Annotated in this window: 58 protein-coding genes, 1 other RNA gene and 1 pseudogene (1 of these 60 cut by a window edge); 7 read left to right on the top strand and 53 right to left on the bottom strand. The window is 45.7% G+C overall.

What is annotated here, in order from left to right; translation table 11 throughout:
- The 32 genes and pseudogenes from HW45_RS19380 to HW45_RS19235 form a co-directional block, all read right to left on the bottom strand.
- A pseudogene (locus tag HW45_RS19380) lies at positions 1-309 on the bottom strand (hypothetical protein); the annotation flags it as partial.
- 2 nt (positions 310-311) lie between these two features.
- On the bottom strand, positions 312-560 hold the full coding sequence (locus tag HW45_RS19375) for a hypothetical protein (RefSeq protein WP_038229039.1): 249 nt from the start codon (positions 558-560) through the stop codon (positions 312-314).
- 85 nt (positions 561-645) lie between these two features.
- Positions 646-1,446 carry a Mu-like prophage major head subunit gpT family protein gene (locus HW45_RS19370; RefSeq protein WP_235225509.1) on the bottom strand — a complete coding sequence of 267 codons (801 nt, stop codon included), beginning with the start codon at positions 1,444-1,446 and terminating at the stop codon, positions 646-648.
- Positions 1,447-1,543: 97 nt separating this feature from the next.
- A complete protein-coding gene (locus HW45_RS19365) occupies positions 1,544-2,518 on the bottom strand; it encodes a phage protease (RefSeq protein WP_038229037.1) in 975 nt (324 codons plus the stop codon).
- Positions 2,519-2,832: 314 nt separating this feature from the next.
- Entirely contained in the window at positions 2,833-3,612 is a 780-nt protein-coding gene (locus tag HW45_RS19360) for a phage head morphogenesis protein (RefSeq protein WP_081875862.1), read from the bottom strand.
- A complete protein-coding gene (locus HW45_RS19355) occupies positions 3,605-5,164 on the bottom strand; it encodes a DUF935 domain-containing protein (RefSeq protein WP_038229034.1) in 1,560 nt (519 codons plus the stop codon). Before HW45_RS19355 ends, HW45_RS19360 begins: the two co-directional genes overlap by 8 nt.
- Entirely contained in the window at positions 5,161-6,726 is a 1,566-nt protein-coding gene (locus HW45_RS19350; protein ID WP_038229032.1) for a terminase family protein, read from the bottom strand. The genes HW45_RS19355 and HW45_RS19350 overlap by 4 nt, the downstream gene beginning before the upstream one ends.
- A complete protein-coding gene (locus HW45_RS30200; RefSeq protein WP_268745558.1) occupies positions 6,716-6,847 on the bottom strand; it encodes a hypothetical protein in 132 nt (43 codons plus the stop codon). The genes HW45_RS19350 and HW45_RS30200 overlap by 11 nt, the downstream gene beginning before the upstream one ends.
- Positions 6,848-6,849: 2 nt before the next feature.
- Positions 6,850-7,041: a hypothetical protein gene (locus HW45_RS19345; RefSeq protein ID WP_051868231.1), complete on the bottom strand. Its 192-nt coding sequence runs from the start codon at positions 7,039-7,041 to the stop codon at positions 6,850-6,852.
- A complete protein-coding gene (locus HW45_RS19340) occupies positions 7,041-7,619 on the bottom strand; it encodes a DUF3486 family protein (protein WP_038229028.1) in 579 nt (192 codons plus the stop codon). Before HW45_RS19340 ends, HW45_RS19345 begins: the two co-directional genes overlap by 1 nt.
- 10 nt (positions 7,620-7,629) lie before the next feature.
- Positions 7,630-7,923: a VpaChn25_0724 family phage protein gene (locus tag HW45_RS19335; RefSeq protein ID WP_038229026.1), complete on the bottom strand. Its 294-nt coding sequence runs from the start codon at positions 7,921-7,923 to the stop codon at positions 7,630-7,632.
- An 8-nt stretch (positions 7,924-7,931) separates the two neighbouring features.
- Entirely contained in the window at positions 7,932-8,231 is a 300-nt protein-coding gene (locus HW45_RS19330) for a DUF2730 family protein (RefSeq protein ID WP_038229024.1), read from the bottom strand.
- Positions 8,218-8,448, bottom strand: coding sequence for a TraR/DksA family transcriptional regulator (locus HW45_RS19325; RefSeq protein ID WP_038229022.1), 231 nt, complete (start codon positions 8,446-8,448; stop codon positions 8,218-8,220). Before HW45_RS19325 ends, HW45_RS19330 begins: the two co-directional genes overlap by 14 nt.
- Positions 8,445-9,035 carry a hypothetical protein gene (locus HW45_RS19320; RefSeq protein WP_038229021.1) on the bottom strand — a complete coding sequence of 197 codons (591 nt, stop codon included), beginning with the start codon at positions 9,033-9,035 and terminating at the stop codon, positions 8,445-8,447. Before HW45_RS19320 ends, HW45_RS19325 begins: the two co-directional genes overlap by 4 nt.
- Positions 9,008-9,283, bottom strand: coding sequence for a hypothetical protein (locus HW45_RS29000; RefSeq protein ID WP_081875861.1), 276 nt, complete (start codon positions 9,281-9,283; stop codon positions 9,008-9,010). Before HW45_RS29000 ends, HW45_RS19320 begins: the two co-directional genes overlap by 28 nt.
- A 2-nt stretch (positions 9,284-9,285) precedes the next feature.
- Positions 9,286-9,708, bottom strand: coding sequence for a DUF5675 family protein (locus HW45_RS19315; protein WP_038229636.1), 423 nt, complete (start codon positions 9,706-9,708; stop codon positions 9,286-9,288).
- A gap of 61 nt (positions 9,709-9,769) precedes the next feature.
- Positions 9,770-10,267, bottom strand: a complete 498-nt coding sequence (locus tag HW45_RS19310; protein ID WP_038229019.1) for a hypothetical protein — start codon at positions 10,265-10,267, stop codon at positions 9,770-9,772.
- Position 10,268: 1 nt separating this feature from the next.
- Positions 10,269-10,448, bottom strand: a complete 180-nt coding sequence (locus HW45_RS19305; RefSeq protein WP_038229017.1) for a hypothetical protein — start codon at positions 10,446-10,448, stop codon at positions 10,269-10,271.
- Between the two features lie 10 nt (positions 10,449-10,458).
- A complete protein-coding gene (locus HW45_RS19300) occupies positions 10,459-10,860 on the bottom strand; it encodes a Mor transcription activator family protein (RefSeq protein WP_038229016.1) in 402 nt (133 codons plus the stop codon).
- Positions 10,861-10,942: 82 nt separating this feature from the next.
- On the bottom strand, positions 10,943-11,473 hold the full coding sequence (locus HW45_RS19295; protein ID WP_038229015.1) for a gp16 family protein: 531 nt from the start codon (positions 11,471-11,473) through the stop codon (positions 10,943-10,945).
- A gap of 8 nt (positions 11,474-11,481) precedes the next feature.
- A complete protein-coding gene (locus HW45_RS19290) occupies positions 11,482-11,718 on the bottom strand; it encodes a hypothetical protein (RefSeq protein WP_038229014.1) in 237 nt (78 codons plus the stop codon).
- 20 nt (positions 11,719-11,738) lie between these two features.
- Positions 11,739-11,810, bottom strand: an RNA gene (locus tag HW45_RS28995) — hammerhead ribozyme type II.
- 1 nt (position 11,811) lies between these two features.
- A complete protein-coding gene (locus tag HW45_RS19285) occupies positions 11,812-12,489 on the bottom strand; it encodes a DUF2786 domain-containing protein (RefSeq protein ID WP_038229012.1) in 678 nt (225 codons plus the stop codon).
- Between the two features lie 153 nt (positions 12,490-12,642).
- The gene (locus HW45_RS19275) at positions 12,643-12,879 is read right to left on the bottom strand and encodes a hypothetical protein (protein WP_038229008.1); all 237 of its coding nucleotides are present in this window, start codon (positions 12,877-12,879) and stop codon (positions 12,643-12,645) included.
- On the bottom strand, positions 12,872-13,090 hold the full coding sequence (locus HW45_RS19270) for an ANR family transcriptional regulator (RefSeq protein WP_038229006.1): 219 nt from the start codon (positions 13,088-13,090) through the stop codon (positions 12,872-12,874). The genes HW45_RS19275 and HW45_RS19270 overlap by 8 nt, the downstream gene beginning before the upstream one ends.
- Positions 13,083-13,355: a hypothetical protein gene (locus HW45_RS19265; protein ID WP_038229005.1), complete on the bottom strand. Its 273-nt coding sequence runs from the start codon at positions 13,353-13,355 to the stop codon at positions 13,083-13,085. Before HW45_RS19265 ends, HW45_RS19270 begins: the two co-directional genes overlap by 8 nt.
- Positions 13,356-13,365: 10 nt before the next feature.
- Complete coding sequence (locus HW45_RS19260; protein WP_038229003.1) at positions 13,366-13,983, bottom strand: DUF3164 family protein; 618 nt, start codon at positions 13,981-13,983, stop codon at positions 13,366-13,368.
- Between the two features lie 10 nt (positions 13,984-13,993).
- Positions 13,994-14,305 (bottom strand): hypothetical protein, encoded by a 312-nt coding sequence (locus tag HW45_RS19255; RefSeq protein WP_081875860.1) that lies wholly within the window; start codon positions 14,303-14,305, stop codon positions 13,994-13,996.
- Positions 14,302-14,511 carry a hypothetical protein gene (locus HW45_RS19250; protein ID WP_152559694.1) on the bottom strand — a complete coding sequence of 70 codons (210 nt, stop codon included), beginning with the start codon at positions 14,509-14,511 and terminating at the stop codon, positions 14,302-14,304. Before HW45_RS19250 ends, HW45_RS19255 begins: the two co-directional genes overlap by 4 nt.
- Before the next feature lie 7 nt (positions 14,512-14,518).
- The gene (locus tag HW45_RS19245) at positions 14,519-15,466 is read right to left on the bottom strand and encodes an AAA family ATPase (RefSeq protein WP_038228999.1); all 948 of its coding nucleotides are present in this window, start codon (positions 15,464-15,466) and stop codon (positions 14,519-14,521) included.
- A gap of 35 nt (positions 15,467-15,501) precedes the next feature.
- Complete coding sequence (locus tag HW45_RS19240) at positions 15,502-17,502, bottom strand: transposase domain-containing protein (protein WP_038228997.1); 2,001 nt, start codon at positions 17,500-17,502, stop codon at positions 15,502-15,504.
- The gene (locus HW45_RS19235) at positions 17,502-17,735 is read right to left on the bottom strand and encodes a helix-turn-helix domain-containing protein (protein WP_038228996.1); all 234 of its coding nucleotides are present in this window, start codon (positions 17,733-17,735) and stop codon (positions 17,502-17,504) included. The genes HW45_RS19240 and HW45_RS19235 overlap by 1 nt, the downstream gene beginning before the upstream one ends.
- Positions 17,736-17,922: 187 nt before the next feature.
- Between HW45_RS19235 and HW45_RS30025 the strand changes: the two genes are divergently transcribed.
- Positions 17,923-18,642 (top strand): LexA family transcriptional regulator, encoded by a 720-nt coding sequence (locus tag HW45_RS30025; RefSeq protein WP_235225507.1) that lies wholly within the window; start codon positions 17,923-17,925, stop codon positions 18,640-18,642.
- Positions 18,643-18,880: 238 nt separating this feature from the next.
- On the top strand, positions 18,881-19,588 hold the full coding sequence (locus tag HW45_RS19225) for a helix-turn-helix transcriptional regulator (RefSeq protein ID WP_038228994.1): 708 nt from the start codon (positions 18,881-18,883) through the stop codon (positions 19,586-19,588).
- Between the two features lie 24 nt (positions 19,589-19,612).
- On the opposite strand, the gene HW45_RS19220 is transcribed toward HW45_RS19225, so the two are convergent.
- From HW45_RS19220 to rlmD, 6 genes are all read right to left on the bottom strand, one after another.
- Positions 19,613-20,788, bottom strand: coding sequence for an Ldh family oxidoreductase (locus HW45_RS19220; protein ID WP_051868228.1), 1,176 nt, complete (start codon positions 20,786-20,788; stop codon positions 19,613-19,615).
- A gap of 198 nt (positions 20,789-20,986) precedes the next feature.
- A complete protein-coding gene (eno, locus tag HW45_RS19215) occupies positions 20,987-22,288 on the bottom strand; it encodes a phosphopyruvate hydratase (protein WP_038228991.1) in 1,302 nt (433 codons plus the stop codon).
- 75 nt (positions 22,289-22,363) lie between these two features.
- Positions 22,364-24,004 (bottom strand): CTP synthase, encoded by a 1,641-nt coding sequence (locus tag HW45_RS19210; RefSeq protein ID WP_038228988.1) that lies wholly within the window; start codon positions 24,002-24,004, stop codon positions 22,364-22,366.
- Between the two features lie 162 nt (positions 24,005-24,166).
- The gene (gene mazG, locus HW45_RS19205; protein WP_038228985.1) at positions 24,167-24,973 is read right to left on the bottom strand and encodes a nucleoside triphosphate pyrophosphohydrolase; all 807 of its coding nucleotides are present in this window, start codon (positions 24,971-24,973) and stop codon (positions 24,167-24,169) included.
- Between the two features lie 95 nt (positions 24,974-25,068).
- Positions 25,069-27,291, bottom strand: a complete 2,223-nt coding sequence (gene relA / locus HW45_RS19200; RefSeq protein ID WP_038228982.1) for a GTP diphosphokinase — start codon at positions 27,289-27,291, stop codon at positions 25,069-25,071.
- A gap of 69 nt (positions 27,292-27,360) precedes the next feature.
- The gene (rlmD, locus tag HW45_RS19195) at positions 27,361-28,674 is read right to left on the bottom strand and encodes a 23S rRNA (uracil(1939)-C(5))-methyltransferase RlmD (protein WP_038228979.1); all 1,314 of its coding nucleotides are present in this window, start codon (positions 28,672-28,674) and stop codon (positions 27,361-27,363) included.
- A gap of 197 nt (positions 28,675-28,871) precedes the next feature.
- Between rlmD and barA the strand changes: the two genes are divergently transcribed.
- Positions 28,872-31,691, top strand: coding sequence for a two-component sensor histidine kinase BarA (gene barA / locus HW45_RS19190; RefSeq protein ID WP_006075283.1), 2,820 nt, complete (start codon positions 28,872-28,874; stop codon positions 31,689-31,691).
- A gap of 15 nt (positions 31,692-31,706) precedes the next feature.
- On the opposite strand, the gene acpS is transcribed toward barA, so the two are convergent.
- The 11 genes from acpS to rpoE form a co-directional block, all read right to left on the bottom strand.
- Positions 31,707-32,087: a holo-ACP synthase gene (acpS, locus tag HW45_RS19185; RefSeq protein ID WP_038228977.1), complete on the bottom strand. Its 381-nt coding sequence runs from the start codon at positions 32,085-32,087 to the stop codon at positions 31,707-31,709.
- Positions 32,088-32,093: 6 nt separating this feature from the next.
- A complete protein-coding gene (gene pdxJ / locus HW45_RS19180; RefSeq protein WP_006075281.1) occupies positions 32,094-32,828 on the bottom strand; it encodes a pyridoxine 5'-phosphate synthase in 735 nt (244 codons plus the stop codon).
- A gap of 17 nt (positions 32,829-32,845) precedes the next feature.
- Positions 32,846-33,550, bottom strand: a complete 705-nt coding sequence (gene recO, locus HW45_RS19175; RefSeq protein ID WP_006075280.1) for a DNA repair protein RecO — start codon at positions 33,548-33,550, stop codon at positions 32,846-32,848.
- Between the two features lie 60 nt (positions 33,551-33,610).
- Entirely contained in the window at positions 33,611-34,600 is a 990-nt protein-coding gene (era, locus tag HW45_RS19170; RefSeq protein ID WP_006075279.1) for a GTPase Era, read from the bottom strand.
- On the bottom strand, positions 34,593-35,270 hold the full coding sequence (rnc, locus tag HW45_RS19165; protein ID WP_006075278.1) for a ribonuclease III: 678 nt from the start codon (positions 35,268-35,270) through the stop codon (positions 34,593-34,595). The genes era and rnc overlap by 8 nt, the downstream gene beginning before the upstream one ends.
- A gap of 10 nt (positions 35,271-35,280) precedes the next feature.
- Positions 35,281-36,177 (bottom strand): signal peptidase I, encoded by an 897-nt coding sequence (gene lepB, locus HW45_RS19160; RefSeq protein ID WP_031493910.1) that lies wholly within the window; start codon positions 36,175-36,177, stop codon positions 35,281-35,283.
- A 101-nt stretch (positions 36,178-36,278) separates the two neighbouring features.
- Complete coding sequence (gene lepA / locus HW45_RS19155) at positions 36,279-38,072, bottom strand: translation elongation factor 4 (protein WP_038228976.1); 1,794 nt, start codon at positions 38,070-38,072, stop codon at positions 36,279-36,281.
- A gap of 123 nt (positions 38,073-38,195) precedes the next feature.
- Positions 38,196-38,666, bottom strand: a complete 471-nt coding sequence (locus tag HW45_RS19150) for a SoxR reducing system RseC family protein (protein ID WP_038228974.1) — start codon at positions 38,664-38,666, stop codon at positions 38,196-38,198.
- Complete coding sequence (gene rseB / locus HW45_RS19145) at positions 38,663-39,643, bottom strand: sigma-E factor regulatory protein RseB (protein WP_006075274.1); 981 nt, start codon at positions 39,641-39,643, stop codon at positions 38,663-38,665. Before rseB ends, HW45_RS19150 begins: the two co-directional genes overlap by 4 nt.
- On the bottom strand, positions 39,640-40,242 hold the full coding sequence (locus tag HW45_RS19140; protein WP_038228972.1) for an RseA family anti-sigma factor: 603 nt from the start codon (positions 40,240-40,242) through the stop codon (positions 39,640-39,642). The genes rseB and HW45_RS19140 overlap by 4 nt, the downstream gene beginning before the upstream one ends.
- Positions 40,243-40,268: 26 nt before the next feature.
- The gene (rpoE, locus tag HW45_RS19135) at positions 40,269-40,847 is read right to left on the bottom strand and encodes an RNA polymerase sigma factor RpoE (RefSeq protein ID WP_038228970.1); all 579 of its coding nucleotides are present in this window, start codon (positions 40,845-40,847) and stop codon (positions 40,269-40,271) included.
- Positions 40,848-41,219: 372 nt separating this feature from the next.
- Between rpoE and nadB the strand changes: the two genes are divergently transcribed.
- The gene (gene nadB, locus HW45_RS19130; RefSeq protein WP_006075515.1) at positions 41,220-42,842 is read left to right on the top strand and encodes an L-aspartate oxidase; all 1,623 of its coding nucleotides are present in this window, start codon (positions 41,220-41,222) and stop codon (positions 42,840-42,842) included.
- Between the two features lie 440 nt (positions 42,843-43,282).
- Here nadB and HW45_RS19125 read toward each other — a convergent pair whose 3' ends face one another.
- On the bottom strand, positions 43,283-43,543 hold the full coding sequence (locus tag HW45_RS19125) for an FAD assembly factor SdhE (protein WP_006075514.1): 261 nt from the start codon (positions 43,541-43,543) through the stop codon (positions 43,283-43,285).
- A gap of 178 nt (positions 43,544-43,721) precedes the next feature.
- Here HW45_RS19125 and ygfZ point away from each other — a divergent pair, with 178 nt between their 5' ends.
- The 3 genes from ygfZ to HW45_RS19110 all read left to right on the top strand — a co-directional run bounded on the left by ygfZ (position 43,722) and on the right by HW45_RS19110 (position 46,051).
- Positions 43,722-44,693 (top strand): tRNA-modifying protein YgfZ, encoded by a 972-nt coding sequence (ygfZ, locus tag HW45_RS19120; protein WP_038228969.1) that lies wholly within the window; start codon positions 43,722-43,724, stop codon positions 44,691-44,693.
- A 3-nt stretch (positions 44,694-44,696) separates the two neighbouring features.
- Positions 44,697-45,161 (top strand): aminoacyl-tRNA deacylase, encoded by a 465-nt coding sequence (locus HW45_RS19115; RefSeq protein ID WP_038228967.1) that lies wholly within the window; start codon positions 44,697-44,699, stop codon positions 45,159-45,161.
- A 683-nt stretch (positions 45,162-45,844) separates the two neighbouring features.
- A complete protein-coding gene (locus HW45_RS19110) occupies positions 45,845-46,051 on the top strand; it encodes a DUF1107 domain-containing protein (RefSeq protein ID WP_006075511.1) in 207 nt (68 codons plus the stop codon).
- Between the two features lie 131 nt (positions 46,052-46,182).
- Here HW45_RS19110 and HW45_RS19105 read toward each other — a convergent pair whose 3' ends face one another.
- The 3 genes in view from HW45_RS19105 to HW45_RS19095 are tightly spaced (at most 32 nt apart) and all read right to left on the bottom strand, a layout consistent with a single transcriptional unit that may run on beyond the window.
- Complete coding sequence (locus tag HW45_RS19105) at positions 46,183-47,403, bottom strand: FAD-dependent 2-octaprenylphenol hydroxylase (protein WP_038228965.1); 1,221 nt, start codon at positions 47,401-47,403, stop codon at positions 46,183-46,185.
- A gap of 9 nt (positions 47,404-47,412) precedes the next feature.
- Positions 47,413-48,606 carry a 2-octaprenyl-6-methoxyphenyl hydroxylase gene (gene ubiH, locus HW45_RS19100; RefSeq protein WP_038228963.1) on the bottom strand — a complete coding sequence of 398 codons (1,194 nt, stop codon included), beginning with the start codon at positions 48,604-48,606 and terminating at the stop codon, positions 47,413-47,415.
- Positions 48,607-48,638: 32 nt separating this feature from the next.
- Positions 48,639-49,137, bottom strand: the 3' portion of a protein-coding gene (locus tag HW45_RS19095; protein ID WP_038228961.1) for a YecA/YgfB family protein. 83 nt of this gene lie beyond the right edge of the window; the window shows 499 of its 582 coding nt (coding positions 84-582); its start codon lies off the right edge, out of view; the stop codon is at positions 48,639-48,641.

Here is a 49,137-nt window from a genome sequence, read left to right as displayed (position 1 = left end):
GACTTCACGTCGCACGCCCCAGTCAGTGTTTCCAGCACCGGAAAGCTCACGAAGAATTGAGACATTCAGGCTTGCCATCCCATTGAAATCCTTCAATGCAGTGACTTCTCCAGTGGCTAAATCCAGTGTTAAGTCTGGGGAGGCCAAAGGGATCTGATTGAACTGGATAGTCTCAGGTGTATTGTTGGCAGCCAGTGTTTGCTTTAGATCGTTTGCATCTTGAGTCACATAGCTAGCACGCATAAGCAATACAGACTCTGGTGCTGGCGGTGCGCTCTGCGCAATGAGTGGTGGGCCATCGAAAAACATACTTACCCCTCAGTCACAATGACGAAGCCTTTTTGAGTCACGGTGCGGCCATAAATAGGTTTGGCAACAGCACGTGACCAACCAATGCCTTTTTCAAGATCAAGCTTATGTCCCCATGTCTCAGCATCTGAAGGGGGCGCATCTTCAACGCGATACTTCACGATGCTCTGACCTTCGTTATCCATATACCCAGCGGCAGCACTTGAAATCTCCGTCCAGGTATCAGGGTTTAGTTCAACTCTTGTGGTCATGATGTTCTCCGCTATAGCGTGGCGGTGAATGTTCACCGCCAGCCCGTCATCGCCTTACGGCTGATAAGCCTTTACGCTTTATCGATTACTCGACTTCTGTGCTCACAACAATTTCAACGTCGTTGTAGTAGATGTTGGAATCACCACCATCAATCAGCATGCGGCTAATCAACTTCTTAGCAGCGGCTTCATTAGCTGGGCCAACCACTAACGTTGTTGCACGAGTGCCTAAACGAGTGCCGTTAGCACGCATCATTTCGAGCAACTGTTTTTTAGCCAGGGCATAGTTCGCTTCGTTCAGCGCGGCTTTAGAACCAATTGCCAGCTGAGGGAAGGAGTAGCCCACGTTGCAGCGACCATCGACACCTGCCGCCAGCTTATTGTTGAACCAGGTATACTCTTCGCTTGGGTTCATGTTTTTGAAGTTGAATGCGCGGCGGTTCTGATAGACCACTGGCTTGATAACCTTTGAGGTATCCAGCAGGAACCAAGCTTCACCTGTGTCTGTTGCAGGATCACCAACCACATTAGAGAAGGTGCTTGCTGGCGTGGTTTCTCCCGGGTGGTCACTATCAAAGAAGTTCTGACCGTCATAACACAAGGTTGTGAAGCCATCTGAAAGCAGCTTGTAGACCAGCGTATCTGGGAAGTAAGCCACATCTTCGCCGTACTTACGGGCAATGACGGAATACATACCAATCTGGTCGTCTTCCACATCTTCGCGTTTAACCGCAATTGAGCTTTCCCACGTTTTGTTTTCGATGGAGTAGCCATGTTTGCCGATATCCGCCAATTGACGATCACCCACCCATTCTTTGATGCCAGGTAAGTCTTTTAGCCAGCCGTAATAGTTTGCGGCACCTGCACTAGGTACTTCGGTTGCCACTTTATTCCATTGTGGCGAAGCTGCATTAACACCTTGTGTAGGCCGTAGACATTGAGACAAAGAGTGCCTCTAGGATTTGTGCTTCAGTAGCCATTGATTATTCTCCTTGACTCAGCATTTCTTTTTGCTTCAGGTAATCTTCTTGAGAAATACCCATCTTGCGGCAGGTAGCAACTTCGTGCTCTTCGAGCTTCACATTGCCATCTTTATCTTTTGGTGGTTGCTTTTGCGTGTTGGTCGCAATCGCTGGTGCAGTCTCCACAAACTGCTTGAACTGCTCAATGCCACCTTCAGTGCGGCAAAGACCGATGTACATCTCTTTGTTCGCAGGGGCCACTTTGCCTTCGTCCACCGCAGACTGAACCAGAGCGTCAATTTCCTGATTGGCAATATCAGCCAGCTCACCTTCCGCTTTGGTTGCGCGGTTCAGCGCAATTTCGTACGTTTCTTTAGGAACGTACTTGTTAAGGTCGGGCTGTTGCTTGCGGTTTAGGGCAACATCACGCTCAGCCTTGACAGAGTTGATCGCCACCAAAGCATCTTGCTCGGTTGCGTCTTCACCAAGACCTAGCGCCTCTCGAATAAGCTTTGGAAGCTTCATGATTTCGTCCTCTTCTCGATTAAGGGCTGGCACATAAAAATTAGGTTTGTTCGTCAGGCCAGCACTGCTCATCGCAGTGATGACGCCATCAGAGTCGTAATGAAAGGCAGGGGAGTAATAAAGGTAACGCTTATCTTCGATGAGCCAGCGGCCTTGGTAATTCCACTCCACTTCAGCCCAGATTTCACCATCACGGTTTTCAAGGGCGAGAATCCACCCATAAGCTCCGGCTTCTTCACCTTCAGGGGCTTTGATTTCCGTGGCGTGTTCCACATCAAAAGGCAGCTTGGCATTGAAAGCGTCAACGATGCCGTCAGGATTGCTGTTCATCCAAGTGCGGCCATCTCGGCCTTTGGCTTCTCCAGCAGGGATCATTGGAATCCAAACCGTGTTGGTTTCTTGCTCATTGCCTAAACCGTCAATCACCGTTTGTGAAAGGTTAAAGCACACAGCCAGATAGGTTTTCTTCATTGCTCGCTCCAAAAATCAGAACTACATAACAACCTCCTTGCTTTGGATGGGCTGGTATGAACTCGTTTCGTGGAGTTAAGAATGCGAAAAAAAAGCAACCAAGATAAATTAACCTCAGTTGCTCTATTGAAAGGATATTGTGATTGGCAAAAAAGCCTTGGTAAGGTTTTAAAGAGTACCGAAAAATTGCGGCTTGGCAAGCACAGAGCAACAAACAGAGCTAAAACACATCACCAAACCATGTTTAAACCCTGTTTAAATCGCTCCAGATTGATTAGAAGATTTTAAGACGAGTCATTGCAGCCGTAAAGGCACTAAGAGCCATTAGAGAGCGTTTGGCGCATTTTCGCTTCTTTCTTTGTAAGGTCAGCTTGCATCGCTTCCTGACGGGCTTTACCAGGATTGTAATTCCAACCTGGTTCAATCCCTTCTGGCAAGACTTCCACTTCCCCCGTTCGCTTGTTTATCCACTGCTTGGTACCATCCTCTGGTGCAGTGGTCGAGACGTTACCGGAAGCGATCAGCTTGTCGGCCTCAAATTGAGAAACTTGTCGTATCCAGCATTTACATCCCCAACCGTTCGGTGGCATGTGCTGGTTCCACCATGGGTCATCTACAGGCAGTAGTGTGTCTTTCCATCTCACGTGATCAATACGATGCTCCATGGAAGGGCCAAGCTGATAGAGCAAATAAGGCATCGCGCGTTTGGTTCGTCCAATGCGTTCCCATTGACCTGCTGCACGGGCCGTGCGCATGTTGGTGTTGTAAATGGTACGTATCCGACCTTCACTGCCCAGTTGCACTGGCTTGGATTCTTGGGTCAATGGATCATCCATGATTTGAATGCCCCACCAACCAGACTCAACCAGTAAAGGCTTGAGGACATCACGAAACTGCTCGAACGTCTGCCCTTGTTCAATGGCCTCTTCAACGATTGCCTTAACTTCAACCAGCAAGTCAGCATTGAGCATCTTAGCGACGGTGAAAGCATTCGCATGCTCTTCATTCCAAACGTCACGATAATCAAAGCCTGGTTCAATGCCTTTCGCTTTGAACCACTCCAGTGACTCTTTGGGCACAATATCTTTAGGCATCTTTGGCGTCCCCATAGCCGCGCATCTGGAACATAAACTGCGCCATCTGCTCAGTGAACTGCTCTGCGCCTAATTCATCTTGTAGGCTCGGCAGCTGGGCTAAGAAAGTCTCATAGCTGTCTGACTCTGACGCCAACTTAATAATGGGATTCATAAACTCGGCCCCGACTTCCACCCACTCATCCATGGCTTCATCGGTTAACTCATTCATCTCAGCGTCTGCCGTTTTACTGACGCGGTTTATCGCCAGTCGGCTACGCTGGCTGTTCATGGCAGCTGGCATGGTTTGCGCTAGGATTGCCGAAGTAGGCATCAGCACTTCTTCATTCTCATCGGGCTCTGATAAACCAAACTTCTCACGAACGCTCGATGCAGAGATTTTCAAACCGCGATCAATCAAAGGCGTAATGCTATCAACCAGCATCTTCAAATCTTCTGGTTGAGGAATTTTGATACGCACTTTCGGGTAGTGCGTTTGTACACCCCAATTGAGGATAATGTAAGGCTTAACTAAATATTCATTGATACAGGACTGGAGCTGACGGGCATCCCACTCAGCAATGTCCATACGCACTTCATTATGTACATTAGCCTGAGATTGAGAGCTGCCATTATCTGCCGTCATGGTTTGGCCTAAGACCGCTTTACTGATTTGCTCATCACACCAACGGGCCATGTTCTCAAACAGGGTGTTACCCCCATTGCCTTTCGCCGTTTCAATCAGCTCCAGCTTCATCGATTCGGGGATCACAGCACCTGCATCACTGGCAATACGCCCAATCGCATTGACTAAGGTACTGATGTCTTCAGGGCTTGCGTTAGGCCCATACTTACCCACGCGAACAGGGATACCAAACACCTCTGCAAATGCCCACCAATCACGCACGGTAAATGACTTGAGCATATACATCACCGCCACTAAACGCGCCAGACCATTGCGCCAAACGCTGCCAGATTTGGATCGAGGGGTATGCACCATAAACTTGTAAGGCTCTAATGGTTCACCACTTGGGGCATCATTACTGATGAGTAGAATTTCTTGTAGTGTGTCACTGTCCTGGCGCAGGTAACGTGGATCTACCCACTTATAGTCTTCCGGTTTCCATGGGGTCGCTTTGGTATCCCAGAGGATTTGCACCACTGATAACCCTTTACCCAAACCGTCAAGCAGATCAAAAAACAGCTCTGGAATTTGGTCATCATCCATAATGGCGCGAACGCGTTCGGCCATTTCCAAATCGGCTTTGTCTTCACTGGCGGCAACGACAGTCGGTGCAATGGCCGCGACGGCTAGCTTGCGTGTGCGCAGCTGGGCTGCATAGTGCAAATCACGCTCTTCCATCTCTTCAGCCAATGTCATGTAATCTTCAGGGTTGTTGCCATCGATAACACTTCGCAGCAATCCCGCCAAACGTTGAGGGTTGATGCTGTTGGCAACACTGGCAGGTCTTGGGTTACGAATGCTCGTGGTGTATGCCTTGGCGATGTCTTCCGCCAGGACGGTCTTATCTGGCTTAATTGGGTTGCCTTTGGCGTCTAGTATTTGGGTCATAATCGAATTCCTTTGCCACGCAAGTCTTGGTGTGGCATGTCGTCAAATCGGTTGTTTTCTTCTGCGGTGGCATAGAAAGAGCGGTGCGTTTCATCACCACTGGCTTTAATGGTGTGCAGTTCATAACGGGTAAGGTCAGCTTTAGAGGCTAAGAACCCAAGGAAAATCGCAATCGCACTATCACCATGTCGCTTGTTGCCATCACTGCCTGTGGTCCGTTTGTCATCAATACCAGGCACACCACGATAGATTTGGATTTGCCCCAGGTCGGTGATCACATCTTCATGTTTTGGCAGCTTGAGCTCATCATCTTCAAAGGCCGCTTTGAACCTTGGCATGTTCTCACGGTAGTAAGCGACAGAAAGCATGACTTCCTGAACTTCTTCCCCGTACTTGTAATGCGCTTGTTCTGCGAGATATTGACCGTTACCTCGTGCATCGAGAAAAATACCATCACGACGAGGAAGGCGATCACAGATATAGTAAAGGGCTTGCTCTTGCTGCTTAAATGGTACGTTCGCCAGCTCGACTAAGAACGGTACCGTGCGGCGGGTATCATCCTCAACTGTCACCGGAGCAAAGACCGTTAAATCACCACTACGTGCGAAGTCTTCACCCAGTGAATGACGTAGGTGACCAGGCAAGGCTTTGAGTAAGGGGCCAACGTGTTCAACCAGCCACTCTTGCATCTCACGCATGCGCTCAGCTTCACCTGCGCTGTTAAAGGCCATCGAGCCAGTAAAGCGAACCACCTTAGCGCTTTCTAAACTTGCCGCACGTTCGCGAAGACTGCGACTAATGTAAGCTCCACCGCCATTTTTAGGGACACAGAAATACTCTTCCAGGGCGTCTTCTTCCGTGGCGGTATCTCTCAATAAGTCTGACTTCCATTTCTCTTCAGCATCAACGCTCCAGGTCATCCCTTTTACCTGACAGATACGCTTGTAAAGTCCATCTCGGCACGCATCATCAAGCGTAATGGTATGAATGGAGTAGCGCTTCTTGCCTGCGCGGCTATCAATGATGAGTTGATTGAAAAGGTTTTCTATACCGTTGTGGGTAGAGATAAGGCGCACCTTTGCGCCCCACATAGTCAAAGCGAGTGCGGCTTTTAATACTTCTGCCAGCCTTTCATGAAACGCGGCTTCATCAATGGTCACATTACCTTGCATACCACGTAGGTTAGAAGGATTACTTGATAATGCCTGCACCTTAAACCCTGAACCAAAGTTCACCACAAAGGTAAGGATTTCCTTGTCACCATCTTGATCGAGAAACACTTCTTCCTGGACATCGCTGGCGGCGTAATTGAATGCTTTGGCCCACATGGCGACTGCATCAATAAATTCACGTGCCATCTCTTTGTTTGAGCCCACATAGAAGTGGTTTGTGCCCCCAGCGCTTCGAGACTTTGAAGCGGTCAATGCCGCATCAGATGCTTCCGCCCAGGTGATACCCGTCCGTCGGCTTTTTTCCGCTATCTTTAGTGGTGATTCATTCGCTACCCATCGTTTCTGGTAGGGAAGCAACACATCGTTTTCATCGTACTTCTCAGTATTCATCACGATTACTCTCCACCTCTATAAACAGTTGGTAAATGATGCCCACCGACCAAACAAACAGCCCTGCTGTAGCAGCAAGGCAAATCAAAAAGAAGTAAATCAACCAAAGAGGAAGCTCCATGTCTACTCCACACGCGCTCGAACGGCAGCGTCTTTCGATTCGAGCAACTTACGCAGTGCCACTTCGCGCTCTTCGTTATCTGGGAGCGTTTCAACCATAAACTCAGCCACATCTGAAAATGGCTTACTCACTTTTTTAAGGTGAGGTGGTAAGTGCTCATAACGGAAATACTTGATGATGTTTGGCTTGCTCACTATGCGATCCCCAATATTTGTTTCTTAATATCTTCTGCGGTCTTGGCCGTGATACCAGCTTGCTTCACAATCTTCTCCGCTTGTTCGGCAGCTTCTTGTGCAAAGGCTTCACGAATTTCTTTTTCCACTTTTAGGCTCATCATTGATGCCTGCTCGATACGCTGTACAACCAACGCTAGCTGATTCAGTGCTTTTGGCGGAATAATCTCATCGTCTTTGTCTGCGTTTTCCATGAGCTTAACTGAAGTTTCTACCGCCATCGTTCGGACGAATTCTTGCAATAGCCGACCAACGTCTGATGTTGGTGCTTCCCCTAATTTAGATACCCACACTTCTGCTACTTCACGAGACTGGCGGAGACGCGCACCAATGTCTTCCATTCTTCTTGCATAGCGATTTAACGATGTGTAGCTTGGTTTAGCATTCTCAGGCAACCCGGCTTCATCAATTAATTCATGAATAGCCGCAAGAGCATCTGTCTGTGACATCGACCCGCCACGAAGCCAGATATTAAGAGACTGGCGAATATCTTCAGGAAGCAAATCAATCTTAGATAAGGTGCGTTTACGTCTAACCATACCGCTCTCCTTAACGTGCGCGTGGGCGCTTGACGCCAGGAACAATAGATTGACCCGTGGCAACATCTTCACCGCGAGCGGTTAAAGTGGCAATCAAGCAATCAGAGACATTACGTAATGTAATGAGTCTTTGCTCTTCTAACCAATGGAGATGTGTACGAACCTGGTCACGACTCACTTTATGACCATAGGTATCTAGGATGGAATCCAGAATAGATTCATTGGCATCGTATCCCGTCATCTCAAATAAAGAACGCAGAATGAGAAGGCGTTGGTCTTCTTCTAATAAGTCTTTAAAGGCCATATAAATTCCTATTTATCGTCATTTAAACGTTGTTCTAAAAGCAGTTGAGAAAGGTGATTGATGGGCTTAAGTTCAGCTCTAAGCTCCTTCAGCTCACCTCGCATTTCCGACAGTTCCAGACGAAGGCGATTCACTTCTTCATCCGTAGGTAGCTGGTCAATTTTCGCTTGTAGTTCATCCACGTCGCGCCTCACTTTTTCAAGGTCTTCTTTTCGGGCGAACGTTTTTGTCAACAGCATGTTGGCAATCTGCGATAACGTCAGCACCGCTGCCCAAATCAAAGCCCAGTATTCCTTAAGCCACTCCATACACTGGCTCCCTTAGTGATTGACAACTGACGCAGCGAACCGCATTGGGTATCGCTTTCATTCTTTGTGGTGGAATTTCTCCACCACAGCTCAGACAATATCGATTTCCATGCTCATCTTCGTCTGGCTGCTCTGTTTGGCGGCTTCGATGATGAGCGATCGCTTTTTCTCTGAAAGTGGTTTCAAGCTCTTGGGCTTTATCAAACTGGTCTGTCATTTACGCTTTACCGCCTTAAGTGCATCACTGACCATAGAGCCCGTGCCTGGTGTCATTCCACGCTTATCTGCGCTTCGCCAGCCAAGATAGGTGAGGAACGGGGCCATTAATCCAGCCGCAATTTCCCAGTTCGCACCTGTACCTTTACTAAACGCCTCTAAGACTTCGAACAGAAAGATGTAAGCAATCGCAGCATAAAGGCTGAGGCGGCAACCCCAAGGTCGAGTGTGACGAACGTATTCATCTTCAGCACTGTCACCAGCGCGGATAGTGGTTTGAGTCTCATGGTGCTCGGCTTGCTTATCATCAAGCTCTAACTCCATACGACGGGTCTTTTGTTTTTCCAGCTCGACTTTAATCTTCTCAAGCTCCACTAAGGACTCTGGCGGCAGGGCTTGTAATTGACGAGTCACTGCCATCTCTTTTTGTTCCTTCGTGGCACCAAACATGGCATCGGCTTTTTCAACCGCATCGGCTACCTTGTCGGCGGTTTCACTTCCACCAAACATCGATGAGATACCACGGATAGCCGCAGGGCCATATTCCATTGCGAGCGAGGCTACCCCCGCGATGAGTGAAAGTGACATTCTCTAAAGCTCCTAATTTTTGAGACCAAGTCATTGCCTTCCGGCGTTTTGGCTAAACCAAGGTGACGGTTGATTTCATTTTGAGAAACACGACTCCACGCCTTTTCGAAATAACTTTGCATGGTGGCATCGTGGCTAAATAGTGGGGGAACACTTGAGACAGGAACGTCATGTTTGAACGCTTGCATTTCAGCATCGAGGCGCATCTTGCGCCCCTGTTGTTTTGAGTATTCCCAATTGCGGCCCATGGTTACGCTCGACGAATAACAAGCTTGGCTTTTTCACCACCAAGGTGAGCCATAAAATAATCGAAGGCCGTGCCTGAATTGATAACCGCCCATTCATTATTCACCACACCAAAGTCCATGCCTGGTGCAATACATCCTTCAAGTTGAGATGCTCGGTTTGCAGCATGGATAAGAATGTGAGTGCGTTGCGAAGGGCCGTATCGAGTCACGCCAAGAGTTGGTGCTTCCAAGGCGTAGCACTTGCCGAACTTCGGACTGTTATGAGGCAATAGGTCGTAAGTGCCTTCTGGGATACAAGAAATGCCCGCTTGGTTGTTTTTCCAAGGGCGCTCGATAGTTTTAAGAATGGCATTTCCGTTCTCATCACACAGATAAGAAAAGACGCCATGAGGAAAGTAGTTACGATGTAATGTGAGGGTTTTCATAGCACAACCAGTTAACAGTGACATTAAGCTGATTGTGCTTTTTATTTAGGCGATAGATGAATTAATGTGAATTATTAAACTCGTACTTGGTAACACCACGTACGGTACAACTGCAATCTATGTCTTTCCCTACAGGGTAGTTCGACCAAAAGTCATCGCTAACTTCATACAGTTTTCCAAAAAAGCTGGAGTGTATAGGGCACTCAATTATTGTTGGGCCTTGTTCAATTTTTAGATAAGGTAATGCAGATTTTGTATTGGTGGCATCCCTGAACTGGCGGTTGATATGAGCCAGACAAATAATCTTCCCAACAATGAAATTTAATTGCTCTTTAAGGTAAGGAAATCGTTCACCGCGAGCAATTAAGGCATCTTGTGCAGATTGAGATGTCCATGTATTAGGAAGTAATGCTTCCAACTTTTTCACTGCGACTCTTTTGTTGTTGATGTTATCCCAAATAATCGATTCCATTTTCTGCCTTAAATCGGAGGGGATGTCAAAGATAGAAGCGAAGTGAGAAAATGAGTACTGTAGATCTTTTTTATTAGTGGCACTCATACTATTGTCCCTTTTTAAAGGCTATCCAATATAAATATGGTATTTGGATGACAGGTATTAAAGCCAATACTAACATCACCCACCAGTCGGCCTTAACTCCCTGATTTTTTGCTATTCGGCAAATTGGAAATGCTGTTATAAATCCAACTATTATTGCTACAAGCAAGTCAAATATGGTCATTCTTTTCTCCTTAAAACAAATCTGGTTGTCTATTCTTTATTTCACGTTTGCGCATTTTAGCAACTACTCGATAGATATGCTGCATACTCTTGTCGTATTTACGTGACAGCTCTTCCACGTTATCACCTTTAAACTCATGCCAAATAGAAAGGTTCATAATCTCAGATTCAAGCTGTCGTCCACGGGGAAGGTACAATTGAACACCACCGAACTCCTTACAGATTCGATTTAACAGAATAACGGCAAGCTTAGGGTCTGCCTTACTTTTCACCAGTTCATCTTTGAACATGGCGTAAATCTGGCGCATAGCTTCAGGCCAACGTTGCGCTTCTTCGTTATCTGCCAGCTTCTCAACTTCCTCAAGGCTGACATTGGCATAGCCAAATAGATCGCCGTTCTCTTCAGTATTCATCACTGTGCCCTCCCGTAAATACAAAAACACCCCGCATTGCGAGGTGTTGGTAGTATATGACAAGGTTCATATCGTGGGCATGTTAAGTCGTTTTTTGGTAATTATCTTCATAAAAAATGGCTAACTTACTGTAGCCAGCTGGGCCAGTACAGTCGTCATTTGTGGGTAATCGACTACCTTTAGAAGTGATTACTTCAGCCATTAATCGGTAATGCCATTTCTTTAAAGACTCCAACACTTCAGCCGCTTGATGTGATCTAAGCCAGTTTGCTCGTTCGATACCTCGACCATTCATACGTGTAGTCATTCGACGGACGTAAGCATCAATAGCAGCATCACTTCCATTGCGCACAAATCCTTGTTTATGCATGGTGATCCAAATCGCTTTTATCTTTCCAACTTCTGGCGCTCTTGGTTTCCCGTTCTTAGTTGATTTATGTTTTGGTTTGAAGCCTAGCGCTTTCATGCGTTCAAGCACTTTACTCAGTTGCCACTGGCTCAAGTTCTTAGCACTGCGTTGACCTGTTTCTTGCTCCAACATATCGCGGTACACATCGTCATCCATTACAAGATCACGCTTACCGATTTGAATTAATTTGAGTAGATTAGACATACTCCCTCCTAAGCCGCTTTGCGTTTGGCATTTTTGTATTCAAGCTGACAAGCCTTGCACCATGTCTGAAGGCCATCAGGCTCTCTGGTTGCTGGCGTCCAAAAAAGGGTGTCTTGAGGCCAGTATTCCTGGCAATGAGGACAATACTTTTGAAGCCCTAAGCACTCATCCAGAATGGCTTTTCCATTTGCTAATCGACGCTGTAATAAACCAGGCTTCATTAGCGGTGTGTATTCACCAAACATAAAACCCTCCTCATGATGAAAATTGGCTGCTCATCAGTGCCTGGCAACCACACCAGACAGACAAGCAAGGGATACCCTCGCTTGTTTCGCTTGCTAATAAGCTTCTATCTTTGCCGTTTCTTGCCCATTAACTCCGTGATTAAGCGTGACGCTTTGGGCGGCTTTGTAGCCTTTAAACCTCGATTCATCAGCTATCGAACCGTTACCTTTCGCTTCACGAGCTGAGCATGGTGACAAGTCACTTATCTGATTCTTGAATGTCATCAGCTCAGTCCGTTCTTTTTCTGATAAAGCAAATGATTCGATTTTTTGATGAACACCAATACACCATCCTTCACAAAATTGATCGGCTCTTTTGGTTTTGTTTTGCTTTTTCATTCGGCGGCTTAAGCTATCGATAAACTCTTTGCGAGCCCTACTTAACTGACGTTCAAGAACTGTGAATACATATCCCGCAATTTTCGGGCGCTCATCGTGACCAATAAACACCACTTCCATATGTGTGAACGTAGGTTGAAAGTAACATTCACAACCAAATGCTTTTGAAATTGAATGAACTAAGACACCTAGATATTTGGTAGGGGTTTTCGCTTTTGATAGTACATCCACCGTATGGTCATTGACTCCAGCTAGTGCGGGGTTATCACTTTCAATGCCATGCTCCAACATGAGCTTTTGAGCGCGAGATAACGCTATTGCAGCCTCGTTAGCATTGTTCGATTTAGCTAACCGCAATAACTTTTTGATTTTATCCAATACCTTATTTTTCATTAGTCCCATTCCTTCTCATTACTCGAAATAGATTCAATTCTTTTAGCCCTGGGGAGTGGCGTATTTCGCCAATCCCCACAATGTTTATCTGCCCATGTTTCTGCTTCTTGTTGGTCGCATCGACGATGGGCCATGATGTACTTGATTAGTTGGTTAGGACGCTTCACCTTTGTTTTTGAGCTCATCCATCAATCCCTCAAATTCCTCTCTCACATTTGAACCTTGACGGTTAAGTACAAATCTCAGCGCTGCGATATAACCCTCTTCAAAGCAGGCATCTGGGAACGCCGTGCCATCGCGCTCAATAAGTGCTTCTGCCATTTCGACTTCGCGCTCTAATGCTCTGAAGCTATGAGGTGTGGTAAATGATCGTTGCAGTTCGTTAAGCATTGACCACCTCCTGTTCCCAGTTTTCGATTTGACTAAGGTCATATTGGCGGCGACAAAAATCCGCTCTAGCTTGCGCCCAATGACGGTTGAGTTTGCTCACCGCAGAATAGGCAGCGCTTTCCCAAAGTTGCTCCGCATAAGTAAATGCCCCTGTTCTCTCTGCATGGGCAGCTTTGGTCGCAGCATCCATATAGAAATTCGATTCAAACATAGTGATGCTCTCCATTCCGTTTGTCGTAAACGGTCACGATGTGGTTGTTTCTAAGAAGGAAGTAGGCATGCTCACATTCAAGAATTCGTTTTGGTTGCCAGCCAGCTTCCTGTTTCATGATCCGACGCAGTTGGTTTTTGGTAGGGCGGCGAGCCTTAAGCACCGCCCCAATCAAATCCCACTCGTTGCGTCCAACCCTTTGTCGCCAGCGTTCAATCGCATGACGGGTGACAGTGATGTGTCCATAACGAGTCGGTACTTCCATAGTTACCCCGTTACAGCTTCGCGATATCGAGAGCAATTTGTTTGTATTGACCATCACCATGACGTTCATAGATGCGCAGGTATGGGGTTTTACCAACCACACGTATTGAGTCCGCGATAGCGTCCATTGCTTCAAGCCAATCAGGATCATCAATATTTAATTGGCGTAACGAGAGCACCTGATTGACATCGATATGACCTTGTTTGTTGACGCGAAAAGCCAGCTCAACCAACGCCTTAATTTGGTCGCTAGAGCCTTCAGACCAGCGGGTAATGCACTCGTCAATTTTTGCTTTTGCAGCCTGAATGCGCTCATCGAAAACTCGGTGTTCACCAATCGAGCGTTGGATCTTGTATTTGCCATCAAATGACATCAGTGTGACGTTGCCTTTTGTACCGCCGTATTTCACATCAAACTCGGCAGAGCTTAGGTCTACAAAGTCCGCAACTTGAGCCATTGCTTCACCTTTGAAGGTTGCCATCGCAGCTTGCGTTGCTTTAGCAGATTCAACAATTTGCAGCACGACATCATCACGTAGCTTGTCGATGTCTTTGATTTGGCTTTCCGGTACTAAGTGGCCTTGTGCGTTAGTGCGAAAGCCTTCAGGTAGTTGGGTTTGGTTAGTCATGTTCTTTCTCTTATTGGTAAGTTGGATTTGCATATTTGTTTTCTTGTGAGTTGATAACTGTGTTGCCAACGTATTGCTGACACTCTCCAGACCACCAACGAACAAGGCATTTGTTAAAGCGAGCCACGAACATTTTGTTCAATGTGCCGTGGCGCATTTCCATCACCGCTACCGCTTTATCGATAAGCTTTTGTGACGGGTTTGTAATCTCTATAACCGGAATCGCTGGCGCGTAATTGACTCGCAAAATAAAGCAGTCAGCTAAGGTCAATCGACCTCGTGCGGTCAGAACAGCCATTTGTTTTTCATGCGGGTTCATCATTGGTTAAGTCCCTCGTCAAATCGGTATATAAGGCCAGGTGCGAGTAGGCACTCATCGGGTCTCATTTGGTCTAAGTTCACGCTGCCGTTGACGCTATGAGCAACACGATCAAATTTGAAAACAATGCCGCTTTCGTCTTTAATCCATGCGCTCGCTTTACCAAGAGTTGTTTGAACTTGCTCTGTGCTTTTTTCAATTATTCCCATAACCACCTCACTCATTGGTTTCCAGTTCAGCAAACGCTTTACGCAGCACTTGCTCATTGATGCTTTGGCCTTTAGCAAACATGGCCGCCAGTTTTAGGGTTTTGCTGAGTAGTCGAAGACCACCTGGGCGCTCACTGATTTGCACCATCAAACTGCGTTCAGCTTCACCATTGACATTCCAGGCATCGGCAATGGCGCGAACGTCTGCCAATTTGGTTTTGTGGATGCCGCGCTTCTTGGCAATGCGAGAGAACAGACGCGCAAAATCTTCGTTTCGACGTCCACCCGTCAGCTGCGTGTAGACTTTGTTGTTGCCAACCAAAACCATGCCGATTCCGGTTTCTTCTTGCAGAATGCGCAGCTCTTCCAACGTTGGATAATCAAGGTGATCGGCTTCATCGATAACGACTAAGCCTTCACTTCCCATAAGACGGTTTCGAATCACACGTGACAAAGGGCCTTTTCTACGCGGCGCATCATCCATGCCCAGTTCCATTGCAAGTTCGTAAAGGCACTCTGTCAGGCTTGAGCGGCTTGGGCTGGCTGTAATCATCCAGACATTGTTGTTATTGCGTTTGTACTCACGCAGGGTTTCAGATTTCCCCACACCGGATGCGCCAAAGATAACCACGATGGATTCAGTCACTTGGGCGTAGGTCAGGTCATCAGTAATTCGTTTCGCGGTCTGCGTCATAACAAAGCCAGGGTTAACACTCGGAGTAGCATTGCGCTGGTCTCGCATGCGCAGCCAGTTCTCTAGCTTGTCGATCATTTTTGACGGGTCAGCTTTGTATGAACCATTCAAAATCTGACTCAGGGTGGCAGGTGAAACGCTGATCTCTTTCGCTATCTGCGAAGCAGGAACCGTTTTGGATTCTGTCAACGCTTTCACTCGCATAAGAGTGTCTGTGCTTTTGGCTTCACTATTGCCAAGGGTGACGACGTTGCTTGTCATAGTTATTCTCCGTTTGTTCGATGTTTAAATTCGGTTTAAAGGCGGTTCTTCTTGCGCTGTTCCATCAAGTAGGCAACGCTCTCACTGAAGTTCTTTTCGTAGTCTTCATCGATGTCATGATCGACTTGAACTTGCTGAGCGGTATTACCGATGGATATTGGTCTAAATGGCTCAACCACTTTGGTCTCAGGGATGACTTCTTCCTCCAGCGGCTTCATCATGGCGGCAACCTCCAATGCATCCATTTCTGTTTGAGCCAGCGCTGCTGCTTTATTAGCTTTGGTAAATTGAGTGCGTTTACGTTTGTGCTCACGAGCAGCTTGCGTATCGCCAAAGCCCACTTTTTCAAGACAGTCCGCAGTACAAACTCGCACCCCGTTGAGGGTGTAAATTTCTACAGAGTCATGCAGCTTGAGAGGGTCGAATCGAGCCACGAGCTTTTGACCGATGTAATTCATCATCGAGTCGTGGTAGTAACGGTTCTTGCGTCCTTTTAAACTTCCACCTGCATCCAGTGAAATCGTCCCATGGCGAGAAACACGCACTGCTTCAGCTTGCAACATCATCATCTGAAGCTGTTCAGAACTCGCTTTACGAATAGGGGCTGATTCATAGCTGGCATTAAATGCCTGGTTAAAGCTCATAAACCCTTTACAGATTTCTGTATTTCGGTTTTCTTTGGCGTTATACATTTCTACGCCTTGAGCTATTGCGTTTAGAAAGTCTTCCGCATCAATCGCCTTGCTACCGTAGTTGTCAGGTTTCGCCATAGGATTCGGGCCCGTATAGGCACCTCGACAAAGAGGGTGTTTATCGATGTATTCCTCAATGCCACCCACACCAAACGCACGTTCTATAGGTTTCGCCTGACCATGACCTTTGCCCAGAATCACGCTTGACCAATGCAGCTTGATATTCAGCATTGGGATAATGCCTAGAGGATCATCTTCTTTAACCTTGAAGCGATAACGATTAGGTACGCCACCTGTCATCCACTTGTTGGCAGCTGCTCTGGTGTTATCCAGTGTGATCTCTTTAGGAATGCCGTATTTCTCGCACACATCCATCAGTGACAAGCGAATGCTGTCTGTGTTTTCACTCAGGTCACAACGCCAACCCACGATTTTTCGGCTGTATACATCTGCCCAGAACCACGTTTTAGGACGAAGAATTTCACCATTGAACCAACGAACAAAAACGTTATGTTGGTAACCATCGCCGTTAATCCATTCCAAGGCGTGAAGCCCTTCAACAGTACGCTCTTGCGGTGGGAACATTTGGTGCAGAGCATGTTCGCCTTCACGTAATAGAACTCGTTGTTGAATTGGTACTTCGTGTTCAAGACGGCGGCTTAGACTCTTCAAGCTCGGCACTTTCCAGCCGTGATGCACAGCGGCATCTTTTAGGCGTTCATAGCTGGCTGTCATGGTGGGCTGTTCTAGACTTAGGTAGTCCGACTTGAAGAACTCCCACGCATCCGGCGTGATATAAGCAAATTGTTTTGCCTTCTTGGTTTGTGCTACTTCAAAGTGCTTGGGTAGCAGAGCTGGAGCCCAATCACATTCATCAATGCCTTTCACCTTCGCGCAGCTGCGGCGAAGTGTTGAAAGTGCCACGCCATACTCTTCTGAAACAGATTCGTAAGCGTCCATTAATTTGATGCCGTTCTTGCGCAAAGCATGCACGGCTTGAACAGTGCGCAGCGCCTGTTGAGCTTTCTCTTTAGCAGCGTTGTTGGTTTTACTCCAACGAGCCCAAAGAGCCTCACGGCAGTACGTTTTGGGATTTTTTTCTGATGGAAGGTTGAATACTTGATCACCAACTTGGATTTTCCCTTCACGCTTATACAAAGCTGCTTGGGTGGCTGGTGATAAAATACTTATGTGATATTCAAAAGCTTTACTACCAGAACGCTTGCGTTTTAGTGACTCTTCTAGGCCATTTTCCTCAAAGAGTTTGTTTAGCTTGGTAAGGCAGTTTCTTTCTAGCTTAGGCATACCAACTACACCAGCTAGCTCTTTAGCAGTGAAGTACATTACGCAGCTCCTTTGCTCTTAGCATCTAGATAGCGGCTAGGCCAAATTTCTTCTGGTTCCATATTTAGAGCGTCTGCAATGAGGCGCTCACCTTTAGGCCAAGGGGCTCGGAGCGCGTTGTTTAGCGTCCCACGGTGGTATCCATGGTGTTGTGCCAATTTTGAAAGGCTCCAACCGTTAAGCTTCAGGTGCGCAACAATGAGAGCTGAAGGCATATCTGATTTAATTTCCATCCTGCGTCCTTAATTTGGTACCATGCTGTCTTTATGACATGCACTAAATGACTGTATTTAGTTCCTGATTTAAATTCTTGATCTAATATTAGTTCTTGTCAATATCTAAATTCAGATCTTTTTCTTTTTTTAGAACTGAATGTGTGGAGCTTGAACAAAGCCATATAGCAAAAGGGTTTTAAGACAAATGGACAAAAAAGGTACTGATTCTTCTATAGATCTGATTCAAGCGGATGGAAAAGGATCATTAGCAGATAGGTTCGAGATACTGATGAAAGGCCGAACTATTCGGCAAGCAGCTGAGGATTGGGGTATTGGCCCATCGACTCTGAACGCATATTTGAAGAAAGGGTCTGTGCCAAATTTAAATTTAGCACAGCATATTGCTGATATGGAGAAGGTCACCATACAGTGGCTGTCTACAGGTGATGACGAGCCAGTAATGATGGATAGTAGAGCATCTTACTTAACCTCTAGCTTGGATTCTGAATTTGCTCTCATACCTGGTTATCGAATTCAGGTATCTGCGGGACATGGCTCATTAAACCCTGATCAGCTAGAACCAACGAGACATTTGGCGTTTAGGCGTAAATGGTTGAAGTACAGAGGGTTTAACGAAAAAGACTTAGCGATCGTTTGGGCCAAGGGTGACAGCATGGAGCCAACGATACATAACAATGATACGTTGGTGGTACACCTAGGCAGAAACAAACCATCGGATGGTCATATATATATCTTCAGGAACGGTGATGAGCTATTTGTGAAGCGTTATCAAAGCATGCTAGGCACCTGGCGCTTAATTAGCGACAACAGCTTCTATAGCCCTTTAGACATACCAAAGGAAGATCAACATCAGTTTGAAGTAGTTGGTCAAGTAGTTCACATCGCTAAAGACATTGGAGATTAAAATTTAAATCTTTAAACTAGTTTTAAAGCTACGTTTCGCCATTTGCTTTAGTGCTCAATTTAACAGGGTAAAACATTACGATTCAGATTTATTGCTCATTTCATAAATTTCATCGAAACATAAAAAGGGGCCAAGCTATTCGAGCCCAACCCCTTGTCCCAACTGACTTTAACCACTTATAACCTACCTTAACACTCTATAACACAGTATTGTTCATTTCTTTAGTCTCTATACATACGTGGATATTCGTATTGCCTACGACCGAGAATATGCCTATATCACTGCCGAAGATCGTTCCGCATTTTGGACGCCGCAGCCCTACACTATCGAAGACAGCATTGGTCATTACTACCTTGGAATAAAAAAGCTCTTGGGAGAGCAATTTGATAAAGATAAAGTCTCAATTTCCCTTAGTTATGCCGCGCCAAGTTATAAACACCTCTATCACCAGTATTTAGGTATCATGCCGACCTTCAACGCAGCGAGTAATCAAATTAGGCTCCCCATTGAGTGGATCGATATGCCCATCTCTGCGAATGAATCCTTAGTCGCCAATATCGCAGCGAAGCACAGTGCGGAGATGAACCAGCAATCACGAGCCAGCACCAGTTGCGATCAGATAAGAATGCGCCTGTACGCTCTTCTCTCTTCCGGAGTACCCACCATGGAACAAATGGCTGAAGATTTAGGCTTCACCGCAAGAACCTTACGACGACGACTTCATGATGAAGGTAAAACTTACAAACAACTCGTGCTCGACGTTCGAATGCAAATGGCCAATGAGTATTTACTGAAGACTTCATTATCGTTATCCGATATTGCCAACCTCCTCGACTATCACTCGGCACCACCGTTTATTCGCGCGTTCAAAGCTTATCATCAGGTTTCGCCTTCACAATTCAAGCTAGAAACGAAAAAAGCCCAGTCCGAGGGAGACTGGGCATAAAATCAAGTGCGTCTGATTTTAAAATTATTTGCGGATAGTTTCAGCTGCGCGTTCAGCGCCAACTTTCGCTTCCCATTTCGCGTTCAACTCTTCGATAGAAGTGCCAGAGCGTTTTAGGAAGTCTTTGAAACCAACCCAGTGAGCGTCCATAACTTGGTGCTCATCAGTTGCCGTAGAGAGTGCTTTTAAGCCCCACTCATCTGGAATGTAAACTTCGTTGAAGCCAGCACGAGGACGGTTTTCTTTAATCGCTTTCACGAACATGTCGCTCTTACGTTTCACTTCTTCGATTGGGCCAAAGTGGCTTGGGTCGATGACTAGAATGTAAGAACCGCCTACTGGACATGGCGCATCTTCCATCGTGAAGAAGTCACTTGGCACTGCTGGAAGCTCAGGAGCAATCTTACCTTTCGGGTTGATGATTGCCGTCATCACTTCATTCCAGATGTTTAGAGAGTAAAGGCGTGGCGTTAGGGATGTCCACGGTGCTTTACAGTCAGCCACACGGCCGTAACCTTCGATTAGTGAGCCCCACTTACGAGCGTCAGCTGTTAGCTCACCAGTGTCTTGGTCAACAAGCGCTGCAACGTGTAGGTCGCGGTCGTTTACGATAGCGTCACAGATGTGAGAGTCGTAGCCTTCACCGATCATGATAGATGTGACTAGAGGTAGTTCTTCACCACCAACTAGAGCTGCATCGAACGGAGGGCAAGACATTGCTGGATCCATACCACCGAATGGTGCATTAAGAGGTACAGAGTTGTTTGAAGACATCGCAAACATGCCTTCTTTCATTGCCATCTGTGTGTAGTTAGAGAAGTTACCGCCGTCACAGTGGTCGTAACCAAATACGATTGAGATACCGTGCTTGCGTGCTTTCTCGATAGCCGTTTGAGCCATTAGCGTACAAACGTAGTGACCAGAAGATTTCTTACCGTTGTATACCGCCCAAGTATCGCCTTCAGACTCTAGCTCTGGCGTCGATGTAGGATCTAGGATGCCTGCTTCGTATGGAATCGTTACTGCTTCGATAACGCCAAGACCTTGGTGAAGTTTACCTTGTAGGCCACCAACCAATAGGTTGTGAGCAAGGATATCAGCGTGAGTTTGGTCAGCACCGATGTGTTTCCATGACTCAGAAACAATGAATGAAAAATACTCGTTATTAAACGTAGTAGTAGGGCTGGTCACTTTAGCCATGATCTTTTCCTCTAGTAAGTAGGGATACGTTTTATTGAACTGTAATCACTTTAGCGCATCTGAGTTATTTCATAAGTAACATACTGGATACTGTTACTCCTTCGTTACCCCATTGGATGTCCTATTCAATAATATTCAGGCATAAAAAAAGCCGCTCTATAAAGAGCGGCTTTACAAAAGCTATTTAAAAATCAGCGATTAAGCTTGACCTTTAACTTCTTTAAGACCGTTGTAAGGTGCTTTTTCACCTAGAGCTTCTTCGATACGAATTAGCTGGTTGTACTTAGCAACACGGTCAGAACGGCTCATAGAACCAGTTTTGATTTGACCTGCAGCAGTACCTACCGCTAGATCAGCGATAGTTGCATCTTCAGTTTCGCCAGAACGGTGAGAGATTACTGCTGTGTAACCTGCGTCTTTAGCCATCTTGATAGCAGCTAGAGTCTCAGTTAGAGAACCGATTTGGTTGAACTTGATAAGGATAGAGTTAGCTACGCCTTTCTCGATACCTTCAGCAAGGATCTTAGTGTTAGTAACGAATAGATCGTCACCTACTAGTTGAAGCTTGTCACCTAGTAGTTCAGTTTGGTGCTTGAAGCCATCCCAGTCAGACTCGTCTAGACCGTCTTCGATAGAAACGATTGGGAATTGGTTAGCTAGCTCAGCTAGGTAGTGGTTAAACTCTTCAGAAGAGAAAGTCTTACCTTCGCCTTTCATGTTGTAGATGCCAGCTTCTTTGTCGAAGAACTCAGATGCTGCACAGTCCATAGCTAGAGTAACGTCTTTACCTAGTTCGTAACCAGCAGCTGCAACAGCTTCTGCGATAACTTCTAGAGCTTCAGCGTTAGACTTAAGGTTAGGAGCGAAACCACCTTCGTCACCAACTGCAGTGCTGTAGCCTTTAGACTTAAGAACTTTAGCTAGGTTGTGGAATACTTCCGCACCGATACGTAGACCTTCTTTAAGAGTCTTAGCACCAACTGGTTGGATCATGAACTCTTGGATGTCAACGTTGTTGTCTGCGTGCTCACCACCGTTGATGATGTTCATCATTGGAAGAGGCATAGAGAATACGCCTGCAGTGCCGTTAAGCTCAGCGATGTGCTCAAATAGAGGCATGCCTTTAGCAGCAGCTGCTGCTTTAGCGTTTGCTAGAGAAACTGCTAGGATAGCGTTCGCGCCGAACTTAGACTTGTTTTCAGTACCGTCAAGGTCGATCATCACTTGGTCAACGTCAGCTTGAGCTTTCGCATCTTTACCAACTAGAGCTTCAGCGATTTCACCGTTAACAGCTTCAACAGCTTTAAGAACACCTTTACCTAGGAAACGTGCTTTGTCACCGTCACGTAGCTCAAGAGCTTCACGAGAACCAGTAGATGCGCCAGATGGAGCTGCCGCCATACCTACGAAACCGCCTTCTAGGTGTACTTCAGCTTCTACAGTTGGGTTACCACGTGAGTCGATGATTTCACGACCTAGAACTTTAACGATCTTAGACATTAATGTTTCCTCTCATTGAATATAAATGTCAAAATTAAGGGCAGCCGCACAACCTTCGCAACCGCCCGTATCCTTTTACTTTTCTTCAGTACCGCGCTGGAATTCGCCCGCCGCTTTCACAAAGCCTGTAAATAACGGGTGACCATCGCGAGGCGTTGAAGTGAACTCTGGGTGGAACTGCGCAGCTACAAACCATGGGTGAGCTGGGTTCTCAATCACTTCAACTAGTTTCTTGTCTGCTGACAGACCAGAAACTTTAAGACCTGCTTTTTCAATCTGTGGACGAAGTACGTTGTTCACTTCGTAACGGTGACGGTGACGTTCATGGATCTTAGCGTTGCCATATAGTTCGTACGCTTTTGTCCCTTTTTCTAGGTGACATAGCTGAGAACCAAGGCGCATTGTACCGCCAAGATCAGACGTTTCGGTACGTTCTTCAACTTTACCTTCACCATCTACCCACTCTGTGATCAAGCCTACCACAGGGTATTTAGTCTCTTTGTTAAATTCTGTTGAATGTGCACCTTCCATACCCGCAACGTTACGTGCGTATTCGATAAGTGCCACTTGCATACCTAGGCAGATACCTAGATAAGGTACTTTGTTTTCACGAGCGTATTTTGCAGCAAGGATCTTACCTTCAACACCACGGTCACCAAAGCCACCAGGTACAAGGATTGCGTCTAGACCAGCTAGAGCTTCTTCGCCTTTTGTTTCCACGTCTTGTGAATCAACGTACTTAATCTTCACACTCAGGCGGTTTTTAAGGCCTGCATGTTTTAGCGCTTCGTTTACAGACTTATAAGCATCTGGTAGTTCGATGTATTTACCTACCATACCGATAACTACTTCAGCCGTTGGGTTAGCTTCTTCGTAAATTACCTGTTCCCACTCAGAAAGATCAGCTTCTGGAGCAGAGATACCAAAGCGTGAACATACTAGGTCGTCTAGACCTTGCGCTTTAATTAGTTGAGGGATCTTGTAGATAGAATCTACGTCCTTCATTGAGATTACCGCTTTTTCTTGAACGTTACAGAAAAGCGCAATCTTCTTACGCTCGTTTGCAGGGATCATACGATCACTACGGCAAACAAGAATGTCTGGTTGGATACCGATAGACAGTAGCTCTTTTACAGAGTGCTGAGTCGGCTTGGTTTTCACTTCACCAGCTGCTGCTAGGTAAGGAACCAAGGTTAGGTGCATAAACATTGCACGCTCACGACCAAGCTCAACGGCTAGCTGACGAATGGCTTCCATAAACGGTAGTGATTCGATATCACCTACTGTACCACCAACTTCAACGATAGCGACATCGTGGCCTTCAGAGCCAGCGATCACGCGATCTTTAATAGCATTAGTAATGTGAGGGATTACCTGAATAGTTGCACCTAGGTAGTCACCACGACGCTCTTTGCGAAGAACATCAGCGTAAACACGACCAGCAGTGAAGTTGTTGCGTTTTGTCATCTTGGTACGGATGAAACGCTCGTAGTGACCAAGGTCAAGGTCAGTTTCAGCGCCATCTTCCGTGACGAACACTTCACCGTGCTGAGTTGGGCTCATTGTGCCCGGGTCAACGTTGATGTAAGGGTCAAGCTTCATCATGGTCACTTTAAGACCACGTGCTTCTAAAATTGCTGCAAGAGATGCTGCTGCAATACCTTTACCTAGAGAGGATACTACCCCGCCAGTAACAAAAATATAATTTGTCGTCATGTTTAACCTGAAGTTGGTTGAATGAGGGAAAATGGATTTCTTCTGGACGGGATGCAAATATACCAGAAGCCCTTTACCGCCACAACGTGAAACTTATCACATTCAAAATTTTTATTTTTTGCTTCAAATCAATTGTAGAAACTTACACCAATGAGAAGCGGTTCACAAATCCGAGGACTTTTCTTGTTTTTTTACGTCATTCCAAAACTGGTCAAGCTCTTGAAGGCTAAAGTCTGTAAGGGATTTACCATCTTCGCCAGCCCTTGCCTCAACACCTTTAAAGCGACGAGAAAATTTATTGTTCGCTTTTCTCAGCGCAACCTCAGGATCTTTTTTCAAATGTCGAGAAAGATTCACTACGGCAAACAATAGGTCTCCGACCTCTTCTTCCAGCTTATCTTCATCAACATCAACCTGAATCGCTTCCTGAACCACCTCTTCAACTTCTTCCTGAACCTTATCAACGACAGGTCCTAACGCATCCCAATCAAAGCCATATTTAGCGCAACGTTTCTGGATTTTATTGGCCTTTGAAAGTGCAGGTAACGATTGTGGTATTGAGTCTAGAATACTTTCTTCGTTTTTGCCTACCTCAGCCTTTTCCTTCTTTTTCTCAGCTTCCCAATTGGCATTGATAGCGGCTTCATCTGCAAATTCCACATCAGAAAAAACGTGCGGATGACGTCTAGTGAGCTTGTCATTCAATCCCTCAACAACCTCGTTGAAGTCAAATAACCCTTGCTCTTTTGCCATCTGGCTATAGAAAATCACTTGAAACAACAAATCACCCAGCTCTTCTTTTAGATTTTGCCAGTCTTGGTTATGAATAGCGTCGACCACTTCGAACGTTTCTTCGATGGTGTGCGGTACGATGGTCTCGAAGGTCTGTTTGCGATCCCATGGACAGCCATGCTGCTCATCTCGAAGCTGAGCCATAATAGTGATAAGTTGTTCGATGGGTTGAGACATAGTTAGATTCCTAAACAAAAAGGTTGGAAAACCAACCTTTTATTATTGTTCAACATGATGTGATTACGTCAGTATAACGCCCACTTGAGTCTTGCTTAACCCAAGCGCTTCACACTCATGACGTCTTTAATTTGTTCAATACGCTTAGTCACGCGTGACAGCACTTCGATATTCGTCAGCTCTAGATCAAAATCCATAATCGATAACTGACGCTTGTAATCACTGCGACTCTTCATAGTGGTCACTTTGATCTTTTCGTTAGTAAGCAGTGTGGTGATGTCTTTTAGTAATCCGCCACGTTCCATAGCTTCAACGCGAATAGTCAAAATATAAGAGCCAACAAAGCCACTGCCCCAAACGGTATCAATAATACGCTCTGGTGCGTGATGGCTGAGTTCTTCTAACTGCTCACAATCAGCTCGGTGAACCGAAATACCACGACCTTGAGTAATATAACCTTTGATTTGATCGCCCGGAATTGGCTGACAGCAGCGTGCCAAGTGCGTCATCAAGTTATCGACACCTTCCACGACAACTGCGTCTTTATGCGGTCGGCTTTGAGCTGGCGCTTTGCCTTCTGACTCTTGAAGTTTCTCAAGTGCTTGTTGATCTTCTTCTTCGGCCGTAGGCTTATTCACCAATGCATTGATGTGATTAATGATTTGGTTTATTCGTAAATCACCACTACCAATACCAACATACAGCTCATCTGGAGTGTTAACGTTAAAACGCTTCAAGGCATATTGTTCAGCGTCTTTGATCGTTGCACCGATTTTGGCTAATTCATCTTCAAGAATTTCCCGGCCAGCTTCTAAGTTCTTCTCACGACTTTGCTTTCTAAACCAAGCGTTAATTTTGGCGCGCGCACGACCTGAGTGAACAAAGCCAAGCGATGGGTTTAACCAGTCACGAGACGGGTTTGGCTCTTTAGCCGTAATGATCTCGACCTGATCACCCATAGATAGCTTATGAGTAAATGGAACAATGCGGCCTGCCACTTTGGCACCGATACAGCGGTGTCCCACTTCAGAGTGAATGTGGTAAGCAAAATCCAGTGGTGTTGCCCCCATAGGCAAATCAACCACATCGCCACGAGGCGTAAAGGCATACACACGGTCATCAAATACTTGGCTACGAAGTTCATCCAGCATTTCGCCAGAGTCTGACATCTCTTCCTGCCAATCCAGTAGCTTACGCAACCAGGTAATTTTCTCGTCGTATCCGCTGCGGCCGCCACTACCACCTTCTTTGTATTTCCAGTGTGCAGCAACACCTAGCTCCGAATCCTCATGCATTTGCTTGGTTCGGATTTGGATCTCTATCGTTTTACCTTCAGGACCAAGAATAACGGTATGAATAGACTGATAACCATTGGGCTTAGGGTTCGCCACATAGTCATCAAATTCACTAGGGAGGTGCTTGTATTTGGTGTGAACAACCCCGAGTGCCGCATAACAATCTTGCAGTCGCTCAGCGATGATGCGTACAGCGCGCACGTCAAAAAGCTCATCAAAATCGAGGCTTTTCTTCTGCATTTTTCGCCAAATACTGTAGATATGCTTAGGGCGACCACTGACTTCAGCAAGGATGTTCGACACCTTCATTTCAGCCGTCAAATCATCCACAAAGTCTTTGATATATTGCTCTCGAACAATGCGGCGCTCAGACAATTGTTTAGCAATCTGTTTATAAGTTTCGGGTTGCTGATAACGGAAAGCGTAATCTTCGATTTCCCATTTTAGCTGACCAATTCCTAAACGGTTGGCAAGAGGAGCATATATGTTGGCGCATTCTTTAGCGGCAGCTCGACGAACTTCGTCAGACTCATCTTTGACTTCACGAAGGTTACAAATACGCTCAGCCAGCTTGATGACCACACAGCGGAAATCATCCACCATCGCCAGTAACATTCTGCGGACGTTATCGACTTGACCCGACGCCTCTGAGCCTTCTAGCGTCACGTTAAGTTGACCAATAGCCGCCATCTCTTCGACGCCATCAATCAGCTTAATGGTTTCTTTGCCATAGTTTTCTTCTAGCTGCTCTCTATCGTAGATGCCACTAGAAACAACAGGGTACAACTGAGCAGCCACCAGCGTGGCTTTATCCATCGAAAGGGTAATGAGGATCTCAATCATCTCTCTGCCGCGCCACAACAACAAGGACCCCTGTTCACTGCCAGCGACAATATCTTCGCACTGACGGTAAACTTCTTTAAGCCTTTTCGAGGTGTTCTTGTCTTGCTTTAGAGAAGCAATCCATTTGTCTAGCTCGAACTGTTCGTTAGGGTTCAAATGCGCGCTTCTTACCGCAACCATTTCTTTTTTCTTCCTAGTTTTATTGGTTAACTAACCTATCCCAGTTAGCTTGTTCTCATTTTAAATCAGCTACTTCTCAAACAGCGCCATGGATTCTAGATGACTGGTGTGAGGGAACATATCCATCATACCCAATCGAACCAACTTATAGCCCTGCTCAATCAAGCTTTGAGTATCTCTGGCAAGGGTAGCAGGATTGCAAGAAACATAAAGCACTCGCGTTGCTCCTAGCGCAGAAACTTGATCTATCACGCCGCTTGCGCCTGCTCTGGCAGGGTCAAGCAGGATTTTATCAAACTGTTGTTTTGCCCATGGCATCTCAGAGAGATCTTGCTCGAGATTTGCTTGATAAAATTCAACATTCGTTAGGTGGTTAAGAGCGGCATTTTGCTGCGCCCAATCCACCATATCTTGAATACCTTCAACACCTACGACACGCTGACATAGTTTCGCCAAAGGTAAAGTGAAGTTACCCAAGCCGCAAAAGAGATCGAGTACATTGTCACTGGATTCAGGCGCTAGCCACTCCAGTGCTTGAGCGACCATTTTGCTATTTATCTCGCGGTTCACTTGAATAAAGTGTGTCGGCAGGAAGGGTAATTCAACCCCTACTTCCGAATAATAAGGCTGTTCACCCGTTATTAGTTGTAACTGCCCTGACTCTGGCATCAGGTAAAGCGTGAGTTCCTGACTGTCAGCAAAATTGACCAAGCGTTTTTGATCGTGATTAGTCAAAGCTTTGATGTGCCTAACAACAACCACAGGTCCATTATCACCCATGACCAATTCAAGGTGGCCAAGTGACTGCTGCTGTTTAAAGCCTGCGAATATGTCTCGTAATGGCGGTATTAGTGCGTTTAACTGAGCATTCAATACCGGACAGTGGTCAATCTCAACAATGTGATTGCTCTGCTTACGGCGGAACCCCATGACTAAGTTGCGCTGCTTATCGAGGTGAATACTTAAGCGAGCACGACGGCGATAACCAAGGCCTTCTCCAGTAATAGAGGGAGCTAACGGCACAGATTGGCCCGCTAACTTATTCATCAATTGTGATAAGGCTACTTGTTTGTTTTCAATCTGCTGCTGACGTTCTACATGCTGCTGATTGCAGCCGCCACACTCATGGTAATGAGGACAAAATGGCTTCACGCGTTGCTCAGAAGCTTCTAGCACTTTGATCAAGGTAGCCTTAGCAAACTTTGCTTTGCTTTCCGTTAACTGCACCAACACCTTCTCATCTGTGAGCGCACCTTCAACAAATACCGGTTTGTTATTTAAGTAACCAATACCTGCACCATGATGGTCCATGCGTTCAATGTTCACCTCTTGGTGCTTTTTTGAGAATGAAGTTTTCTTTGTTGGTTTAAAAAAACGTGCCATTACTGTACCCAGTGAGCAGAGCGTAATGCGCTGCTTCGATAAAAATTTGTTAGAGTTTCACTATTCTTTATTTGAATGATTGTCGAACAGCGCTGCTTTGATTAAGCTTACGTCATCTTGAGGATGCAATACTGGCTATTGTCCCATATCCACCCAGCAGATGTAACTCTGTTGGCAAATAATGACTTCGAATTAAAATGACAAGATACGGCCTGCGCGCTCGCGTAATCACATTGACTTTGGCACCGACCTTAATTATCGGTCTCCTTTTGAGTGCCTTCTTCTCTTACAATCGCTACCACGACCTAGAATCACAAGTACTTAACGCCGGCTCTAGCATTATTGAACCGCTGGCGATTGCCAGTGAACAAGGTCTTATCAACCAAAGTCGTGAATCAGTTAGACGCCTGATTAGTTACGCCCACCGTAAGAATTCTAAATTCGTTCGCAGTATTGCGGTATTCGATGCTTCTCATGAGCTGTTTGTAACCTCAAACTTTCATCCCAACTTTGATACGTTAACCTACCCGAAAGATCAGCCGATTCCTTTTTTAAGCTCCTACGAAATTCACGACAATACGTTAATTTTGAGAGCCCCTATTCTAGCTGAAAGTCAGCTGGTATCAGATACGCGAGAATTAACCTCAACCAATAAGACGCTCGGTTATATCGCTGTAGAGCTCGACCTTTCTTCACTGCGTTTACAACAATATCAGGAAGTCTTCTCTGCGATTCTAGTCCTTGTTCTTGGTCTTATCCTATCGGGAATCTTTGCCTACCGTTTGATGTACGATGTGACGCGTCCAATTTCTCACATGAAAAACATGGTAGACCGTATTCGTCGTGGTCACTTGGATGTTCGTATCGAAGGCAAAATGCACGGCGAGCTGGACTCGTTAAAAAATGGTATCAATGCCATGGCAGTCTCGCTGTCCGAATATCATGTAGAAATGCAGCACAGTATCGACCAAGCAACTTCCGACCTACGTGAAACATTAGAACAGCTTGAAATTCAAAACGTTGAATTGGATATCGCCAAAAAGCGTGCGCAAGAAGCGGCACGAGTGAAGTCAGAGTTCCTTGCTAACATGTCTCATGAGCTAAGAACCCCACTTAATGGTGTAATTGGTTTTACTCGTCAGATGCTGAAAACGCAGCTGACCAACAGTCAAACAGACTATCTTCAAACCATTGAGAAATCAGCAAATAACCTTCTTAACATCATCAATGACATTTTAGACTTCTCCAAACTCGAAGCCGGTAAACTGGCACTTGAGAATATTCCGTTTGAATTCCAAGACAGTCTTGAGGAAGTTGTCGCCCTTCAAGCAACCAGCGCCCATGAAAAAGGCTTGGAACTAACCTTAAAAGTTGACTCAAAAATTCCAAGCGGCCTTGTTGGTGACCCACTTCGTATTCAACAGATTTTGACCAACCTTGTGGGTAACTCCATCAAGTTTACTGAGCGTGGCAACATTGATATCAGCGTTGAACTCAAATCTCAGAAAGAAGACCGTGTTGAACTGCAGTTTATGGTTCGCGATACCGGTATTGGTATCTCAGAGCGACAACAAGCGCAGTTATTCCAAGCCTTCAGTCAAGCGGACGCCAGTATCTCTCGACGTTATGGCGGTACTGGACTTGGTTTGGTTATTACCCAAAAGCTAGTTGGACAAATGGGCGGTGAAATTAGCTTAACCAGTCGCCTGCACCAAGGTTCAACATTCTGGTTTACGGTTAAACTGAACTCTACAGATATTCCAATGATCGACCTTATCGATCCTGCGGTCATCCATAACAAGCGACTACTACTGATTGAACCAAATATGCAAGCGGCATCGGTATTACAACAGACCCTTACTAATGAAGGGGTTATGGTGACCTATCGCTCAACGTTGCCAGATAAAGTGGAAGCGTTCGACTACATCATTTTGTGTTTGCCTACCAATGAAGAAGTGCCATTGACGGTGATTGAAAGTTGGATCACCCGTTGTCAGGAAGCTACATCAAACATCATCATCGGTACTGCCAGCACCCAGCTCGCCCTATCTGACTACTTGATGCAAACCCATCAAGTACAGTGCTTAACCAAACCATTATCACGTAAGAAGTTGCTGCAATCGTTAGTGGAAAAACAGCCAGCAATACTCGCACCTGTTATGGAAGTTGAGTCTACCGAGAAGCGCGCACTCACCGTAATGGCAGTGGATGATAACCCTGCCAACCTCAAGCTCATTACAGCATTATTGTCGGAGCGTGTTGAGAGCGTGGTCTCTTGCACCAACGGCCAAGTATCGGTTGAGAAAGCCCAAGAGCAGCACTTTGATATGGTATTTATGGACATTCAAATGCCTCATATGGATGGGGTTACTGCCTGCAAATTAATTAAAGAGACCCAGCAGAACAGCCAGACGCCTGTCGTCGCCGTCACTGCCCACGCAATGACGGGTGAACGAGACCGACTTTTATCCGAAGGAATGGACGATTACCTCACCAAACCTATCGATGAAAAAATGTTGTTGCAAGTACTCAACAAATGGGTACCAGTTCGCAATCATGACACTGATGCCAGCTTAGATTTCGTTGCTCCAAATGAAGTGGACATAACATCTGATGAGCCAAGCATTCAGCCTAAAGCGGAAACGGAAACTAATTTGGTGATCGATTGGGGAGCGGCACTCAAACAAGCCGCTAACAAAGAAGACTTAGCCGTCGATATGCTGCAAATGTTAGTGGACTTTATCCCTGAAGTGTATGCACTTTCAGAGCAAGTGTTGGACACTGACTTCGATGATAAGGAACAGGTTATCCATCTAATCCACAAATTGCATGGCAGTTGCTCTTATTGCGGCGTGCCGAGACTTAAATCTATCTGCGCGACCATAGAGAAAGCCTTGCGCGCTGGCGACAGCTTAGAAGATATCGAGCCAGAGCTCTTTGAACTGCAAGATGAAATGGAAAAAGTGCTAAAAACGTCTGAGCTTTACTTGAAAGGAAATAGAGAACCTAACGACTAGGTTAGGTTCTATCGTTTAGCTTTCGAAGATGACGGTAGCGACAGCGTAGTGACGCTCGTCAGAGATAGACAAATGATTGGACGTCACACCCATTGAAGCCGCAATTTCTGCGGCTTTTTTTGTCAGGGTGAGTATTGGCTTGCCGTTTTCGTCATTAGAGACTTCAAAATCTTGGAAAGTCACACCATGAGCAATCCCAGTCCCCAACGCCTTTGATGCCGCCTCTTTTACAGCAAAGCGCTTAGCAAGAAAGCGACCTTGCTGTTTCAATTGCTGAAACTGAACCAACTCATTATCGGTCAAAATACGCTGCGCAAACGCGTCGCCTGAACGCGCTAAGGCTTTCTCAACACGTTCTATTTCTGCGATATCGGTACCTAGACCTTGAATTGCCACGATTCATTAACCTCGACGAGCCGATTCCATGACCGCTTTCATATCTGCAACGGCTTTATGTAGGCCATCGAATACCGCGCGGCCAATGATAGAGTGACCAATGTTTAATTCATAAATCTCAGGTAATGCCGCAATAGGTGCGACGTTGTGGTAAGTCAAACCATGACCAGCATTCACTGTGATGCCGATATCTGCAGCGTAGCTTGCGCCTGCCGCGATTTTTTTCAGCTCGTCTTGCTGATCTTCTTCAGTTTCTGCATCCGCATAATGACCAGTATGCAGCTCAATGAATGGTGCACCAGCTGCTTTAGCGGCATCAATCTGCTCACGATCGGCATCAATAAATAGCGACACTTTAATGCCTGCTGCAGACAACTTCTCCGTTGCCGCTTTGATTTTTTCAAGCTGACCTTTTACATCTAACCCACCCTCGGTCGTCAGCTCTTCACGTTTTTCAGGTACTAAGCAAACAAACTCAGGTTGAGTTTTTAGGGCAATATCGATCATCTCATCGGTGACCGCCATCTCTAGGTTCATACGAGTCTGTAGTGTTTCGCGCAAAATGCGTACATCACGATCTAAGATGTGGCGACGGTCTTCACGAAGGTGAATAGTAATACCGTCAGCGCCAGCACGCTCGGCAATCTCTGCAGCATGAACTGGATCTGGATACTTAGTACCGCGCGCATTACGTAGCGTAGCGATATGGTCAATATTGATACCTAAAAGGATAGAACTCATCGATGTTTACTCCATGGTCAGAGCTGTTTCAGTCTCGGAAGAAACAACTCCCTGCTTTTTAATGGTTTCCCGCCAAGATACGGCTTTAATGCTATGCGTGTAAAGCGTTTTGCCGCTTGTAACTGTGTTTTACTGTTAAAACGACGCTCACTGATGGCAATCAATTCCTCACCGAGAAAGGTGAGATTGTCTTTACGCACACTGGCAATGAACCCCTTCTGCTCTCGATAACGATAAGTCATCGTTGGCTCAATAGGTTCACCTGTTCCGGCACAGTGAAGGAAGTCTACACCGTATCCCATTGCAGAAAGGAGAGCGAGCTCAAATCGCCGTAAAGCGGGTTCAGGATTGGTATTGTGAGCCAGTTCTGTTAAAGCTTGAAGATAGTCATGAAATAAAGCGGGAAACGGGATTTCACTGGCGAGAACACGGGCAATGAGTTCGTTCACATACATAGCTGAGTAAAGGTTGATACCAGATAAAGGTAACCCAAGGCTGATGGCTTCAGCTTGACGAAGGGTCTTCATGGAGCCGCCGCCGGACCATTTTAACAGGAGAGGGGTAAAAGGTTGCAGCGCCCCTTTAAGGTTGGAGCGCTTACTTCTAGCACCTTTAGACAAAAGCGTAACTCGACCATACTCTTCACTGAATACGTCAAGAATAAGACTCGACTCACTGTAGGGTCTTCGATGCAAAACAAAACAGCGTTGTAATCCATCCATAACTTTATCTTGTCTAAGGTCTCGGAGCAGGACGCTCAGCGTCCTCGCTACCTAATAGTATTATTTGTTTTCGATATCGTCGATATAGCCTAATGAACGCAGAGCACGCTCATCATCAGCCCAGCCCGATTTCACTTTTACCCAAGTCTCAAGGTAAACCTTACGATCGAACAACTCTTCCATATCTAGACGAGCTTCACGGCCAATCGTTTTGATCTTTTCGCCGCCTTTACCAATAACCATTTTCTTCTGGCCGTTACGCTCAACAAGAATCAAAGCATTGATATGGAAGCCATCAGTGTCTGGGTTGTAATCAAAACGCTCAATCTCAACCGTCACTGAATAAGGCAGTTCATCACCCGTAAAACGCATGAGTTTCTCACGCAGGATTTCTGACGCCATAAAACGCTGAGAACGGTCCGTGACATACTCTTCAGGGAAATGGTGTACCGCTTCAGGTAGATGTTCACGTACATGCTTACGAAGCACATCTGTGTTCTTACCATGTTTGGCAGAAATAGGCACGACATCCACGAAGTCCATCTTCTTCGACAGCTCATGCATATGCAGCATTACGTCGTTACGATCTTTCACGTTATCGACTTTGTTCATACATAGGATGACTGGGAAGTCTGACTTACGCAGCTTATTCAGTACCATTTCGTCATCGTCAGTCCAGTGAGTGCCATCAACTAGGAATAACACTAGGTTCACATCACTCAATGAGCTATTAGCTGCACGATTCATCAAACGGTTAATCGCTCGCTTCTCTTCAATATGTAGTCCTGGCGTATCCACATAAATCGCTTGGTAATCCCCATCGGTATCGACACCCATAATACGGTGACGAGTGGTTTGCGGTTTACGCGATGTGATGGAAATCTTTTGCCCTAAAATATGATTTAGCAGCGTTGATTTACCTACATTTGGACGACCAACAATCGCAACAAAACCACAGTGTTGGTTTTCTGCGCTGGTTGTCGCTTCGCCAGATGATGCAAAGTATGCATCAATATCGAATTCTTGTTCAGACTCAGGTTTATCAGACATTGGTCACTTTCTCTAAAGCCAGTTCCGCAGCCGCTTGTTCTGCCTTGCGGCGACTGGTGCCTCGACCGATAACAGGTTCATCCACACCTGCCACTTCACAGGAAACGGTAAACTCTTGGTTATGCGCTTCCCCTTTAATATTAGTCACTGTATAGACTGGTAGTGGTTTTCTTCGACCTTGTAAGAACTCTTGTAAGCGAGTTTTTGGATCTTTTTGAGAAACTCCTGGCTTAATTGCTTCTAAGCGAGTCATATACCAGCTCAATACAATTTTACGAACCATCTCTACATCGCTGTCGAGATAAATCGCGCCAATGATCGCTTCAACGGCATCCGCTAAAATTGAGTCACGACGGAAGCCACCGCTCTTCAATTCGCCTGGACCTAATTTTAAGTAATCTCCCAAGACAAACTCGCGCCCTAGCTCAGCCAGAGTATTCCCTCTCACTAAGGTGGCACGCATTCGACTCATATCCCCTTCATTCACTTTAGGAAAGCGGTGATAAAGATCGTCAGCGATGACAAAACTTAAAATTGAATCGCCCAGAAATTCTAGTCGTTCATTATGGTTACCATTGGCGCTGCGGTGAGTCAGCGCCAACATGAGCAGCTCGCTATCATTGAAATGATAGCCGAGCTTTTTTTCTAATCGTTCAATAGAAGAATTCATGCTCTCTCGTTCAGTCTATTCCACCGATGCGATTAAATCTTACACCGGTTGGGATCCATGTAGGCAGAATACTATCTGCGCCACGTTCAAATTCAAAACTAATCCAGATACCAACAGCTTTGCCCACTAAGTTACCTTCTGGCACAAATCCCCAGTAGCGGCTGTCAGCACTGTTATCGCGGTTGTCACCCATTACAAAGTAATGACCTTCTGGAACCACCCATTCATTCACACCGTTACGTGGTTGATACTGGTCAACACGGTCACGACGCAAAGGGTTAACCAAGATTTGGTGCTCCACTTTACCCAGCTTTTCATCCATCTGAATCAGAGGGATACCATTTTGTACAAATGGGCTATCTTCCACATTGGATAGCTTCACCGGTTTACACGTCGATGTACCTTTGGTTTGGATGCAAATATCCTTACGCGCGCTATATCGAACAGTATCACCTGGTAAGCCAACAACACGCTTGATGTAGTCGATGCTTGGCTGAGGTGGGTATTTAAATACCACAATATCGCCACGCTCTGGTTTACCGGTTTCAACTAGCTGAGTACGCCATACTGGATCTTTTAGACCATAAGCATATTTCTCAACCAAGATGAAGTCGCCAACCAAAAGCGTCGGCATCATCGAACCAGATGGAATTTGGAATGGTTCATAAATGAATGAACGCAATACCAAAACAAAGGCGATAACAGGGAAAATAGAAACACTGTTCTCAACAAACCATGATGGCGCAACAGCTTTGTTTGCGGTTGCTTCATCGATTTGGGTAGCTTGAGCTTGGATATCCGCGAGCTTTTGCTCACGTTTTTTTCTCAATACGAGCTTATCCAGCACCCAAACGACACCTGTCACTAACGTCACGATGACGAGGATCAATGAGAAGGTATTTGCCATTTCATTCCCTTAATTTTCGTATCTATAAAAATAACGAAAGTGAAAGCACCACAACGGCACTTTCACTTCAAACTTAAATTATGTCGTCGTAAAACAAAGAATTAGTCTTTGCCAACGTGCAGAATTGCAAGGAACGCTTCTTGTGGCAGCTCGACGTTACCGATCTGCTTCATACGTTTCTTACCTTCTTTCTGTTTCTTCAACAGCTTCTTCTTACGACTCACGTCACCACCGTAACACTTTGCAATTACGTTTTTACGTAGCTGCTTAACGGTAGAGCGCGCGATGATGTGGTTACCAATTGCCGCTTGAATCGCAATATCAAACATCTGGCGAGGGATAAACTCTTTCATCTTCTCAACAAGCTGACGACCACGAGTTTGTGATTGGTCTTTGTGAGTGATGATCGCCAATGCGTCAACCGTGTCACCGTTTAGCAACACATCAACACGAACCATGTTTGATGCTTCAAAACGTTGGAAGTTGTAGTCTAACGATGCGTATCCACGAGACGTTGATTTTAGACGATCGAAAAAGTCTAAAACTACCTCAGCCATAGGAATGTCATACGTCACCGCAACTTGATTACCGTGATAAACCATGTCCACTTGCATACCACGTTTCTCAACGCACAATGTAATGACGTTACCTAAGTAATCAGACGGCACTAGGATATTACAGCGCGCGATTGGCTCACGAATCTCTTCAATATCATTAATAGCCGGTAGCTTAGCTGGACTATCCACGTAGTGAAGTGAACCGTCGGTTTTCTCTACTTCGTAGACTACGGTAGGAGCTGTTGTAATCAGATCCAAATCGTATTCACGCTCTAGACGCTCTTGGATAATTTCCATGTGTAGCATACCCAAGAAGCCACAACGGAAACCAAAACCAAGTGCTGCTGAGCTCTCTGGCTCGTAGAATAGAGATGCGTCGTTTAGACTTAGCTTACCAAGTGCATCACGGAAGTTCTCATAATCGTCAGAGGAGACTGGGAACAGGCCTGCATAAACCTGTGGTTTCACTTTTTGGAAACCAGGCAACGCTTGTTCACAACCGTTTTTCGCGGTAGTCAGCGTATCACCTACTGGTGCACCTAGAATGTCTTTAATACCACAAACAACCCAACCTACTTCACCAGTGTTGAGCTCTGTCGTATCGATCTGTTTTGGTGTGAAGATACCTAAACGGTCTACACCCCAAACTTGACCAGTACTCATCACTTTGATCTTGTCGTTTTTCTTCAGTTTACCGTTTTTAATACGAACCAAAGAAACTACACCAAGGTAGTTATCGAACCAAGAGTCAATAATCAGTGCTTGAAGTGGCGCTTCTGGATCGCCTTCTGGCGCAGGAATCGCTTTGACGATTTCTTCTAGAACATCGTCAACACCAAGGCCTGTTTTTGCTGAGCAACGCACTGCTTCCATTGCGTCGATACCAACAATTTCTTCGATCTCTTCAGCGACACGCTCTGGTTCGGCAGCAGGTAGGTCGATTTTGTTCAATACCGGAACAACTTCTAGCTCCATTTCAATGGCTGTGTAGCAGTTCGCCAGCGTTTGTGCTTCCACACCCTGGCCCGCATCAACAACAAGAAGCGCACCTTCACAAGCGGCTAGAGAACGAGATACTTCATACGAGAAGTCTACGTGCCCTGGAGTATCGATAAAGTTTAGCTGATAGGTTTCCCCATCTTTCGCCGTGTAATCCAGAGTAACACTCTGAGCTTTGATGGTAATACCGCGCTCACGCTCTAGGTCCATAGAATCAAGAACCTGGGCCGCCATTTCACGGTCGCTTAAGCCGCCGCAAACCTGGATCAAACGGTCCGACAAGGTTGATTTACCATGGTCGATGTGGGCGATAATCGAAAAGTTACGAATGTGCTTCATAGATTTGATGTAGCTAAACTCTTAAACAAAAAGGAATAGAAAATGCGGAAAAACGCGCATTTCAATTAAGTTGGCAGATTCTACCCAATTTCGATGCGGTTCGCACCTTATTTAGACAATGGGCTAGAGAATCGACTCACCAAGCACTCTGACCAACTTCACTTGCTGGAAAGAAGCTCGCTCCATTGGGGTAACCCACTTTTTGGCTAACCTAAAGCCAATAAAAGCAAAACACGCTGAAGTCAGTATGATCACCAGCTCGCCAGCACCTAATAATGGCGCTAACCACAATTGACCCACAATAGCTCCAATGAACAAAAACAGTAGCGGTAGTAGGTAAATCAACGCTGCGGATTGAAGTAAGCTCTTTTCCGGAAAACCGATTTCAACCACATCGCCTGCCTTTACAGGTTTAGACGTAGCAAGCTGCCAATGAAGCTGTTTCTTACCCACTGCTTTACTAACAATACCAGTACCACAACTGCTCTTTGACTGGCAGGAGCTACAACTGGTTTGCTGATCACAGCTTAGTTCAACGTGGAGCTGGTGACCTTGGGGTTCAACCGAGGTCACCGTCGCGAGTGCGGTCATCATGGGGTAATGCCTTCATCTGCCTTATTTACTTTGTTAAGTGTAACAGATTGTGCAATACGCTGCGCTGTGGCAGGAGGGATATCACCAACGACTGAAATTTGTTTGTCATTAAGAACAATGCTATGAACCGTACGTCGACCTTGGCGGATCAACTGACCTTTTAGAGAATTACTATCACGATCAGAGATATAGACCGAAAAGCTGAACAAACCATCAGTGAACATTTGGCTCTCAACCACATCTTCAGTTGCTAGCATACGGTAGCGATTAAGATCTTTAGGTTGAAAACCATTGGGAACCCAACCCACATGCCAAAATGTTTGCTCAATATTACCTTTCGGTAGTGATAGAACCGCCGGAAGCTGCACGTCATCAAGCGAGCTCAACATTGTGGCAATATGATCATTCACCGCATATGAGATCACACGGTACTGCTCTAAAATTTCACCGTCACGATCCAATAGATCAGCACGTAACGGAAGCTTGCTCTTTTCATCCACCCACAATACATAAGAGTAACGCAGTCCATCTTTTGGAACGACTCTAAATACTTGTGTCGGCGCTCCCGCTTCACGCGCACGGCCTACTCGAACGTAATCATAGTATTCACTCAGCTGCTTTACATCGCTGTTGAGTAAAGGCATCAACGGGGCCACCATCTTGCCAGATTCAATCGTGAACGGATCGACACCCGGTTCGATGTAACTAACTTCATTACCACGTCGAATGACTTCTCTTACTGGACCACTTAGATAAACAAGATGGGCTAATTGTTGAGTATCGCTTTTCGCGTGTCGGTAAAGTAACGGCTCTATGCTGTTCTTTTTGATAAGGATGTAGGACAGTTCATAATTCAATTGCTGGCTGGCGTCGTTCATTTGATGCAACAAAGCCTCCGCAGAAGACTCTTCTTCTGCAAAGGCTTGGGTACCAAATAAACTGAACAGCAATAATGAACTGGTCAGAAATTTTTTCATTCAATTACCGATTCTGTATCAGCAGAGTGCGAAGCATTATCTTCGCTGTTTAGTCTTAGCTGTAACTCGTAATCTTGCAGTAATGCGTTGATACGACGACGCTGTTCTTGCACGTTGACACTTTCATTCGAGCTTTTTGCAACCGAATCACGTGTCAAGCTGACTGGCTCAGCACTGCCCGCAAACGGAATAGTCTGCAAAACAGGTAATTGCTCAGCTTCAGGCTGTGCTGGATCTTGGCCAGAGTACTGCTGAACTCCTAAAATAACTGCCAAAGACACACACGCCGCTACCGCTACTTGACCAAACTGCGTTATCCAGGCTGGTAATAAGCGCTTCGCTTGTGAAGGCGTAGGTTGTGACTCGATAGGCATTACGATATCACTCGTATGCGCTGGCTCGTTTTCGAGCGCAGACGCCACACTTTCAGCAATATTCCAATCTAAACTTTGTGGCTCATCGCCACGCATGACATCACCAATAAGATGATAATTATGCCAAGTTTCTTTGCTCTCCTGATCTTTTTCCAACGCTTCAATAAGCGCGTCATCGATCAGGTCTCCGTCCATGAATGCTGAAAGCTTCTGTTTGTCAGCCATTATATTCACCATAGTTGTAACTAGTTTTAGCGTTGAAGAAGAGGCTTAATCTTCTTCTCTACCGCTTCACGAGCACGGAAGATACGCGAACGTACCGTTCCTACTGGGCAATCCATTACTTCTGCAATTTCTTCGTAGCTCAAACCATCAAGCTCTCGAAGCGTCATTGCAGTCTTCAAATCTTCAGGTAACGCTTCAATTGCAGCGAAAACAGTTCGCTTCAATTCATTCGACAACGTTAAGTTCTCTGGGTTCGAAATTTCTTTCAAAGCGTTACCGGCTTCAAAAAATTCGGCATCTTCTGCATCAACATCGCTGGCTGGCGGCCTACGGCTCTGAGCCACAATGTGATTCTTTGCGGTGTTCACTGCTATGCGATACAACCAAGTATAGAAGGCACTCTCACCTCTAAACGTCGGGATCGCACGATACGCCTTTATAAACGCTTCTTGGGCGATATCCGCTACATCACCCGAATTGCTCACGTATCTTGATATGAGATTGCAAACCTTGTTTTGATAGCGCAAAACCAATAGGTTAAATGCTTGTTTATCTCCACTTTGAACGCGCTCAATCAACACCTGATCGGTCGGCTGCTCGTTCATGCGAGCGTTCACTCCTATTCGTTATTACCCTTACCTTCACAGATATGAGTATTAATTATGCATATTGTAGTCTTGACACCACCGCTAACATGAGCACTATTGTGACTCTAGGCAGATAGGAAAGTTCAAAACTTTCTCAGTTTTTTTGTCATTAATCATTCACAATGTGATTTGGCGTCAACTACAATGTTGTCAATTTACAAGAATGGATTACTTAGCTCCTTAACACAATCGCTTTTTCAACGTGTTATCTCGGGTAGGTAATCCTTGATGCAAGTGCCCTTCGCCAGCTGTCTATGCAGCTTCCTATCGCGCACTTTTATCTAGGTAGAGTGATTTTACTCTACGATAGGTCAGGATTTTAAAGTAATTATGAACACAAACCGAGAGCATCTTTGTGATGTTTTAGTCATAGGAAGTGGCGCCGCAGGTTTATCGTTGGCTTTACGAGTCGCCGAACGCGCTAAAGTTATCGTATTAAGTAAAGGCCCAAGAAGTGAAGGGGCGACCTACTACGCCCAGGGTGGCATTGCTGCGGTATTCGATGAGACAGACAGCATCGAGTCTCACGTTAACGATACCAATATCGCTGGAGCCGGGCTTTGTGAACAGGACACCGTTCAGTTTATCGCAGAAAATGCAAAAGAGTGCGTGCAATGGTTAATCGATGGTGGTGTTCCTTTTGACCAAGTAGAGACCGCCAAAGACGAAGAACCTCGTTATCACCTGACTCGTGAAGGTGGTCATAGCCATCGTAGGATTCTGCATGCCGCCGATGCCACAGGCATGGCAATGCAAACCACTCTGCAAGATAACGTTAATAGCCATCCTAATATCGAAATCTTCGAACGCTACAACGCACTAGACCTTATTACTGAAGACAAGGTTGGCGGTGATAAAGACAAAGTGGTTGGCGCCTATATTTGGAACCGCAATAAAGAGCACGTTGAAACGGTACGCGCTAAGTTTGTTGTCTTAGCCACAGGTGGCGCATCAAAAGTGTATCAATACACCTCCAACCCAGATGTCTCATCTGGCGACGGTATCGCTATGGCTTGGCGCTCAGGCTGTCGTGTTGCTAACTTAGAATTCAACCAATTCCACCCAACTTGTCTATTCCACCCTGACGCGCGAAACTTCCTGTTGACGGAAGCTTTACGTGGCGAAGGCGCTTACTTAAAACGCCCTGATGGAACGCGTTTTATGCCCGATTTCGATGAGCGTGAAGAACTTGCTCCTCGTGATGTTGTGGCTCGCGCTATCGACTTCGAGATGAAGCGTCTCGGTGCAGATTGCATGTATTTGGATATCAGCCATAAGCCTGAAGAGTTTATTATTAAACACTTCCCAACCATCCATATGCGCCTTCAAGACCTTGGCATCGATATGACGAAGGAGCCAATTCCAATCGTTCCGGCCGCTCACTATACCTGCGGCGGTGTCATGGTGGATAAGTCTGGTAAAACAGACCTTGAACAGTTGTACGCCATCGGTGAAGTAAGTTATACCGGACTTCACGGTGCGAACCGTATGGCATCAAACTCTCTACTTGAATGTGTGGTCTATGCTTGGGCTGCAGCCAATGACATTCTAGAGAAATTCGACGATGCAGCTCTGGTTGATGGTCTTCCAGCTTGGGATGAAAGCCAAGTTAGCTGTTCTGATGAAGAAGTCATTATTCAACATAATTGGCACGAGTTACGCCTATTTATGTGGGATTACATGGGTATCGTACGCACAGACAAGCGACTAGAGCGAGCACTTCGTCGTATTCAAATGTTGCAACAAGAAACACATGAGTACTACAGCAATTTCAAAGTGTCGAACAACTTACTTGAACTGCGTAACTTACTGCAAGTTGCCGAATTGATGGTGAGATGCGCAATGCAGCGTAAAGAAAGTCGCGGACTGCACTATACTCTCGACTACCCTGATATGTTAGAAAATAGCGGACCAACGATACTATCGCCTCAAGACCAAGCTCCAACGGTCTGATCTGGGGACCTATCTCGTCACCATGATATCGAAGCAGTCACTGATGTGACTGCTTTTTTATTACCAAAATCAAACGACGATACGCCGACTCATCACAACTATCCCGCCAGATTAAGCGCCAGCCATTGTCTTGATCATAAATTCCTATAAGCCAGTAGCGAAAAGCAAGAAAGTAACGGGGGGAGTTAAGCTCGGTATTATTTAATGTGACCAAAGATGACTTCAAGATTAATTGGCCATTTAAGGCAGGATGCAACCAATAAGTCCGACCGAATATAGCGATGACGTAAAGTGTGAGTAAAAGCGGGGCGGACGACGCGATGCAAGTTGCCAATACTAGAATAGTAAGTGAACTATTAATAATCGCAGCGAGACATGAGGGATGAATCTGCAGGTAGGCATTATCGAGCGCAGCCTTACCTGCATGACTTGAAAAGAGCTTAGCGGACCTTGCTGAGGTTATGAGCAACGATTTTATCAACCATAGAGGCGTGTCCTAAGTTTTCACTACGACCATGGCCCATTACCCAAGTAAATAAATCTGGATCGTCACACTCTAACAGAGAGACAAAGTCTTTCTGTTCTTGATCGTTAAGAGTGTCAAAGCATTCCTCAAAGAACGGCATAATCACTACGTCCAGTTCTAACATACCCCGACGACATGCCCACTTAATTCGAGCTTTTTCTTCACTAGAGTACATTCCATTCTCCATCTACAACTAATATCGGCCGAGTGTAACAAGCAAGTTTATCGCTCACCACTGTCTGCATCACACAAACTCTACTTTCATCACAAGATTTCGTGCAACAACATTCAGCTGACAAAATCCATCCTGAAGATTAACATGGGTGATATGTTTACCAACGAGACCAAGAACTATGGATTGGCAACCAAACACACAGGCAATTGAAATAACACCTACCACAGAACTACCCGATTTGTTGTTTACCAAACTGAATCGTTGGGGTGCTCTCGAAATGACCGGCGACGATCGTAAGTCTTACCTTCAAGGTCAGGTTACCTGTGATGTGGTTTCGCTGGAGCAGAATCAATCCACCTTTGGAGCGCATTGTGACGCTAAAGGTAAAGTGTGGAGTGCTTTTAGACTGTGTCACATTGAGAACGGATACGCCATGATTCAACCTCAATCGGCACTAGAGAAAGAACTGACGGAACTCAAGAAATATGCCGTTTTTTCTAAGGTAGAACTCATTATTAGCACCAAAGCACTTATAGGTGTGATGGGAAAAAGCGCTCAACAATGGGTTGATCAACAATTCCCAACCTCTGGTGCTGTGCGCCAAAACAAGGGCAGCACCGCTATTCAAATTAATGATGAGCGTTGGATGCTGTTAGTTGATGGTGACCTGCAATCATTACTTTCTTCTGATTCTGAGTTACTTTGGGTCGCGGAATCACTATGGACCAAGTTCGATATTGAGCAAGGGCTACCTATCTTAGAAGCAGAGCAGCAAAATCAACACATACCTCAAGCCTTGAATTTACAAGCACTAGATGGCATTAGCTTCAATAAAGGCTGCTACACAGGTCAAGAGACCGTCGCAAGAGCGAAATATCGTGGCATCAACAAACGCATGCTGGCAAATGTGAGAGGTCTACTCGATTCTCCACTTAGCGATGACGACATTATTGACATCGAGCGTTCAGTGGGAGAAAACTGGCGCAAGGCCGGAGAGGTACTGGCACATTACCAATACAGCAATGGTGAATTCGTTGCCGCTATGGTTATTGCCAACAATCTCGATGAAGATTCTCAGTTCCGTTTAGCTTCTCAACCCGACAGTCGTTTGAGCCTGGAACTGCCACCTTACCCACTCGACCAAGAGTAAGGGATGATTGATACACGCATAACTGCCTATCTGGATGAACGTGATATTCCCTATAGAGTCTTGATGCAATCCCGTGAGGCAGTATCCATTGAGGATGCTGCCAAATTGCGTGGTATCGAAACTCATAAAATGGTCAAAACCTTGTTACTGCGAGATATGGATAACCAACTTGCCCTTGCCTGCTGTCAGGGCAACAAACAAGTGGATCCGAAAAAAGTACGCGCTTTATTGAATACTCGTCGAATGACCTGTGTTTCCAGTGAACAAGTGGAAGCTCTTACCGGCTTTACTATTGGCACTGTCACTCCCTTGCTGTTAAAAACCCCCATGCCTATCATTTTTGATAATGAATTAAAACAAAACACCTTAGTCACCATCAGCAGCGGGCAACGCATTGCGGGTCTTGAGATAGCGCTCAATGATCTCGTTGCTCACTGTTCTCCTCAATGGTCGGATATCACTCGGTAGCGGTTTCCGTAACCAATCGATGCAAATTAATGTCGTGTGAGATCATAGAAGCGTGAAATGGATCTAATTTAACACTTAGATGTAGTGAGATTTTATACATTTTTTAAGCATAAATAGTCACTGATGTTTTTTTGGGGTATTGTACATATTGTCGCCAGTTAGCACTTCAAGGCTACTTGGTGGCAACACTAGAGTGAATCTCTGCTCAGGCAGTAACTCCACTTTTGTGTAATGCATCTGTGACATTTGGCCCGCTATGCGGGCTTTTTTTTGAGTTCACTTGCTACCTTTCGCACAGTTTCTCCCCTCCATGTCCGGGTTTTGTAAAAGAGTGTGTCCTCGTGACAACTTTTTCTGATTTGCCCGGTCTACATATACGTACCTATTAGTAATAGTCAATGGAACATACAGGTTGCTGATTGCAGAGCGAATAAAAAGCTCGATTCATACCACTGTAATACTAAGCTATTCAAATAGAGCAAAAATCGAGAATGGAAGACCCCAATCGAAGCTTTTGTGCTAGATATCACGGAGATATAGTGACATCGCGATGGAATTGCAAAACGCTCCACAAAACGCTCACTTAGCTGTAGCAGCACGCTCGTAAAGCCCGTGCTATCACACATTTAGATTGAGGTTTTAACTATAATTCGTTCGCTAGGTAACATTATAAGGAAGGCTAAATGAGACTGTTTAAGCGCTATACACCAGGTATGATTGCTAAACATGTGAGTCGACTATTCAGAGGCAGAATCTATATTTATGGTTTAGGCGGATTTGAGTTTGATAATGGAAAGTTGATTATCCCTGAACGCGCCGAAAAACGTCATTTTCAAGCGGTAAAAGAGATAAATCAAGAAGTTATGAAACTCCGCTGTGCATATGCATAAAGAACATTACAATCAAATAACGATAACAACCCTACGCTAAACTTAAGCCCACCAAGATGGGCAACAACTACAACCATCTAAAAGGGGCAGCCAAGCTGCCCCTTTTTTAATCTTTATCTTTAACGCAATGGTTAGCTTTGACTGACTTCTGTCTTTGCTAGTTCTGGTAGGTGTCCCCTCATCCCCAAAGCACGGCTCATAATTTCTTGCTTCGCACCAGGTAACTGTCCTACCAAGCTCATACCGATACCGCGGATAAGTTTCTTCGCAGGGTTATCACCTTCAAACAGGTCTTTAAAGCCTTGCATGGCAGCGATCATTTTAGCCGCCTCCGCTTTACGCCAACGTTCATATTCACGTAGATTGCGCTTGCGGCCAATATCTTTTCCTGCGCGCCATAACTTGAATATTTCTTGTGACAGACTAGCAGCATCAAGTAATCCAAGGTTAACGCCTTGCCCTGCGAGTGGGTGGATAGTGTGTGCAGCATCACCAACAAGCGCAACTCGCTCGGTAACAAAGTCACGTGCATAGCGCATCTTCAAAGGAAAAACTCGTCGCTCAGACTTAACATGGCAAAGACCTAAGCGGCTATCAAATTCAGCGGTCAGCGCTTTGTTGAATTCGGCTTCCGACATTTTGGCAAGTTTCTCAGCTCGTTGAGGCTCGGTTGACCAAACGATAGAACATAGACTGCGATCATCTAATGGTAAAAATGCAAGCGGTCCTTGCGGTGTAAACACTTGTCTCGCAACACAATCATGAAAGTCATCAACTGATATATTTGCAACCAGGGCACTGTGTCCATAATCCCAATGAGTAAGTGGGATATCTTGTTGCTTTCTCACCCATGAGTTGGCACCGTCTGCACCCACTACCAATTTGCTGGTAAATGACTGACCATTATCTAACGTCATCCACACTTCACTTTCACCTACAGCCATTGACTGACAACGATGCGGCATAAAGAGCGTCACGTTATTTTGTCCTTCAACCTGCTCTAGCAAGGCCAACTGAATCACACGATTTTCAACGATATGACCGAGGTCTGGTTGAGACATCTGACTAGCAGAGAACTCAATACGAGCAAAACTGTCCTGCTCCCACACTTCCATCGCGTAATAAGGAGCACAGCGATGTTTTTGAATTGCATCCCATGCGCCGAGGTTTTTCAAGACGGTCTCACTGGCACGGCTTAGTGCTGAGACACGGATATCAGGGTCTCCTGAAATATCTTTGTCTGGAGTATTCCCTTCTACGACTGCGATTCGCAGATCGGTGTCTTTCAGTGCGCGGGCGAGAGCAAGGCCCACCATTCCGCCACCTATGATGGCTAAGTCAAAACTTTGCATATCTCTGTACTACCTATTCACAACTCCAAGTGCTCGATTAAAAATCGGCGACTTAAGCTGTGGAAAATTATCCATTAGCCCTAAACCTAAATTTCGGCCTAATCGAAGGGCAAAAAAGTCATTTGAAAATATGTGTACTAACCCAGACGTCATGGTGATCGTCAGCTCTCGGTCTTGCTGGCGATTGCTTTGGAATCTATTTAGATTAGCGTATTCACCTACATCTTGAAGGCTTTCAAGCAACGAATCGACCAAAGTCGCAATATCGCGAATCCCAAGGTTAAAGCCTTGCCCTGCAATAGGGTGCAGCGTCTGAGCAGCATTACCGACAGCAGCGACTCGATGTTTAACAATTTGTGGTCGATGACGTAGCAAAAGTGGGTAACTGGCAACCGCCCCTACCTTAGTAAAACGACCTAAACGCCAGCCGAACTCTTGTTGAAGAAGGGACAAAAAGTCAGAGTCAGGAAGGTTCACGACTTGCTTCGCACGCTCCGGAGTCATACACCATACTAATGAACTTCGCTCATCAGACATGGGCAACAAGGCTAACGGACCATGTTCGGTGAAACGCTCAAAGGCTCGACCATTTGGGTCTTCACTGGTTTTGACGTTAGCGATGATCGCAACTTGTCCGAAATCATGACTCAGCTGCTCTAAACCTACAGCTTGACAGCTCTTTGAGTCTGCTCCATCAGCAGCCACAAGAAGTTTTGCTTCAAGTAGGCTGACGCTACCAGACTCATCTTTGACTGAGACGGCAACATGATGCTGGTGTTGAACCACATCCTCTACCGAGCAAGGGCAAAGGAAATCAATGTTCAAACTACTGGAGAGTTTTTGATTAAATCGGCGCCCTAGCTCCGCAAGTTCGACCACATACCCCATTGCCTTTAACCCTTCTTTCGCCGCGTAGAAGTCAGTCATGGCGGCGTGACCGCGATCTGAGACATGAATATGAGTAATAGGTGTGGCATGGTCTTGAATCAATGACCACAACTGATATTTCTTGAGAATCTCTACGGTCCCATGGGAAAGAGCGATAGAACGAGCATCGAAACCAGGGTGCGACTGACTGTCCGAAAGAAATGGTTCGATAACAGCAATCTTCAACGCATGATTACTGCAGTAGTCGAGAGCCATAGCTAGAGTCGCCCCTGCCATTGCTCCTCCTGCAATTACAACATCATACTTATTTGACACTGCCTTTCTCCTTGATAAGACGGACGAACTAATTAGTGAATAGTCGGTGTTTCTGACGGTTTACTTGGTTTTACGCCAAACTCAGCATGAATGGTCAATGCACACGCTTTTACGTGCTCGATTACCTGCTCTAAAAGCTGAGCTTGTTCTTCTAGATCATCATCTTCATCGATGCCCAGTCTTGCGATTTCTTCCAAATCAGCAAGCGCTTCTTTGGCATCAGCAGATGCCTTTTTTAGAGGCGCATTAATTAAGCCCAGTCCGGAAATAAAGTGGTTTACCCATTCACTTAAACCATCGGCAATTTCAAAGACACTTGCTTCAACCTCTTCTCCAGGAATAAACAATGAAAGTTCAAAGCCCTGTTCTGCCGTCAGTTCTTTGATTGAAAAAGCGAGTAGAGATTTCGCCGTCGCCAGATTGGATTGCGGCCACCCCATACCATCATTGGTGTAATCGAAAATAAGTGGCTGCCAGCTGTCATCGTTCAGCCCCAATCCACCACTTACCATCCCCACGAGCAAGCCATGA

Source organism: Vibrio sp. ER1A (genome assembly GCF_000733315.1).
GTDB classification, from domain to species: domain Bacteria; phylum Pseudomonadota; class Gammaproteobacteria; order Enterobacterales; family Vibrionaceae; genus Vibrio; species Vibrio mediterranei.
This window is presented reverse-complemented; position numbering and strand designations above follow the sequence as displayed.

Coding starts and splice junctions, on each gene's coding strand:
- HW45_RS19260 (WP_038229003.1), bottom strand. CDS start 13,983: ATGACTAACCAAACCCAACTACCTGAAGGCTTTCGCACTAACGCACAA.
- HW45_RS19340 (WP_038229028.1), bottom strand. CDS start 7,619: ATGGTTAGACGTAAACGCACCTTATCTAAGATTGATTTGCTTCCTGAA.
- HW45_RS19365 (WP_038229037.1), bottom strand. CDS start 2,518: ATGAAGAAAACCTATCTGGCTGTGTGCTTTAACCTTTCACAAACGGTG.
- lepA (WP_038228976.1), bottom strand. CDS start 38,072: ATGAAGCACATTCGTAACTTTTCGATTATCGCCCACATCGACCATGGT.
- HW45_RS19125 (WP_006075514.1), bottom strand. CDS start 43,543: ATGTACTCTAGTGAAGAAAAAGCTCGAATTAAGTGGGCATGTCGTCGG.
- rnc (WP_006075278.1), bottom strand. CDS start 35,270: ATGAATTCTTCTATTGAACGATTAGAAAAAAAGCTCGGCTATCATTTC.
- barA (WP_006075283.1), top strand. CDS start 28,872: ATGACAAGATACGGCCTGCGCGCTCGCGTAATCACATTGACTTTGGCA.
- HW45_RS19105 (WP_038228965.1), bottom strand. CDS start 47,403: ATGCAAAGTTTTGACTTAGCCATCATAGGTGGCGGAATGGTGGGCCTT.
- HW45_RS19305 (WP_038229017.1), bottom strand. CDS start 10,448: ATGACCATATTTGACTTGCTTGTAGCAATAATAGTTGGATTTATAACA.
- HW45_RS29000 (WP_081875861.1), bottom strand. CDS start 9,283: ATGGGCCGCAATTGGGAATACTCAAAACAACAGGGGCGCAAGATGCGC.
- HW45_RS19235 (WP_038228996.1), bottom strand. CDS start 17,735: ATGGAAATTAAATCAGATATGCCTTCAGCTCTCATTGTTGCGCACCTG.
- HW45_RS19360 (WP_081875862.1), bottom strand. CDS start 3,612: ATGCCTAAAGATATTGTGCCCAAAGAGTCACTGGAGTGGTTCAAAGCG.
- HW45_RS19330 (WP_038229024.1), bottom strand. CDS start 8,231: ATGGAGTGGCTTAAGGAATACTGGGCTTTGATTTGGGCAGCGGTGCTG.
- relA (WP_038228982.1), bottom strand. CDS start 27,291: ATGGTTGCGGTAAGAAGCGCGCATTTGAACCCTAACGAACAGTTCGAG.
- HW45_RS19275 (WP_038229008.1), bottom strand. CDS start 12,879: ATGCTTAACGAACTGCAACGATCATTTACCACACCTCATAGCTTCAGA.
- HW45_RS19240 (WP_038228997.1), bottom strand. CDS start 17,502: ATGTACTTCACTGCTAAAGAGCTAGCTGGTGTAGTTGGTATGCCTAAG.
- rseB (WP_006075274.1), bottom strand. CDS start 39,643: ATGAAAAAATTTCTGACCAGTTCATTATTGCTGTTCAGTTTATTTGGT.
- recO (WP_006075280.1), bottom strand. CDS start 33,550: ATGGATGGATTACAACGCTGTTTTGTTTTGCATCGAAGACCCTACAGT.
- era (WP_006075279.1), bottom strand. CDS start 34,600: ATGTCTGATAAACCTGAGTCTGAACAAGAATTCGATATTGATGCATAC.
- HW45_RS19285 (WP_038229012.1), bottom strand. CDS start 12,489: ATGAAAAATAAGGTATTGGATAAAATCAAAAAGTTATTGCGGTTAGCT.
- HW45_RS19140 (WP_038228972.1), bottom strand. CDS start 40,242: ATGGCTGACAAACAGAAGCTTTCAGCATTCATGGACGGAGACCTGATC.
- HW45_RS19255 (WP_081875860.1), bottom strand. CDS start 14,305: ATGATGAACCCGCATGAAAAACAAATGGCTGTTCTGACCGCACGAGGT.
- pdxJ (WP_006075281.1), bottom strand. CDS start 32,828: ATGAGTTCTATCCTTTTAGGTATCAATATTGACCATATCGCTACGCTA.
- HW45_RS19335 (WP_038229026.1), bottom strand. CDS start 7,923: ATGGCCTTTAAAGACTTATTAGAAGAAGACCAACGCCTTCTCATTCTG.
- HW45_RS19245 (WP_038228999.1), bottom strand. CDS start 15,466: ATGACAAGCAACGTCGTCACCCTTGGCAATAGTGAAGCCAAAAGCACA.
- HW45_RS19375 (WP_038229039.1), bottom strand. CDS start 560: ATGACCACAAGAGTTGAACTAAACCCTGATACCTGGACGGAGATTTCA.
- HW45_RS19150 (WP_038228974.1), bottom strand. CDS start 38,666: ATGATGACCGCACTCGCGACGGTGACCTCGGTTGAACCCCAAGGTCAC.
- HW45_RS19300 (WP_038229016.1), bottom strand. CDS start 10,860: ATGAATACTGAAGAGAACGGCGATCTATTTGGCTATGCCAATGTCAGC.
- rpoE (WP_038228970.1), bottom strand. CDS start 40,847: ATGAACGAGCAGCCGACCGATCAGGTGTTGATTGAGCGCGTTCAAAGT.
- HW45_RS19295 (WP_038229015.1), bottom strand. CDS start 11,473: ATGTCTAATCTACTCAAATTAATTCAAATCGGTAAGCGTGATCTTGTA.
- eno (WP_038228991.1), bottom strand. CDS start 22,288: ATGTCTAAGATCGTTAAAGTTCTAGGTCGTGAAATCATCGACTCACGT.
- HW45_RS19325 (WP_038229022.1), bottom strand. CDS start 8,448: ATGACAGACCAGTTTGATAAAGCCCAAGAGCTTGAAACCACTTTCAGA.
- HW45_RS19350 (WP_038229032.1), bottom strand. CDS start 6,726: ATGAATACTGAGAAGTACGATGAAAACGATGTGTTGCTTCCCTACCAG.
- HW45_RS19355 (WP_038229034.1), bottom strand. CDS start 5,164: ATGACCCAAATACTAGACGCCAAAGGCAACCCAATTAAGCCAGATAAG.
- mazG (WP_038228985.1), bottom strand. CDS start 24,973: ATGTCTCAACCCATCGAACAACTTATCACTATTATGGCTCAGCTTCGA.
- HW45_RS19210 (WP_038228988.1), bottom strand. CDS start 24,004: ATGACGACAAATTATATTTTTGTTACTGGCGGGGTAGTATCCTCTCTA.
- HW45_RS19310 (WP_038229019.1), bottom strand. CDS start 10,267: ATGAGTGCCACTAATAAAAAAGATCTACAGTACTCATTTTCTCACTTC.
- rlmD (WP_038228979.1), bottom strand. CDS start 28,674: ATGGCACGTTTTTTTAAACCAACAAAGAAAACTTCATTCTCAAAAAAG.
- HW45_RS19110 (WP_006075511.1), top strand. CDS start 45,845: ATGAGACTGTTTAAGCGCTATACACCAGGTATGATTGCTAAACATGTG.
- HW45_RS19270 (WP_038229006.1), bottom strand. CDS start 13,090: ATGTTTGAATCGAATTTCTATATGGATGCTGCGACCAAAGCTGCCCAT.
- nadB (WP_006075515.1), top strand. CDS start 41,220: ATGAACACAAACCGAGAGCATCTTTGTGATGTTTTAGTCATAGGAAGT.
- HW45_RS19250 (WP_152559694.1), bottom strand. CDS start 14,511: ATGGGAATAATTGAAAAAAGCACAGAGCAAGTTCAAACAACTCTTGGT.
- lepB (WP_031493910.1), bottom strand. CDS start 36,177: ATGGCAAATACCTTCTCATTGATCCTCGTCATCGTGACGTTAGTGACA.
- HW45_RS19320 (WP_038229021.1), bottom strand. CDS start 9,035: ATGTCACTTTCACTCATCGCGGGGGTAGCCTCGCTCGCAATGGAATAT.
- HW45_RS30025 (WP_235225507.1), top strand. CDS start 17,923: ATGGACAAAAAAGGTACTGATTCTTCTATAGATCTGATTCAAGCGGAT.
- HW45_RS19315 (WP_038229636.1), bottom strand. CDS start 9,708: ATGAAAACCCTCACATTACATCGTAACTACTTTCCTCATGGCGTCTTT.
- HW45_RS19115 (WP_038228967.1), top strand. CDS start 44,697: ATGATTGATACACGCATAACTGCCTATCTGGATGAACGTGATATTCCC.
- HW45_RS19265 (WP_038229005.1), bottom strand. CDS start 13,355: ATGGAAGTACCGACTCGTTATGGACACATCACTGTCACCCGTCATGCG.
- HW45_RS30200 (WP_268745558.1), bottom strand. CDS start 6,847: ATGGAGCTTCCTCTTTGGTTGATTTACTTCTTTTTGATTTGCCTTGCT.
- HW45_RS19290 (WP_038229014.1), bottom strand. CDS start 11,718: ATGTTTGGTGAATACACACCGCTAATGAAGCCTGGTTTATTACAGCGT.
- HW45_RS19220 (WP_051868228.1), bottom strand. CDS start 20,788: ATGGCTAAAGTGACCAGCCCTACTACTACGTTTAATAACGAGTATTTT.
- ygfZ (WP_038228969.1), top strand. CDS start 43,722: ATGGATTGGCAACCAAACACACAGGCAATTGAAATAACACCTACCACA.